At 34.5% G+C, this 57,671-nt stretch carries 56 protein-coding genes and 1 other RNA gene (2 of these 57 only partly in view); 22 read left to right on the forward strand and 35 right to left on the reverse strand.

The window, feature by feature from the left end:
- On the forward strand, positions 1-254 hold the final stretch of the coding sequence (locus Q0871_RS12890; protein ID WP_299324215.1) for an ATP-dependent Clp protease ATP-binding subunit. The gene continues 2,299 nt to the left of window position 1, outside the view; 254 of the gene's 2,553 nt are visible here — the last part of the coding sequence; its start codon lies beyond the left edge, outside the window; its stop codon occupies positions 252-254.
- A gap of 207 nt (positions 255-461) precedes the next feature.
- Positions 462-860, forward strand: coding sequence for an STAS/SEC14 domain-containing protein (locus Q0871_RS12895; protein ID WP_073245582.1), 399 nt, complete (start codon positions 462-464; stop codon positions 858-860).
- Between the two features lie 7 nt (positions 861-867).
- Here Q0871_RS12895 and Q0871_RS12900 read toward each other — a convergent pair whose 3' ends face one another.
- A complete protein-coding gene (locus tag Q0871_RS12900) occupies positions 868-2,415 on the reverse strand; it encodes an NAD(P)H-hydrate dehydratase (protein ID WP_299324232.1) in 1,548 nt (515 codons plus the stop codon).
- 268 nt (positions 2,416-2,683) lie between these two features.
- On the opposite strand from Q0871_RS12900, the gene thrA reads away from it, so the two are divergent.
- From thrA to thrC, 3 genes are read left to right on the forward strand one after another with little or no spacing between them, the layout of a single operon-like run.
- Positions 2,684-5,125 carry a bifunctional aspartate kinase/homoserine dehydrogenase I gene (thrA, locus tag Q0871_RS12905; RefSeq protein ID WP_299324237.1) on the forward strand — a complete coding sequence of 814 codons (2,442 nt, stop codon included), beginning with the start codon at positions 2,684-2,686 and terminating at the stop codon, positions 5,123-5,125.
- A 23-nt stretch (positions 5,126-5,148) separates the two neighbouring features.
- Positions 5,149-6,075 carry a homoserine kinase gene (locus Q0871_RS12910; protein ID WP_299324241.1) on the forward strand — a complete coding sequence of 309 codons (927 nt, stop codon included), beginning with the start codon at positions 5,149-5,151 and terminating at the stop codon, positions 6,073-6,075.
- 40 nt (positions 6,076-6,115) lie between these two features.
- Complete coding sequence (thrC, locus tag Q0871_RS12915) at positions 6,116-7,408, forward strand: threonine synthase (RefSeq protein ID WP_299324247.1); 1,293 nt, start codon at positions 6,116-6,118, stop codon at positions 7,406-7,408.
- 135 nt (positions 7,409-7,543) lie between these two features.
- On the opposite strand, the gene Q0871_RS12920 is transcribed toward thrC, so the two are convergent.
- Positions 7,544-8,605: a polysaccharide lyase family 7 protein gene (locus Q0871_RS12920; protein ID WP_299324252.1), complete on the reverse strand. Its 1,062-nt coding sequence runs from the start codon at positions 8,603-8,605 to the stop codon at positions 7,544-7,546.
- A 262-nt stretch (positions 8,606-8,867) separates the two neighbouring features.
- Here Q0871_RS12920 and gcvT point away from each other — a divergent pair, with 262 nt between their 5' ends.
- The 5 genes from gcvT to Q0871_RS12945 all read left to right on the forward strand — a co-directional run bounded on the left by gcvT (position 8,868) and on the right by Q0871_RS12945 (position 12,808).
- Complete coding sequence (gcvT, locus tag Q0871_RS12925) at positions 8,868-9,953, forward strand: glycine cleavage system aminomethyltransferase GcvT (protein ID WP_299324257.1); 1,086 nt, start codon at positions 8,868-8,870, stop codon at positions 9,951-9,953.
- A complete protein-coding gene (locus Q0871_RS12930; protein ID WP_299324262.1) occupies positions 9,954-10,868 on the forward strand; it encodes a glutaminase in 915 nt (304 codons plus the stop codon).
- A complete protein-coding gene (locus tag Q0871_RS12935) occupies positions 10,865-11,692 on the forward strand; it encodes a sugar nucleotide-binding protein (protein WP_299324266.1) in 828 nt (275 codons plus the stop codon). The genes Q0871_RS12930 and Q0871_RS12935 overlap by 4 nt, the downstream gene beginning before the upstream one ends.
- An 8-nt stretch (positions 11,693-11,700) precedes the next feature.
- Positions 11,701-12,000 (forward strand): 4a-hydroxytetrahydrobiopterin dehydratase, encoded by a 300-nt coding sequence (locus tag Q0871_RS12940; protein ID WP_299324270.1) that lies wholly within the window; start codon positions 11,701-11,703, stop codon positions 11,998-12,000.
- 97 nt (positions 12,001-12,097) lie between these two features.
- The gene (locus tag Q0871_RS12945; protein ID WP_299324274.1) at positions 12,098-12,808 is read left to right on the forward strand and encodes a YebC/PmpR family DNA-binding transcriptional regulator; all 711 of its coding nucleotides are present in this window, start codon (positions 12,098-12,100) and stop codon (positions 12,806-12,808) included.
- A gap of 115 nt (positions 12,809-12,923) precedes the next feature.
- On the opposite strand, the gene Q0871_RS12950 is transcribed toward Q0871_RS12945, so the two are convergent.
- The 6 genes from Q0871_RS12950 to Q0871_RS12975 all read right to left on the reverse strand — a co-directional run bounded on the left by Q0871_RS12950 (position 12,924) and on the right by Q0871_RS12975 (position 18,127).
- Positions 12,924-13,451 (reverse strand): 1-acyl-sn-glycerol-3-phosphate acyltransferase, encoded by a 528-nt coding sequence (locus Q0871_RS12950; RefSeq protein WP_299324276.1) that lies wholly within the window; start codon positions 13,449-13,451, stop codon positions 12,924-12,926.
- A gap of 49 nt (positions 13,452-13,500) precedes the next feature.
- On the reverse strand, positions 13,501-14,610 hold the full coding sequence (locus Q0871_RS12955) for an iron-containing alcohol dehydrogenase family protein (protein ID WP_299324278.1): 1,110 nt from the start codon (positions 14,608-14,610) through the stop codon (positions 13,501-13,503).
- Positions 14,611-14,633: 23 nt separating this feature from the next.
- On the reverse strand, positions 14,634-15,332 hold the full coding sequence (locus Q0871_RS12960; protein ID WP_299324279.1) for an HAD family hydrolase: 699 nt from the start codon (positions 15,330-15,332) through the stop codon (positions 14,634-14,636).
- Positions 15,323-16,036 carry a 3-deoxy-manno-octulosonate cytidylyltransferase gene (gene kdsB / locus Q0871_RS12965; protein ID WP_299324773.1) on the reverse strand — a complete coding sequence of 238 codons (714 nt, stop codon included), beginning with the start codon at positions 16,034-16,036 and terminating at the stop codon, positions 15,323-15,325. Before kdsB ends, Q0871_RS12960 begins: the two co-directional genes overlap by 10 nt.
- A 26-nt stretch (positions 16,037-16,062) precedes the next feature.
- Positions 16,063-16,632, reverse strand: coding sequence for a DUF4126 domain-containing protein (locus Q0871_RS12970; protein ID WP_299324280.1), 570 nt, complete (start codon positions 16,630-16,632; stop codon positions 16,063-16,065).
- Between the two features lie 61 nt (positions 16,633-16,693).
- Entirely contained in the window at positions 16,694-18,127 is a 1,434-nt protein-coding gene (locus tag Q0871_RS12975) for an ATP-binding domain-containing protein (protein WP_299324281.1), read from the reverse strand.
- A 100-nt stretch (positions 18,128-18,227) separates the two neighbouring features.
- Between Q0871_RS12975 and Q0871_RS12980 the strand changes: the two genes are divergently transcribed.
- The 3 genes from Q0871_RS12980 to Q0871_RS12990 are packed head-to-tail and all read left to right on the forward strand — an operon-like array spanning position 18,228 to position 20,228.
- Positions 18,228-18,878, forward strand: coding sequence for a hypothetical protein (locus Q0871_RS12980; RefSeq protein ID WP_299324282.1), 651 nt, complete (start codon positions 18,228-18,230; stop codon positions 18,876-18,878).
- Complete coding sequence (locus Q0871_RS12985) at positions 18,856-19,692, forward strand: DUF3822 family protein (protein WP_299324283.1); 837 nt, start codon at positions 18,856-18,858, stop codon at positions 19,690-19,692. Before Q0871_RS12980 ends, Q0871_RS12985 begins: the two co-directional genes overlap by 23 nt.
- Entirely contained in the window at positions 19,692-20,228 is a 537-nt protein-coding gene (locus Q0871_RS12990) for an RsmD family RNA methyltransferase (protein ID WP_299324284.1), read from the forward strand. The genes Q0871_RS12985 and Q0871_RS12990 overlap by 1 nt, the downstream gene beginning before the upstream one ends.
- Positions 20,229-20,312: 84 nt before the next feature.
- Here Q0871_RS12990 and rnpB read toward each other — a convergent pair.
- Positions 20,313-20,621: RNase P RNA component class A (gene rnpB / locus Q0871_RS12995), an RNA gene on the reverse strand.
- Between the two features lie 109 nt (positions 20,622-20,730).
- Between rnpB and Q0871_RS13000 the strand changes: the two genes are divergently transcribed.
- Positions 20,731-22,596, forward strand: a complete 1,866-nt coding sequence (locus Q0871_RS13000; protein WP_299324287.1) for a DNA polymerase III subunit gamma/tau — start codon at positions 20,731-20,733, stop codon at positions 22,594-22,596.
- Here the strand turns inward: Q0871_RS13000 and Q0871_RS13005 are convergent.
- The 7 genes from Q0871_RS13005 to Q0871_RS13035 are packed head-to-tail and all read right to left on the reverse strand — an operon-like array spanning position 22,591 to position 29,432.
- Positions 22,591-22,938 carry a transmembrane 220 family protein gene (locus Q0871_RS13005; RefSeq protein ID WP_299324290.1) on the reverse strand — a complete coding sequence of 116 codons (348 nt, stop codon included), beginning with the start codon at positions 22,936-22,938 and terminating at the stop codon, positions 22,591-22,593. The two genes, Q0871_RS13000 and Q0871_RS13005, sit on opposite strands and share 6 nt — an antisense overlap.
- 6 nt (positions 22,939-22,944) lie before the next feature.
- Positions 22,945-24,318, reverse strand: a complete 1,374-nt coding sequence (locus tag Q0871_RS13010) for an alkaline phosphatase family protein (RefSeq protein WP_299324293.1) — start codon at positions 24,316-24,318, stop codon at positions 22,945-22,947.
- 1 nt (position 24,319) lies between these two features.
- Complete coding sequence (gene eboE / locus Q0871_RS13015) at positions 24,320-25,513, reverse strand: metabolite traffic protein EboE (RefSeq protein WP_299324297.1); 1,194 nt, start codon at positions 25,511-25,513, stop codon at positions 24,320-24,322.
- Between the two features lie 5 nt (positions 25,514-25,518).
- A complete protein-coding gene (locus Q0871_RS13020) occupies positions 25,519-26,679 on the reverse strand; it encodes a 3-dehydroquinate synthase (protein ID WP_299324300.1) in 1,161 nt (386 codons plus the stop codon).
- A 7-nt stretch (positions 26,680-26,686) separates the two neighbouring features.
- Positions 26,687-27,586, reverse strand: coding sequence for a UbiA-like protein EboC (gene eboC, locus Q0871_RS13025; RefSeq protein ID WP_299324303.1), 900 nt, complete (start codon positions 27,584-27,586; stop codon positions 26,687-26,689).
- Positions 27,586-28,497 carry a TatD family hydrolase gene (locus Q0871_RS13030; protein ID WP_299324307.1) on the reverse strand — a complete coding sequence of 304 codons (912 nt, stop codon included), beginning with the start codon at positions 28,495-28,497 and terminating at the stop codon, positions 27,586-27,588. The genes eboC and Q0871_RS13030 overlap by 1 nt, the downstream gene beginning before the upstream one ends.
- Before the next feature lie 2 nt (positions 28,498-28,499).
- Positions 28,500-29,432, reverse strand: a complete 933-nt coding sequence (locus Q0871_RS13035) for an EboA domain-containing protein (RefSeq protein WP_299324312.1) — start codon at positions 29,430-29,432, stop codon at positions 28,500-28,502.
- A gap of 130 nt (positions 29,433-29,562) precedes the next feature.
- Here Q0871_RS13035 and Q0871_RS13040 point away from each other — a divergent pair, with 130 nt between their 5' ends.
- Positions 29,563-30,144, forward strand: a complete 582-nt coding sequence (locus Q0871_RS13040; RefSeq protein WP_299324316.1) for a tRNA-(ms[2]io[6]A)-hydroxylase — start codon at positions 29,563-29,565, stop codon at positions 30,142-30,144.
- 8 nt (positions 30,145-30,152) lie between these two features.
- On the opposite strand, the gene Q0871_RS13045 is transcribed toward Q0871_RS13040, so the two are convergent.
- From Q0871_RS13045 to Q0871_RS13100, 12 genes are all read right to left on the reverse strand, one after another.
- A complete protein-coding gene (locus Q0871_RS13045) occupies positions 30,153-31,043 on the reverse strand; it encodes an exopolyphosphatase (RefSeq protein WP_299324321.1) in 891 nt (296 codons plus the stop codon).
- A 12-nt stretch (positions 31,044-31,055) separates the two neighbouring features.
- Positions 31,056-33,122 (reverse strand): polyphosphate kinase 1, encoded by a 2,067-nt coding sequence (gene ppk1, locus Q0871_RS13050; protein WP_299324326.1) that lies wholly within the window; start codon positions 33,120-33,122, stop codon positions 31,056-31,058.
- Positions 33,119-33,607, reverse strand: a complete 489-nt coding sequence (locus Q0871_RS13055) for a histidine phosphatase family protein (protein ID WP_299324330.1) — start codon at positions 33,605-33,607, stop codon at positions 33,119-33,121. Before Q0871_RS13055 ends, ppk1 begins: the two co-directional genes overlap by 4 nt.
- 9 nt (positions 33,608-33,616) lie before the next feature.
- Positions 33,617-34,264, reverse strand: coding sequence for a pyridoxamine 5'-phosphate oxidase (gene pdxH / locus Q0871_RS13060; RefSeq protein WP_299324334.1), 648 nt, complete (start codon positions 34,262-34,264; stop codon positions 33,617-33,619).
- A 78-nt stretch (positions 34,265-34,342) separates the two neighbouring features.
- Positions 34,343-35,248 (reverse strand): ribonuclease Z, encoded by a 906-nt coding sequence (locus Q0871_RS13065; protein WP_299324340.1) that lies wholly within the window; start codon positions 35,246-35,248, stop codon positions 34,343-34,345.
- Positions 35,249-35,283: 35 nt separating this feature from the next.
- Entirely contained in the window at positions 35,284-35,607 is a 324-nt protein-coding gene (locus Q0871_RS13070) for a ribonuclease Z (RefSeq protein WP_299324345.1), read from the reverse strand.
- A gap of 1 nt (position 35,608) precedes the next feature.
- On the reverse strand, positions 35,609-36,535 hold the full coding sequence (locus tag Q0871_RS13075) for an aspartate carbamoyltransferase catalytic subunit (protein ID WP_299324349.1): 927 nt from the start codon (positions 36,533-36,535) through the stop codon (positions 35,609-35,611).
- A gap of 3 nt (positions 36,536-36,538) precedes the next feature.
- Complete coding sequence (pyrR, locus tag Q0871_RS13080) at positions 36,539-37,078, reverse strand: bifunctional pyr operon transcriptional regulator/uracil phosphoribosyltransferase PyrR (protein ID WP_299324354.1); 540 nt, start codon at positions 37,076-37,078, stop codon at positions 36,539-36,541.
- 114 nt (positions 37,079-37,192) lie between these two features.
- Complete coding sequence (locus Q0871_RS13085) at positions 37,193-37,921, reverse strand: LytTR family DNA-binding domain-containing protein (protein WP_299324358.1); 729 nt, start codon at positions 37,919-37,921, stop codon at positions 37,193-37,195.
- Complete coding sequence (locus tag Q0871_RS13090; protein ID WP_299324363.1) at positions 37,918-38,952, reverse strand: sensor histidine kinase; 1,035 nt, start codon at positions 38,950-38,952, stop codon at positions 37,918-37,920. The genes Q0871_RS13085 and Q0871_RS13090 overlap by 4 nt, the downstream gene beginning before the upstream one ends.
- Positions 38,953-38,959: 7 nt before the next feature.
- The gene (locus tag Q0871_RS13095; protein ID WP_299324368.1) at positions 38,960-39,301 is read right to left on the reverse strand and encodes a DUF4907 domain-containing protein; all 342 of its coding nucleotides are present in this window, start codon (positions 39,299-39,301) and stop codon (positions 38,960-38,962) included.
- 74 nt (positions 39,302-39,375) lie between these two features.
- The gene (locus tag Q0871_RS13100) at positions 39,376-40,368 is read right to left on the reverse strand and encodes a kelch repeat-containing protein (protein WP_299324373.1); all 993 of its coding nucleotides are present in this window, start codon (positions 40,366-40,368) and stop codon (positions 39,376-39,378) included.
- Between the two features lie 239 nt (positions 40,369-40,607).
- On the opposite strand from Q0871_RS13100, the gene Q0871_RS13105 reads away from it, so the two are divergent.
- Both Q0871_RS13105 and Q0871_RS13110 read left to right on the forward strand, forming a co-directional pair.
- Positions 40,608-41,948 carry a DUF4270 family protein gene (locus Q0871_RS13105; RefSeq protein ID WP_299324378.1) on the forward strand — a complete coding sequence of 447 codons (1,341 nt, stop codon included), beginning with the start codon at positions 40,608-40,610 and terminating at the stop codon, positions 41,946-41,948.
- Entirely contained in the window at positions 41,938-43,188 is a 1,251-nt protein-coding gene (locus Q0871_RS13110) for a hypothetical protein (RefSeq protein ID WP_299324382.1), read from the forward strand. The genes Q0871_RS13105 and Q0871_RS13110 overlap by 11 nt, the downstream gene beginning before the upstream one ends.
- A gap of 563 nt (positions 43,189-43,751) precedes the next feature.
- Here Q0871_RS13110 and rpsA read toward each other — a convergent pair.
- Positions 43,752-45,587 (reverse strand): 30S ribosomal protein S1, encoded by a 1,836-nt coding sequence (gene rpsA / locus Q0871_RS13115; RefSeq protein WP_299324386.1) that lies wholly within the window; start codon positions 45,585-45,587, stop codon positions 43,752-43,754.
- A 265-nt stretch (positions 45,588-45,852) separates the two neighbouring features.
- On the opposite strand from rpsA, the gene Q0871_RS13120 reads away from it, so the two are divergent.
- The gene (locus Q0871_RS13120) at positions 45,853-46,209 is read left to right on the forward strand and encodes a LysM peptidoglycan-binding domain-containing protein (RefSeq protein ID WP_299324391.1); all 357 of its coding nucleotides are present in this window, start codon (positions 45,853-45,855) and stop codon (positions 46,207-46,209) included.
- A gap of 73 nt (positions 46,210-46,282) precedes the next feature.
- Here the strand turns inward: Q0871_RS13120 and cmk are convergent, their stop codons facing one another.
- Both cmk and lon read right to left on the reverse strand, forming a co-directional pair.
- The gene (gene cmk / locus Q0871_RS13125; protein WP_299324396.1) at positions 46,283-46,981 is read right to left on the reverse strand and encodes a (d)CMP kinase; all 699 of its coding nucleotides are present in this window, start codon (positions 46,979-46,981) and stop codon (positions 46,283-46,285) included.
- A 28-nt stretch (positions 46,982-47,009) separates the two neighbouring features.
- Positions 47,010-49,460 carry an endopeptidase La gene (lon, locus tag Q0871_RS13130; protein ID WP_299324401.1) on the reverse strand — a complete coding sequence of 817 codons (2,451 nt, stop codon included), beginning with the start codon at positions 49,458-49,460 and terminating at the stop codon, positions 47,010-47,012.
- A gap of 353 nt (positions 49,461-49,813) precedes the next feature.
- Here lon and Q0871_RS13135 point away from each other — a divergent pair, with 353 nt between their 5' ends.
- The 4 genes from Q0871_RS13135 to Q0871_RS13150 are packed head-to-tail and all read left to right on the forward strand — an operon-like array spanning position 49,814 to position 52,760.
- On the forward strand, positions 49,814-50,368 hold the full coding sequence (locus tag Q0871_RS13135; protein WP_299324406.1) for an RNA polymerase sigma factor: 555 nt from the start codon (positions 49,814-49,816) through the stop codon (positions 50,366-50,368).
- A complete protein-coding gene (locus Q0871_RS13140; protein WP_299324411.1) occupies positions 50,368-50,931 on the forward strand; it encodes a hypothetical protein in 564 nt (187 codons plus the stop codon). The genes Q0871_RS13135 and Q0871_RS13140 overlap by 1 nt, the downstream gene beginning before the upstream one ends.
- The gene (locus Q0871_RS13145; protein ID WP_299324416.1) at positions 50,912-52,003 is read left to right on the forward strand and encodes a hypothetical protein; all 1,092 of its coding nucleotides are present in this window, start codon (positions 50,912-50,914) and stop codon (positions 52,001-52,003) included. The genes Q0871_RS13140 and Q0871_RS13145 overlap by 20 nt, the downstream gene beginning before the upstream one ends.
- A 31-nt stretch (positions 52,004-52,034) precedes the next feature.
- Positions 52,035-52,760 (forward strand): head GIN domain-containing protein, encoded by a 726-nt coding sequence (locus Q0871_RS13150; RefSeq protein WP_299324420.1) that lies wholly within the window; start codon positions 52,035-52,037, stop codon positions 52,758-52,760.
- A gap of 45 nt (positions 52,761-52,805) precedes the next feature.
- Here Q0871_RS13150 and Q0871_RS13155 read toward each other — a convergent pair whose 3' ends face one another.
- The 4 genes from Q0871_RS13155 to glgB form a co-directional block, all read right to left on the reverse strand.
- Positions 52,806-54,146, reverse strand: a complete 1,341-nt coding sequence (locus Q0871_RS13155) for an MFS transporter (protein ID WP_299324425.1) — start codon at positions 54,144-54,146, stop codon at positions 52,806-52,808.
- Between the two features lie 60 nt (positions 54,147-54,206).
- Positions 54,207-55,016 (reverse strand): M48 family metallopeptidase, encoded by an 810-nt coding sequence (locus Q0871_RS13160; RefSeq protein ID WP_299324429.1) that lies wholly within the window; start codon positions 55,014-55,016, stop codon positions 54,207-54,209.
- A gap of 36 nt (positions 55,017-55,052) precedes the next feature.
- A complete protein-coding gene (locus Q0871_RS13165; RefSeq protein WP_299324433.1) occupies positions 55,053-57,455 on the reverse strand; it encodes a glycoside hydrolase family 31 protein in 2,403 nt (800 codons plus the stop codon).
- A gap of 79 nt (positions 57,456-57,534) precedes the next feature.
- A protein-coding gene (glgB, locus tag Q0871_RS13170) for a 1,4-alpha-glucan branching protein GlgB (RefSeq protein WP_299324437.1) crosses the window boundary here: on the reverse strand, positions 57,535-57,671 show its 3' end. It continues 1,759 nt past the right edge of the window; only the last 137 of its 1,896 coding nucleotides appear in the window; its start codon lies off the right edge, out of view — the gene reads right to left on this strand; its stop codon occupies positions 57,535-57,537.

The following is a 57,671-nucleotide window of genomic DNA, read 5'->3' on the forward strand; positions in this document are numbered from 1 at the left end:
TCAAAGATATTGGTTACCACTTGAATCTTACAGATGAAGCTAAAGACTATATCGCAGAGAAAGGCTTTGACAAACAATACGGAGCCAGACCGCTTAAAAGAGCAATTCAGAAATACATTGAAGATGCCCTTGCGGAAGAAATAGTAAATTCGAAACTTAAAGAGGGAGATAGCATTTATATCGATCTTGATAAGAAAAGTGAAGAATTGACCATCAAAATTGAAAAAGCAGAGGAAGAATCGCCTAAAACATAGGTATTTATACTTTACTGGAATATAAAAAAGGAGCCCTGTGTAGGGCTCCTTTTTCGTACAATTCATTTTCAAATGTAAGAATAAAAATACACAGAATAGTAGGTATAAGCAGTATGAACGATATTTTCGCGTTTAAACTAAAAATTTACTCAGAGAAAGTAGTTCCTTATATTTTCGCTTCAGACACACTATATTAATACGAATAGAATGAAGATTGGATCTACCAAAAAAAAGGTAATTGTAAGGGAATACGAATTAGAAACAGGAAAAATTCAAGTATATGATAACTACATGGTATCCATCTTTGATGAAGGGGCCACATTAACTCTAGAAAGAGCATATCAAATTATTGGTATATCTGAAATTCACTTTAGAGACAAAAATTTTGGTTTTATAAGTCTACGCAAAAATTCATTTGCCATCGACCCTACCATTTACAATTATCTAAAACAGCTAGACAACCTTAAAGCTTTTGCTATTGTTTCTGTCAAAGAAATAGACATGCATAACTTTAAGATTGAAAAACTGTTTTACAAAAAACCAATGAAGTTTTTCATTGAATTTGATAATGCTTTAAAATGGGTAAAAAGAAGAGTTAACTCTTAAAAGAAAATCAACTTGGTTGATTTTCTTCTTCTACAACAGGCTGTTCTGGCATTTTAAACAGATCTAAGTAAGCTCCAGCTAAATTATCTATTAGATGTGATGCTGTTAAGGATTGAAAACCTGTAGACTCCACTGCAATATCACCGGCTTTACCATGCAAATAAACTCCGAAAATTGCAGCATCTAATGCAGCATAGCCTTGTGCTCGTAAGCCTGTAATCACACCTGTCAATACATCGCCACTTCCTGCAGTAGCCATACCTGGGTTACCAGTTGTGTTTACATAACCTTTTCCATTTTGCACTATAATAGTGTGCGCACCTTTAATTACTAAAATACATTTATACTTTTTCGAAAATTTCTTCACCTTAGAAAGTTTCTCGAAATCGTCTTTCCATTTTCCTATCAAACGCTCTAGTTCTTTTGGATGCGGAGTCAAAATAGAATCTTCTGGCAATTCTTTCAGAAAATCTTTATTCTTAGAAAGAATATTAAGCGCATCAGCATCAAGTACCAATGGCAGCTTATTACTTTTCAGAAAACTAGATAAAGCTTTAACGGTTGCCTCACTTGTTCCTATCCCAATACCTACTCCTATGACCGTTGGTTCTATTTCTATCTTTATATCTGTAAGTTCATTTTCATTGGCATCGGTTAAAACCATAATTTCAGGTAATGAGGTCTGCAAAATGTTATATCCTATTCTTGGAACATAAGATGTTACTAAACCGCTACCTGAATAAAGTGCAGCTTTAGACGACAGACATACTGAGCCCATTTTACCATAACTACCTCCAATAATTAAAGAATGTCCGTAAGTTCCCTTATGTCCATATTTCTCACGCGGCTTGTACATTGTAAGTACTTCATTCTTTCCAATTAATTCATAATCGGTTTCCGTCACCCTTAAATATTCCGGATCTAACCCAATATCTAAAACTTCCCACTGTTCTATATACTTTCCTGTTTCAGGCAAGAAAAAAACTAGTTTCGGAGTTTGAAAACTCAACACAAAATTAGATTTTATAATTGCCTCAAAATCTTCGGGACCTTTATCTGTAAATAATCCCGAAGGAATATCAATAGATAGAATGAAAGCTTGAGAATTATTTAAATACTGAATTACTTTTGTTACCCATGCGTCTGGTGTTCTATTTAATCCAATTCCAAAAATTCCGTCTACAATAATATCCTCCCTACCAATTTCTGGTAGCTCATCATCACAATTCATAAAATGAGGCCAAACCTTGCGATCTTTCAGTCTATCTAAATTTATCAGAAAATCTTTTGAGCGCTTCTCACTATAATTAATAACATACACTTCTACATTATAACCATGATCCACTAGGTGTCTGGCAAGGGCAATACCATCTCCCCCATTATTACCAATACCGCAGAATAAATGTATTTTTACTGGGGCGCCTTGCATACGCAAATGCATCCAATTGAAGAGTTGTAAGGCTGCGCGTTCCATCAATTCATTGCTGCCTATTTCTTCTTTTTTTATAGAAATCTGATCTGCTTTATAAATCTGTTTTGCACTGTATAATTTCATTCTTTATTTTTTTTACATCTAAAAAGTAACGATTCCATAAAAAATTGTGGAATCATTTGTTTAGGATATCAAATGTACTACTTTTGATTTTCAACCATTAGTATTTATGGACTGCTATAAAACAGACATAACATTCGATTTCACTACAGCTACTATTACTTATGGTACAACAACTGCATGGTTCACCCTTAGGGGTTAAAAACTATATTTCTCCGTACCCGTGTTTAATTACACCATATCTTAAATTACAAAGTCAATATTTCATATCATGAAAGTTCTAAAATTTGGTGGTTCATCTGTAGCCAAACCCGAAAATATAATTAAAATTAAGAATATAATCTCCAAGTATAATGACCCGATAATTCTGGTTGTTTCTGCTTTAGGAGGTGTAACGGATCTATTATTAGAAGCTGGGTCATTAGCTTCTACTCAAGATCAATCTTACAAAGAAATTCTTAGCACATTAGAAGAAAGACATCTTTCTACCATAAAAGAACTAATACCTGTAACGGCACAAAGTAAAGTACTTAGTAAAGTTAAGAGCGAGTTCAACGTATTGGAAACTCTTTTGGAAGGTGCTTTTTTTATTGGAGAAATCACTCCGAAATTATCTGATAAAATAGTTAGCTATGGAGAACTTCTTTCTTCTTATATTATCAGCGAATACCTTGTTAGTGAAAAATTAGACGCTGAATTTAAAGACAGTAGAGAGCTGATAATTACACATAAGCTTAACGGCAAGAATGTCGTCAATTTCGCAAAAACCAATGCTAACTGCCTAGATTATTTCAAAGCTTCAAATAAGAAAGTAACCGTTTGCCCAGGATTTATAGCTACTTCTGAAGAAGGAGTATCTACTACTTTAGGCAGAGGTGGCTCTGATTATACTGCAGCAATATATGCTGCCGCTATTGATGCAGATGTTTTAGAGATTTGGACAGATGTTAGTGGCATGTATACTGCGAATCCAAAAATGGTAAAGCAAGCAAAAGCTATTCCGCATATTTCATATGAGGAAGCTATGGAGCTGTCTCATTTTGGTGCTAAAGTGCTTTATCCGCCTACTATTCAACCTGTATTATCTAAAGGCATATCTATTGTTATTAAGAACACTTTTAGTCCTGATGAGGCTGGAACATTAATTACAAAATCTAAAAATGAAAAAGGAAAGACAGTTCGTGGAATAAGCCATATTGGCAATATTGCTTTGCTATCTTTGGAAGGACCGGGAATGGTAGGTATACCAGGTATTTCAAAGCGCTTTTTTGAAGTTCTTTCTCAAGCAGATATTAGCGTAGTTCTTATAACACAAGCGTCTTCTGAGCATTCTATCTGTGTTGGTATTTCTGCAAATGATGTTGAAAAGGCAGTAAATATTGTGAATGAAGCCTTTGAATATGAAATTGAAAGAGGTCGCATAAAAGAAGTAATACCTGAAAAAGATTTAGCAATTGTTGCCCTAGTTGGTGACAATATGAAAAGCCATCAAGGATTGAGCGGTAAAATGTTCAGCACTCTTGGCAAAAACAATGTCAATATTAGAGTGATTGCCCAAGGTGCGTCTGAAAGAAACATTTCTTGTATTATAGATGAAAAGGATGTCAAAAAAGCACTGAATGCATTGCACGAAGAGTTTTTTGAAGAAAACATTAAGCAATTAAACCTATTTGTAATGGGTGTTGGTAATGTTGGGGCTAAATTTCTAGAGCAAATTAAAGAGCAACGTAAATTCTTGAAAGAGAATTTAAAATTGAACATTCGAGTTATAGGAATGTCCAACTCAAGAACTATGCTTTTTGATGAAAAAGGGATTGACCTAAATGATTGGTCAGCCAAACTTGCGGCAGGTGAAAAAGCCGACAAGGTTAAATTTTTAGAATTGGTAAATAGCCTAAACTATAGAAATAGCATCTTTGTTGATAACACAGCAAGTGAAGAGGTTTCTAAAACGTACAGCGAATATTTAGGTAATAGTATTTCTGTAGTTACTTGTAATAAAATTGCTTGTTCTTCTGCCTTTGAGAACTATTCTCATTTAAAATCCTTAGCAAGAACATATAACGCTCCTTTCTTATTCGAAACTAACGTTGGCGCTGGGCTACCCATAATTGACACTTTAAAACACCTAATTGCATCCGGAGATAAAATCCTTAAAATTCAGGCTGTTCTTTCAGGAAGTTTAAACTTTGTTTTCAATAACTTCAATGATAAAACCACCTTTCATGATGTGGTAAAACAAGCTCAGGAAGAGGGATATACAGAACCTGATCCAAAAATTGATTTAAGTGGAGTTGACGTAATGCGTAAAATATTAATTTTAGCTCGTGAGAGTGGAAATCAATTAGAAATCAGCGATATTACCAACAAACCATTCTTGCCTGAAGAAAGTTTAAACACAGCTAATAATGATGAGTTCTTTGCTTCTCTAATACAAAATGAAGCTCATTTTCAGTCCTTATACACTAGTGCAAAAAATGCAGATAGTAAATTGAAATATGTTGCTCAGTTTGATAATGGCAAAGCAAGTGTAGGTTTACAAGAAATACCTAAGGGACACGATTTTTACAACCTAGAGGGTAGTGATAATATCGTGCTTTTTTATACAGAAAGATATCCTAATCAACCAATGATCATTAAAGGTGCTGGTGCCGGAGCTGCAGTAACAGCTTCTGGTATATTTGCGGATATTATACGAATTGGTAATTTCTAAATTTCATAACAAGAGTATTCATTATGAGCCAAAACGAAATTAAAGTTTTTTGCCCTGCTACAGTAGCAAATGTTTCATGCGGATTTGATGTTCTAGGGGTTGCCCTAGACTCGGTCGGTGATGACATGATAGTGAGAAAAGTGCCCCAAAAGGGTATTAGAATCACCAAACTAACAGGACAAGACCTACCAAAAGAAACCTTGAATAACGTAGCAGGTGTAGCAGGTAATGCATTCTTATTAGCATCTGATTATGATGGCGGATTCGAAATTGAAATCAATAAAAAAATAAAACCCGGTAGTGGTATTGGTAGTAGCGCCGCAAGTTCTGCAGGTGCTGTCTGGGCAATGAACCATTTATTGGGTAACCCGTTCAGTAAAACAGAATTAGTAAAATTCGCCATGGAAGGTGAGCGTTTGGCAAGTGATGTTGCCCATGCAGACAATGTAGCCCCTGCCCTATTTGGTGGGTTTACATTGGTGCGCAGCTATAGTCCGCTAGATGTAATTACTATCCCTGCTCCTTCAGAATTATATGTTACTATTATACATCCGCAGATAGAGATAAAAACATCAGATTCTAGAAAGATTCTGAAAACTACTATTTCTATGGAAACCGGTATTAAACAATGGGGAAATGTAGGTGGTTTAGTTGCCGGATTATTCAAAGAAGACTATGACTTAATTGGTCGTTCTTTAGAAGACCATATTGTAGAGCCTATTCGTTCTATATTAATCCCTGGTTTTGATGAAGTAAAAAAGGTTTCTCTAGAAGCTGGTGCCTTAGGCTCTGGCATCTCAGGATCCGGACCGTCAATTTTTGCATTTAGTAAAGGGAACGAAACAGCAACAAAGGTCGGTAATGCGATGAAAACGGTTTATGATAAAATCGGTATAGCTTACGAAATACATGTTTCAAAAATTAATATGGAAGGCGTTAAAATTTTATAAGTTCAGCACATTTTCATTATAACATTTAAAAATATTCAACTTGAAATTCTATAGTTTAAATAATAAAGCACCAAACGTTTCTTTTGATACAGCGGTTATTAACGGTATTGCACCTGATAAAGGTTTGTATTTTCCGGAGGAAATTAATGCATTACCTAGTTCTTTTTTCGAGAATATTGAAAGCCTATCTAACGAAGAAATTGCATTTACGGCAATACAGCAATTTGTATCGGGCATTGTACCTGATGATGTCTTGAAGAACATTTTAAAAGAGGTGCTAGATTTTGATTTCCCTGTAGTTGAAATCACTCCCAATATTGGAACTCTGGAGCTTTTCCATGGTCCGACGATGGCATTTAAAGATGTTGGCGCTCGTTTTATGGCACAATGTTTAGGCTATTTTTCAAGGTCTACAAAAAATGAAGTAACCGTACTTGTAGCTACGTCTGGTGATACGGGAGGCGCAGTAGCCAATGGTTTTCTTGGTGTTGAAGTTGTAAACGTTGTTATACTTTACCCAAGCGGAAAAGTTAGTGATATTCAGGAACGACAACTGACCACTATGGGGGAAAATATAACAGCTTTAGAAGTTGATGGCACTTTTGATGATTGCCAGGCTATGGTTAAGAATGCCTTTTTAGATAAAGAACTTCTTGATCACATGAAGCTAACTTCAGCGAATTCAATTAATGTTGCTCGTTGGTTACCACAATTATTTTATTTCTTATTTGCTTACAAGCAAGCAAAATCAAAAGGTAAAGAGATTGTATTCTCTGTACCTTCTGGTAACTTTGGAAATATCTGTGCCGGTCTTGTTGCCCAACGTCTGGGCATGCCCGTAAAACATTTTATAGCGGCTACAAATGTAAATGATACCGTACCGCAGTTTATGCTAACCAAAGCATATAATCCTAAACCATCTACGGCGACTATTTCAAATGCAATGGATGTTGGTGATCCAAGTAATTTCATAAGAATAAGACATTTGTTTCAAGATGATTTTGAAGCTTTACAAAAGAACCTTTCCTCCTACCCATTTGATGATGAAACAACAAAAGAAGCCTTAAAGGAAATATACAACATCAATGGATATATTGCTGACCCTCATGGTGCAGTAGGTTACCTAGGTTTAAAAAAATATCAAGAACAACACCCTAACACCTATGGTATTTTTCTAGAAACTGCTCACCCGGTAAAATTCTTGGATATCGTTGAAGAAACGCTTCATGAAAAATTGGAAATTCCTGCTCAAATTCAAAAAGTAATGGGGAAAGACAAAAAATCTATCAGAATAGCGAACTATGAAGAATTGAAATCTTTTCTAAAAAATTAAATATTCAACGTAGTTGAAGATTGCATATATTAAAGAAGGCAAACTAAATGGTTTGCCTTCTTTAGGCTGAGCTAAGTTTTATGTATTTGCAATTATTTTATTAATGATTACGAATCATAAATTATCAATGCTGAATTAATTTGAATCGTGAGTATTATTGAGACGGTAAAAAGTAACAATATCACTGTCATCATCATTACCTGTATTGTTTTGCGTATATACTCCTGCTTTAAAATACATCCATTCGTCAGCAAGATTGTAGCCACTGTTTAAGCTATTCATATCTACGGTAGTTTCTGCTATTATTGGTCCATCCATATCACCTCTACGAACCCGCACAATAATATCCTCATTATCATTTACAATTTCATAAGAAAACAATTCATCTAACTGAATACCATCATCAGGACCATTACCACTACAATCTTCATCACCAATTAAATTAAAGGTAACATCATCACCATCACGAATTTCATGCTCTAAATAAAGACAGCCAAAATCGGCATTGGGTAATTTTCTATAATAGAGTCTTGCAGGTTCATCATTGTCAGCATGAATTTGACCAATTATTGTTCTTCCTGGGTGTAATCCATTACCGGTTGTAGTTACTTGGTTCACCATTAAAGTAGCTGTTAAAGTACCATTTCGACCTCCGTGATTTGTGCCCGTCGGCTGATATCCAAGTGCCCAATTATTACCATTTGCTCCCTGAGTAGAAATACTTGTATTACCACTACGTAACATTTCACGAAGTTCAGAACGTGGAAAAGATGTATTTTGACTGGTACGTGCACCACCAACAGTAGAAACAAATCGCATACCACCATCCGTGTGCGTAAAAAAGAATGGGCGTGAATCACTAGTTGCTAGTGGATCCCAATTGAGTTCACCAAAACGTTGAGAAAATCCATCTTCTTCATCTACAGCGGGTGTATCTATTGCCCAATCAGAGAGGTCAAAATTTTCCCATGGTTCAAGATTTGCGCTTAAACCAAATACTTCATCAACAGTTTCCTCTTCTTCATTGTTCTCTTGCTCCTCCTCTTGAATCATCTCTTCTTCTTCGGGGTCGCTAGATTCTTCCATAGTTTCAGGTTCTTCTACCGAACTATCGGAGGAACAACTAGCTATTGTAATCATTGCCAAAGCGAATAACAATAAATTGGTCTTAATAATAACGGAAATAACTTTTTGCATAATTTTCTTTCTAAGTTTTACAATTCTTTATTTTAATAACAATTGTTGTTGTATAAAAGTATTTATTTGTCGGATAATTATATGAAATTAACAATCGAATCGATAGAATACAATAAAAACCTGTTTTAAGCCATTTATTTTGAAAAAAGAAAGACAGCTTTAAAATTACTGCTATTAATAGATTTCAAAAGTTGAAATTATGTCAATCATATGTCTTCGAATTGATAAAGTTTTAAATAACTTTGATTTATAAAAAAATCCAATGAAAAACACTGCACTTACCACAACTCACGAATCTCTTGGAGCTAAAATGGTTCCATTTGCTGGTTATAATATGCCCGTTTCTTATGAAGGCGTAAATGCTGAACATGAAACCGTACGTAATAGTGTTGGCGTTTTTGATGTATCGCATATGGGCGAGTTTTTAATCTCTGGCTCTACTGCCTTAGATTTAATTCAAAAAGTATCATCTAACGATGCTACGAAACTGACTATTGGCAGAGCACAATACAGTTGTCTACCTAATGAAACTGGTGGCATTGTAGATGACCTTATTATTTATAAAATTAAAGAAGAGCAATATTTATTAGTGGTGAACGCTTCAAATATTGAAAAAGATTGGAATCACATTTCATCTTATAACGATGAATTTAAAGCAGATATGAAAAACATATCTGAAGGATATTCGCTTTTAGCGATTCAAGGCCCTAAGGCTGTTGAGGCGATGCAATCTTTGACTTCTGTTAATTTAGCTGATATTAAATTTTATCATTTTGAAGTTTCCGATTTTGCAGCTATAGATAATGTAATTATTTCTGCAACAGGATATACCGGTTCTGGCGGATTTGAAATTTACTGTAAGAATGATGAGGTAAAACAAATATGGGACAAGGTTTTTGAAGCCGGAGCAGATTTCGGAATTAAACCAATCGGATTGGCAGCTAGAGATACCCTTCGTTTAGAAATGGGATACTGCCTTTACGGTAATGATATTGACGATAACACCTCTCCGCTTGAAGCAGGTTTAGGATGGGTTACAAAATTTAATAAAGATTTTGTCAACTCTGCAGCTTTAGAAAAAGAAAAACAACACGGACCAAAACGTAAATTAGTTGCTTTTGAACTAAACGAACGTGGTATACCTAGACATGGTTATGATATTGTTGATGGTAATGGTAAAACAATAGGTGTGGTAACTTCTGGCACTATGTCACCTTCAATGGGTACTGGTATCGGCTTAGGTTATGTTCCACCTATTTTTTCAGATGTAGGTAGTAAAATTAGCATTCAAATTCGAAAAAATGTAGTACCTGCAAGTGTAATTAAATTACCATTTTACAAAAAGTAAATGATAGATTTTCAACATATTCTTACCTCAATTAATGAAGCTGCATCTAATGAAAAAGATAAAGGTAAGATTGCTGATTATATACCTGAACTAGCGAAGGTCGATGTAGACAATTTCGGTATTCACCTGATAGATATTCAACAAAATAATTTTTCAGCAGGAAAATCTGATGAAAAATTTTCGATTCAAAGTATCTCGAAGGTTTTAACCCTTTCTATGGCTTTGGGACTCATTGGAGAAAAAGTTTGGAAGCGTGTAGATGTTGAACCTTCTGGAGATCCTTTCAACCATCTATCGCTATTAGAATTAGAAAACGGAATACCTAGAAATCCGCTAATTAACCCTGGTGCAATTGTAATTGCAGATATTCTAGTTTCCCAGTTAGAAAATCCGAAGGAAGAATTTTTAGCATTCGTTAGAAATATTACGGATGATGACACCATAGATTATGATATAAATGTGGCACAGTCTGAAAAACGAACAGGATTTCGAAATTTTTCAGCAGCCAACCTTTTAAAATCGTATGGTAATCTGAAAAATGATGTAGACGTTGTTCTAGATTTTTATTTTCATCAATGTTCACTTGTTATGAACTGTGTTCAATTAACGAATACTTTTTTCATGTTCATGAACAATGGAAAGTGTAGAAGAAATAATACGTTCCTAACCATATCGCAAGTAAAACGTATTAATGCTATAATGTTGACTTGTGGCTTTTATGATGAAGCAGGTGAATTTGCTTTTGAAGTTGGACTGCCTGGTAAAAGTGGTGTCGGCGGCGGAATCGTTGCATTTCTACCAAATAAATTCTGCGTTGCAACATGGTCTCCTGGTCTCAACCCTAAAGGAAATTCTAAATTAGGAATGCTTGCCTTAGAGAAATTAACTACAGAAACTGAACTTTCCATTTTTTGAAATTAGAAACTAAAAAAATATTGATTCTTGGCGGAAGCGGATTCATAGGTAATGCGATTTACAAAGAACTTTGTAATTATTTCGATACCTATGGCACCTATTGTCATGCCGCAAACTCATTCTCTTCTAATAAACAATTTGTACATTATAATTTAGAAGAAGATGATATTGTTGAAGTATTAGAAACGGTGAAGCCACAGGTAATAGTTTCAGCATTAAGGGGGAATTTTGCTGCTTTGGTAATCGCTCATAATCATATTACCGAATACATTACTAAAGAAGACTGTAAAATATACTTTATATCCTCTGCCAATGTTTTTGACGCTTACAGTAAATATCCATCTTATGAAATGGACAAGACACTATCTGAAAGTATATATGGTAGACTAAAAATAAAGATTGAAAATATGCTGCTCAGGTTGCCAAAAGAGAAAATGGCCATATTAAGAGTTCCTATGGTTTTTGGTAATAGCTCCCCTAAGGTTAAGGAGATGAAAAAGGCTATAATAGAAAATAAACCTGTAGAAGTCTTTCCTAATTTGATATTAAATATAACCAATGATGATAAGCTAACGCAACAAATTCATTACCTTATCAATAGAAATAAAACAGGTATTTACCATTTAGGAAGCAATGATCTAACGCATCATGAAGATTTTATCAAAGAAGTTTTAGAACGTGTAGGTAATTTTAATCCCATTATAAAAAGGGTTTATACCACTAATGAAGACAGGTATTTGGCCGTTTTACCAAAGACAAATAAATTACCTAAAAATTTACAGTTTACTTTTCAAGATATTATTGACCATCATGTTTTAAATTAGTAACAATTATGAAAGAAATTGAAAAATTTACTGACCAGCAAATAGCGGACTATTTGGGTCAACTTGAAGGATGGGAATATGTGGACGGAGCCATAGAAACCACTTTTGAATTTAAAAATTTTAAGGAAGCCTTTTCTGTAATGACGCGTATTGCCTTTGAATGTGAAGCACAAGGTCATCACCCAGATTGGAGCAATGTTTACAATACTGTAAATATTCGTCTAAACACCCATGATGCTAATGGTGTTACCGAAAAAGATTTTGTTCTAGCTAGAACTATAGAAGATATTATAGAAAGTGAATTTTAATAACCAATATCAATAGTTAAAAATGGTGTTCACGAAATTCAATTTATTGATTTCTGAACATTGACCGTTTTTGTACATTTGTTTAAAATAATTTACCATGGGAAGAGCTTTTGAATTTAGAAAAGCACGTAAAATGAAAAGATGGTCTGCAATGTCCAAAGCCTTTACTCGTATAGGCAAAGATATTGTGATGGCCGTTAAAGAAGGTGGACCAGATCCAGATTCTAATTCACGATTAAGAGCAGTTATACAAAATGCCAAGTCGGTAAACATGCCGAAAGACAATGTGGAACGTGCTATTAAAAGAGCAAGTGACAAAAGTCTTGGCGATTACAAAGAAGTTCTTTTTGAAGGATATGCCCCTCACGGTATTGCTATATTAGTTGAAACTGCAACTGACAACAACACTAGAACGGTAGCGAATGTTAGAAGTTATTTTAATAAATGTAATGGCAATATGGGTACATCAGGATCCGTTGAATTTATGTTTGATCATACTTGTAATTTTAGAATACCAGCAGAAGGCTTAGACCCTGAAGAAATAGAATTAGAGCTAATTGATTTTGGAGCTGAAGAGGTTTTTATTGATGATGATGGAATTTTAATCTACGGACCATTTGAAAGTTTTGGAACTCTTCAAAAAGAATTGGAAAATAGGGAATTAGAAATACTTTCTTCAGGATTTGAACGTATTCCTCAAGTAACAAAATCGTTGAATGAAGAAGAAGCTGCCGATGTAGAGAAACTTCTTGAAAAATTAGAAGAAGATGATGATGTGCAGAATGTTTACCATTCTATGGAAGAATAAACTTCAGTTTTATTTTATAAATAAAGGAGACCAAATTGGTCTCCTTTTTTAGTTTTAAGTTAGTTAGTTAGTTAGTTAATCAGTCCTATTGTCGCTGAATCAACATTTTATCCAATCAATGCTTACCCTCAACACCTTCAAAAAAGACATGATACTTCATAAAATCTGCTTCTTTATCTTCAGTTGGAACAAGAGGCTCAGATAATTTTATTTCTTTTTTACCGTAGTCAAAGGCAACTAGTACTATGGGTACATTAGCAGTTTTGGCTATAAAATAGAAACCTGTTTTCCATTTCTCCACCTTTTTACGAGTTCCTTCAGGTGACAATGCCAGTCTGAACTTTTTACGTTTACTAAAAATCTCTGCTGTAGCCTTTACGGTATCATTAGTTTTTGTACGATCTATAGGTGCACCACCTGTCCAACGAAAAAACCAACCGAAAGGAGGCTTGAACAAACTTTTCTTACCTACAAAGTTTATCTCCTCTTGCCATACTGCACGTATTAATAATGCCAATAAAAAATCCCACCAACTGGTATGCGGCACTACAATAGCCACAAATTTATCTAAGTGTGAAGGAAACGTCCCTTTAAATTTCCATCCTAGAATTTTAAAATATATAAATTTTGCTATTTGCTGCATAAGACAAAGATGTAGGTTGTGATATTAATTAACCTACTGATTAGATAAACTATATTTTTTGATAAATAGCCTTAAGCTTTTCCGGAGTAATGATTGATTTCCATTGTTCTCCTAATGCATTTTCCCATAAAGGTTCCATACCCATAGCAACAGTAATCATCGTATCCATTTCTGCTGTTGTCAATTTAGAGCATACCTGTTTTGGTAATACTATATTATGCTTCTCAAGCATTTTTTTGAACACCGCTACTCCTTCCGGATAAAACTCTTCTAAATATTGAAAAACGAGACAATTGCCTATTCCGTGCTTTACACCTAAAACATAGCCTAAACCATAGCTCATAGCATGTGCTACTCCAACTTGTGAATATGCGATACTCATACCACCATGCCAGGATGCCATCATCAGCTTCTCTCTACTTTCTGACGCTGATATGTCTTCTAAAAAGACTTCTTTGCAAAGTTCTAATGATTTCTCTCCGTAACTCTGACTGAATGCATTTAAGAAGGTTCCATTCAAAGATTCAATACAATGTATAAAACAATCCATACCCGTATAGAACCATTGTTCTTTTGACACTCCCACAGTTAATTCTGGATCTAATAATACTTGATCGAAAGTGGTATAATCAGAATTTATACCTAATTTTTTTTCTGGTCCCATTAATACCGTAGTTCTAGAAACCTCTGCCCCGGTACCACTAATTGTTGGTATACCTACGTGATATATTGATTGTTTATTGACCAAGTCCCAACCTTGATATTCTGACGCGCTTCCTTTATTAGTCAGCATAATCGCAACTGCTTTTGCCAAATCTAATAAGGTGCCACCACCAATACCGATAATACCTGATGGCAATTCAGTAAACTTTTCTTGAATCATTTTCACAAGAGCATCTACCTGTTCAGTTTTCGGCTCTTCTTCGGCAGAAATTAAAATGACCTGATCACAAAAAATGCTTGGTATTCTGCTTATAAGCTCCGTATTTTCAAATACATCGTCCACCAAATAAATCATTGGTGCTTCTGAATGCTTTCTTTTTGGCATTAAAATATCACCTAAGGTATCAAAACTGCCTTTTCCGTAGACTACTCTTGGTACCATTGGGAAATTTCTAAACTCCTCTGACGCCTTCGTTGGTATTTTCTTCAATGTCATTTGTTTATTCACGTCCATTTTCATTAAACATATTCCAATATATCTGTTAAGGTAGAAATTGTCATGTATCCTTTATTCTCTATGGGCCCTTTTACTTCTTCATGCTCCCATGTAGTATGAAAAGGTACATGTATTGCCCTTGCTCCTAATTCTACTAATGGTAATACATCTGATTTTAGAGAATTACCGATCATTAAAAACTCATTTGGCGCTATTTGTAAATGTTCTAAAAGATCGCTATAATTCTTTTCCTTTTTATCGCTCAACACTTCCACATGATGAAAATACTCTGACAGTCCTGATCGTTCTAGTTTTCGTTCTTGATCTAATAGGTCTCCTTTTGTTAAAACTATTAATCGATATTTATCCTTCAGACTTTTCAATACATCCTCTACTCCATCTAAAAGTTCTACTGGCTGGGTTATCATCTCCTTACCTAAATCTAAAAGTGCTCCTATGGTTTTTGAAGAAATTTGATTGTTTGAAAGCTCTAAAGCACATTCTATCATAGAAAGCATAAAACCTTTAATACCATAACCATATAAATCTAAATTCTTTATTTCTGTTCTAAAGAGTTCTTGATCTATTTTATTCTTGGTTTCGTACTTCTCCAATAAATTGGCGAACTTATCTTCTGTATCTCTAAAATAGGTTTCGTTTACCCATAATGTATCGTCTGCATCGAAGCCAATTACATTAATTCCCTCAAAATTTATTTCCATGCTGCTTGGGCTTTCTTTAAGTCCTCAGGAGTATCAATTTCTATTCCCTGAACATTCGTTTCTACCATTTTAATCTTCTTGCCATATTCTAAATAACGAATGGCTTCGATTTTCTCCGTCGCTTCCAATTGTAACATCGGTAACCTTTGAAAATCCATCAAAGCACTTTTTCTAAAGGCATATACACCCTTATGCTTATAATATATGGTTTGCTCACTTTTTGCTCTTGGATAAGGTATTGGTGACCTTGAAAAGTACAAAGCAAAATCTCTATTATCTACTATAACCTTAACAGTATTCGGATTATTAATTTCTTCTTCTTCCGTAATTTTAACCATTAAAGAGGCAAGATCAATTTCTTTATGAATATCATCTTCAAAAACCTTCATCACTCCTTCTAAACTTTCTCTATCAGTAAACGGTTCATCACCTTGAACATTTACGATAATATCTACATCCATTTGAATAACGGCCTCTGCAATACGATCACTACCACAATCATGTTCTTTTTGGCTCATAATAGCCAAACCACCTTCTTTAATAATAGTATCATAGATAACATCGCTATCTGTTACTACATATACTTCATCAAATAGCTTAGTTTGCACTGCTGCTTGATACGTTCTTAAAATAACCGGTTTACCAGCTAAATCTTGCATTAATTTTGCAGGAAATCTTGATGCCGCGTAACGGGCAGGAATCATTGCTATTTTCTTCAACTACTTTTATTTTATGTTTTTGCCTTTGGTCGTAAGCTTCTATATATTCTAAAGATTATTACTAAAATAATAATGACCAAAACTGCTGCTAAGATAGGTGCAAATATTGAAGCTACGGATACTACTGCCGCTGTACCTGTTTCTACAGTGGTTATCAACGGATTCGCCAAACCACCGGTTGTCGCAGTAGATGCTAAACGCCCTGTTGCCCCTGCTCCTTTTATTGCAGTGGCAGTACCGCCACCGGCTATTATCGCCAAAGACCAAGTTATTACCGGATCTAAATCTGCTACTGTTGAGACCATTACCGCAGTACCTGCTATTGCTGCTAAAGGAACTGCTATACTATCTAATAAATTATCGAACCATGGTATAAAATAGGCAAATATTTCTAATACAGTTGCAACACCTAGAGTTAGAACAGCTACTAAACTTCCTATCCATTGCCAATTATCATTCAATTCCCATACTCCGAAATATGACGCCAAACTCAGCGCAAACAAAGGTAGAAAAACTCTAAATCCTACAGATGCTGCCAACCCTATTCCTAAAAATATACTTAATACTGTATCCGTTGTCATATGCTATTTACTATTAGAAAATATTCTTTCCTACATCAATAATTACTAAAATAACCTTTTCTTATTCAAGAAAAAAATCATCTTTAAAACCTATAAGATACAACTTGCTCTTTGCTCTGGTAACTGCAGTATATAGCCATCTTAGGTATTCTTTATCTATACCATTGGGCAAATAGGGCTGCTCTATGAAAACCGTATTCCATTGTCCCCCTTGAGATTTATGACAGGTTATTGCGTATGAGAATTTCACCTGTAAACCATTGAAGTATTTATTATTCTTTACACCTAAAAACTTCTTGTACTTTGAACTTTCATGTGCAAAGTCTTTCATGACTTCTTGATATAACCTATTACCATCTTCGTAAGATAACGACGGAGATTCTGCCGTTATGGTATCTAACAATAAGACGGTTTCAAAAGGTGGCATATTAGGATAATCGACCATTTTAACCTTAACCTCGGCAAACTTAAAAGTGAAAATTTCCTTGATATCAAATATTTCTAAAATCTCTATAATATCTCCGTTTGCAATAAAACCGGCTTCTGTGCTTGGCTTTAACCAATAGTAGTTATTCTTAACCACCATCATAAAATCGCCTACAGCAATATCATTCTCTAAAAATAAAATTCGCTCTCTTATATTCTGATTGTAAAGATTTGCGCGTTTATTGGAGCGGACTATAAATGCTGTTTCTTCTTTGCCATTTTCTGAATATGAACTATCGATGGCTTCTTGAATTTCGTTACCATCTATTAGTCGTACTATATCAGTGAACGGATCTACATCAAATTTAAAATCTTCAAAAAAATCGCTTTGCAATTGCTCTCTTAATAAAGTTGCATTTGCTAATATTCCTGAATCACCTGCTTGCCTTACTACTTCATTCAACTCTAAATGAACCACTTCTTTATTATAATTCAAAGAAAGTTTATCGCCATCTAAAGCGGGACTCAAAACTAAATGCACCGGTGGCAATTGCGCTGTATCTCCTATTAATAACAACTTACATTTATGCCCAGAGTATACGAACATCATTAAATCATCTAATAAAGAACCATTTTCGAATAACTTAGAATCTGCAGCAGTATCTGGTATCATAGATGCTTCATCGACAATAAATAAGGTATCTCTATGTTTATTAGGCGCTAAAACAAACTGCACTCCCCCACCACTTTGCTTCTTCGGAAAATATATTTTTCTGTGTATGGTAAACGCCTGTGTTTTTGAATAATTCGACATCACTTTTGCCGCTCTACCGGTCGGTGCCATTAGCACAGCTTTCTTCTGAACATTCCATAAACTGTTAACTAAAGTGCCTATTAAAGTAGTTTTACCCGTACCAGCGTAACCTTTTAACAAAAAAACTTCGTCCTTGACCGTAGAAAGGGTAAACTCAGCTAATTTCTGCAAAGCCACTGATTGTGTGGCAGTTGGTGTATGTGGAAATTTAGATTCTAGTATACTATAGAATGATGCGGGTGTTGTTGGTTTCATGTGCCATCAAAGATAAAGATGATTTTTAGCCTAAAAACTTTTACGATTAAAAAAAAATTGTAGATTTGTGAAGACCACTAAATAAAATAACACATACGAAATGAAGACCATTATACAAATTGTACTTTGGATTGGGTGTATCGCTTTAGGATACTTTATCTACAACTCCATAACTGGACCAATTAAATTTAAAGAGGTAAAAGAGGAACGTTTTTCTCAGGTTGTTGCCAAATTAAAAGATATTAAAAATTCTCAAGACGCTTACAAAACAATTAACGGCAAATATGCGAATGACTTTAATAGTCTTATTCGTTTTATTGACACTGGCAACTATGTTATTACGCAACAAAGAGATTCTTCTTTCTTAGAGATGAATGATGCATACGGAATTGAAATGCTTAAAGAGGTTAAAATAATTGATACTTTAGGTTTCGTTTCAGTAAAAGATTCACTTTTCAAAACTGATACTAGATATAAAAGCTTAATGGATGTACCTACAGCGGCAAATGGTGAAAAATTCACAATGAAAGCTGGGTTTGTAGAAAAGAGTGGTTATAAAGCTCCTGTTTTCGAAGCCAAAGTTGATAAGGAAGTTGTTCTTTATGATCAACCAAAAGATTTATTAGCACGTGAGAAAGCATCGTTAAGTGTAGAAGAAGTAAATGGACCGACCATTTATGTTGGTTCTATGGATGAAGTTAGCACAAGCGGCAACTGGCCTGCTATATATGACAGAAAAGAAAAAAAATAGTAGCTTTAATATAGCGGATAAAAATTTTAAGAAATTGTCCATTCAGGTTAGCTTGAATGGACTTTCTTTTTGTGTAGCAGATACTGTTTCACAAAAATTATTGATTTCTGACAAAGTGGATTTTTCTGATGAAAAAAATCCGATGACCGCTAAAGATGAATTGGAAAAACTTTTTCAAAAGCATGATATAGAAAATATGCAGTTTGATGAAGTTGTTGCTATTCATAGAAACACCCTTTTTGGACTTGTACCTAAATCTTTATTCAACCCCAATAACTTAAATGAATACCTTAAATTCAATACTAAGGTTCTGGCGAATGATATTTTAGCTTATGACGAGGTAGAGAATCATGAATTAGTCAATGTTTATGTTCCTTATGTAAACATCAACAATTACATATACGATCTTTTTGGTGAGTTCGATTTTATGCACAATGGCACGGTATTACTGCAATCTTTGCTAAATAACCAAACACAAAATCAAGAGATAACTTGTTTTGTACATTCCAACAAAGAACAATTAGATATTACTGTTCTAAACCAACGAAAACTACTTCTTTATAATAGTTTTAAATACCAAACAAAAGAAGACTTTGTCTATTATCTTCTATTTGTAATTGAGCAATTAGAATTAGACCCTAAAACTGTTACCGTAAAACTATTTGGAAGTATAGAAGAAGATGACGAAATTTTTCAACTTTGCTATAATTATATTCAGAATATTAGCATTTTTGAACCATCGACCGCTCAATTATTAAAACTTGGAGAGACCACAACAGGCTCTATAGACTTCACCCTTATTAATACTATATAATGCGCATCATATCAGGAAAACATAAAGGACGTCACTTAATGGCCCCTAAAAAACTACCTGTAAGGCCTACAAAAGATATGGCCAAAGAGAGCTTGTTCAATATTTTGAACAATAGTTACTATTTTCCAGACTTAAAAGTTCTTGATCTTTTTGCAGGTACTGGCAATATTAGCTACGAATTCTCTTCAAGAGGTGTTGATGATGTACTTGCAATTGACGCCAACTCTGGCTGCATAGAATTTATAGACAAAACAGTTGAAAAGCTAGACATGAATATTCGCACTTTAAAAAGTGATGTATTTAGCTTTCTACAAAGAAATACCGAAAAATTCGATATCATATTTGCAGATCCTTTCTATGACATGGATCTTACTGATTTTGAGAAATTACCAGAATTAGTTTTTGAAAATGATCTTCTGTTAGAAGACGGAATACTAATTATTGAACATTCTAATCGCACCAGCCTAGCTGAATTTCCACATTATAAAAACTCTAGAAAATACGGAGGAAGTGTTTTTAGTTTCTTTGAGAAGTAAACTCAACACATCAAAAAGCAAAAAGACTCTTCGACCACGCTCAGAGTTAATTCGATGATTCTAACCTTAGATTTACAATATCATTAAAAAAGCAGGCCATAAGCCGGATTCTGTATACTGAAAAATTCAGAATTCCTTATCATTTATCTAGGCAAAGGGTTACCCCAGAGCTCGAACCGCCTACCCTTCGACTTGGGCGTGCAACCCTCAATCACCGATTTACATGACGTTTCACCGTATAGAGTTTACCTGGTTTCACTACAGCCGAACTGTACTTGCTTTCTGTTGCACTTGTCCTCACTTCTCAGCGGACGGGCGTTACCCGCTATACTGCACTATGGTGTCCGGACTTTCCTCTCCCAATTGCTTGGCAGCGATAAGGTGACCTGCTGAGCGCAAATGTACTGCAATTGTTGATAACTAAGGATGATCTCTTTTCTTAATTCTCGTTAGAATTAAAGGCTATAATTATATTTGTATAAGAATAAACAGAAGTAGCAATTTGGAACCATTTATTGTATCGGCTAGAAAGTATAGACCCCAGACATTTAAAGATGTTGTGGGTCAACAATCTATTACCAATACATTACAAAATGCGATAGACCAAAATCATCTTGCGCAAGCATTATTATTCTGCGGACCAAGAGGTGTTGGTAAAACTACCTGCGCCCGTATATTGGCAAAACAAATAAATTCTGATGGCACCGAACAAGAAGACGAAGATTTTGCTTTCAATATTTTTGAGCTTGATGCCGCTTCTAACAACTCGGTCGATGATATTCGTAACCTTATTGACCAAGTTCGTATACCACCGCAGGTAGGTAAATACAAAGTATATATCATTGATGAGGTGCACATGTTGTCTCAGTCTGCTTTCAACGCATTTCTAAAAACGTTAGAAGAGCCACCAAAGCATGCGATTTTCATATTAGCGACTACTGAAAAGCATAAAATTATACCAACAATTCTATCTAGATGTCAAATTTTTGATTTCAAGAGGATTACCGTTAAAGATGCTGCTGAATATTTAAAATATATTGCTGAAAACCAAGGTATAAATGCCGAAGAAGATGCATTGCACATCATTGCCCAAAAAGCTGATGGTGCCATGCGTGATGCTTTATCGATTTTTGATAGAGTAGTTAGTTTTTCTGGTTCAGAGCTTACACGTAAAGCAGTTACCGAAAATTTAAATGTACTAGATTATGATACTTATTTTGAGGCTACAGATTTAATCTTAGAACATAATATACCAGGGTTATTATTACTATTCAACAAGACCTTATCTCTTGGTTTTGACGGACACCACTTTATATCTGGACTAGCGTCTCATTTTAGAGATTTAATGGTATGCCAGCATCCTGATACTATTACCCTATTGGAAGTTGGTGAAGCCGCACAGCAATTATACCGAGACCAGAGCAAAAAGACCTCCCCCTCCTTTCTTCTTAAAGGTTTGGATATTTCAAATGACTGCGACTTAAAGTACAAAACAAGTAAGAATCAACGATTACTTGTTGAGCTTACACTTATGAAACTTGCCTCTATCAATTTTGATGGAGAAAAAAAAAATCCTGAATCCGTAGCTCTTAATAACAAGACTATCGATTTTATTGCTCCTTCAGCATTTTACAATCAAGTCCCCAAAGCACTAACTAAAGAATCTGTGGTAAAACCAGTAACTGGAAATCAACCAGCTGCTACAAAATCTGAAGTTGAAGTTTCAAAAGAAATAATTGCTACGGATATGACTACCGAAACGCCAGCAGTATCAAAACCAGCTTCAGTAACTGCTGAAGCACAAGTATCTCCAGAAAAACCCAAAGAACCACAACGAGAAACTAGTGAAGAACCAACAGTAGAAACAGCTACTGATGGTAAAAAACCGATTATTAATCGCCCTACCAAAAGAGTTTCAGGTCTTTCAATTTCGAGCTTAAATGCCAAAAAGCAACACGAGCTTAATAAAATTGAAGTTGTAATTGATGAAAACAACTTACCAAAAGATAATTTTACCGAAGAAGAGCTGCGTAAGCATTGGGCAGATTTTATAGAAATTATTGATAAAAAAGGTCAAAAAATTCTAGCTTCTAACCTTCATTCAGATATTCCCAAATTAAAAGAAGGCTTTGCTATTCATTTAGAGCTTCCTAACGGAACCATGAAAAAGGAAATTGAGCGTGAGCAGTATGAATTAATGGAATATCTACGTGCTAAACTAAATAACCATTTTGTTCATTTAAATATCACGGTAAATGAAACTACATCAACGAAATTTGCGTTTACCCCTGAAGAAAAGTACGAAAAACTACGAGAGAAAAATCCTGTAATCGATTTACTCAGAACGGAATTTGATTTGTATTTATAACCTTCTTTTACTTCGAAAGGCAAATACAAGTAGTACGATTGAAATTATCAAAAGTCCAAAGGCTTCCCTTCCTAATTCTACGATAACTATATCTCCATCATTTAAATCGAATCCTTGAAAATCTGACGGATATAGATATATAAAGCCAATAAAAGCAAGTACCCCAAATATCATCGGTATTACAAACCCTATTTTATTTAACGCGAATAATAAAGACATTAAAGCCGCAACACCGTAAATAATAATCCAATTTAACGAGTCTGGATCATTGTATTGCAATACAGCACCAACAGTAAATAAGACTGCAAAAACATACCCTAATATCTTAAATAATAGATTCATTTAAATTTAGTTTAAGAGGTGATCTTCAATAAGATCACGTACTTGTATTGCACTAATTTTTTGATGGTTATCACCCGTTACATGATTGCTTATGAAGATGGGAAAATCTTCTTCATCTTCAGTCAACCGACCGTGTGATCCTTTTATCAAAGTAGCATCAATTGGTATAATATTCATCACCGTTCTAAAGCCCATTTTTTTCTTAAGTAGCTTGCCCACTACTTTTGCCATCACTAATTTATCTTTTGGATCCGTCAACATTTCTACTGGATCGTAACCTGGCTTTTTATGAATATCTACCATTCTTGCATAGTCTGGTGCCTTCGTATCATCTAGCCAGAAATAATAGGTAAACCAAGAATCTTTATCTGCAACAACCACAATATCACCACAACGTTCATGTTCTATGTGATAGGTCTTTAAATCTTCTCCGTAAAGAACTTTCTCTACACCGTCAATTGACTTCATCAATTTGGCAACACGCTCAATATCTTTAGAATTCTTACAATACACATGTGCAATTTGATGATCAGCCACTGCAAACACATCACTTGCCCCTGCATCTAAAAGCTCCAAACCTCGTTCTTCACGAATAGCAAGCATTCCCTCTTTTCTTAATACACGATTAAGATGAATTGGTCTGATTACATTTGTAATTCCGTATTCTGAAAGTAGAATCACTCTGGCATCTAGTGCTTCATAATGTTGCACCAATTGTTTTACTACAGTATCAATTTCGTTCAAATCTTCTGATATAACCTTGAAATCAAGACCGTACCGCTGTAAATTATAATCTAAATGTGGAAGGTAAATAAAGGTTAAATCTGGATTGTGTTTTTTATCTGTCAATAGAGCGGCATCAGCTATCCATTTAGAAGAATTGATAGTTGTCTTAGGCCCCCAAAATTCGAAGAGAGGAAAAGTACCTAATGCTTTTTGCATATCATCTCGCAACTCAGCCGGATACGAATACACATCAGGAATTTTTCTGCCGTCTGCTAAATAATTAGGTCTTGGTGTAAGGCTATAATCTACATTGCTGTACATATTATACCACCAAAAATGATTGGCACAAGTAAAATTAGGATACTTCTCTTTTAAATCGTCCCAAATTTTTGACTGCTCCACCAATTTATTCGATTGTCTCCAGAACTTGACTTCGCATTCATCTTTAAAATACCAGCCATTACCTACAATACCATGTTCTGATGGCCATTTGCCTGTTACATAGGTAGATTGAACAGCACATGTAACTGCTGGCAATACAGGTTCTATGTATGATGTCTGACCTTTCTCTAAAAATAATTTTATAAACGGAGTGTGCTCACCTATCAATCTCTTTGTTAACCCAACTACATTTATGACTACCGTTTTTTTCATATTACATGTGTGATTTAAACCACTCTATTTCTCTAATTATAGATACTGATAAATCTTGTTTTAAATCTGACGGAAGCACATCCCAAGTATAGGTTTCTATTTCTAAATGTTCTGATACTAGATTAGATTTAATATACTCCATCGTTTTCAAAATATGATCTTGTGTTGAAAACAACTCACCATATTTTTCTAAGAAAATGGGAACGTGATAGTGTGCCCTAAGCTCTGTATGCTTTCTTTCTCCCTCTAAAATCAGAGGTAAATCGCTATACGTTTTTACTTCGCCATCGATTTTCTCTGTTACCTGATGTAAATAGGTTGGTTCATTAAATTGAGACAATTGTTCCCAAATAACCTCATCCTTATCGCCACCAAAAAGAATTTTCAATGCTGCACTTACTTGAATTTTACCTACTCGTATATTTTCTTTTTCAAACTTAGCAAAGGTATCTTTAGGTTCTTCATATGCCAAAGAGAAATGGCAAACATCATAACAAATGGTGATGTATTTTTTAATTAACTCTTCAGATTCCTTTTGCCCTAACCCTAATTCCTGTTTAAAAAATACTGCTCCTATTGGTAATAAGTAGTCAGAATAAAAGGATAGTACTTCATGACTATTTTCTAACAACCCGTCTGGTTCTGGTTCTATATCTAAATGCAAATAGGTTCCTGTGGCTTGCTCAATTTCGAACAACTGTTTGGCAACCTCTAGCATATTTTCGGCACCTACGTGAAATGCAGTTTTTATTTCGCTTTCTGTTTTATGCCAGTATTTATAGGTGATTGGTGATGTAGAAATTCCGCCATTCATTCCCTCAGGGATTAATTCCGACAATTGACGAAACAATCGTTTTGTATACCGTAATCGATTATCAGTGGTCCAATCTGGAGCGTGCACCATATCTTTTACACGTTCATCATGAAAATTACCATAAGGGAATCCGTTCATGGTGAAAACATATAGATTGTTAGCATCTAACCACTTTTTGAAATCGGACATGTTATTATCCAAATCAAGTTCTTCACTTGCTTTATTAGATAATCGAAGCCCTAGACCAAATGGCTGCTCTTTTGAAACTTCTTGTTTTATGCCTGGAACATGTTTTTTAATACTCTCAAAAGTACTTTTCCAATCTTGACCAGGATGAATATTTGTGCAATAGGTTAAATGAAGATTTTCTTTTAGCTGCATTGAACTTAATTTAATGCGAATTGATGATTCAATTTTGAAACTGCCTGTGCCATTAACTCCATATCAATAGTATGAACGTCATGTTTAACACCTAAATCAGAAATTAGGGTAATTGTTAACTGACCACCCAAATGCTCTCTAAACTCTTCTATGCCATCTAACAAAGATTGAATCTCAACCGGACTTTCAACCGGAAGTGATAGGTCAAAACCTATAGCAATCATTACATCTAAAATATGTTTTAAATCTGCCTCTGAAATTAAACCGATTAATTGCGCATAGGTTACATCTAGTGCAATGCCTTTTGCTACTGCCTCACCATGTCGCAATCCATAATTGGTCATAAATTCCATTTTATGGGCTGCCCAATGCCCGAAATCTAATGGTCTTGACGAACCTGATTCAAATGGATCACCACCTTGCGCTATATGATTCATGTGCATTTCTGCACACTTATAAATGACATATTGCATGGGTTCAATTTCTCTGTTCTTCAAAGCCGTAGCATTATCTGCTATGTACTTAAAGAAAGTTTTTTCCTTAATCAAGGCAACTTTAATCGCTTCAGAAATTCCGGAAATCCAATCACGTTGCTCTAGAGTTTCTAGAAAATTACTGTCATTGATAATTGCGAAAGGCGGAGCGAACGTTCCTAAAAAATTTTTCTTTTTAAAAGCGTTTACACTATTCTTAACCCCTACTGCAGAATCGTTCTGAGATAATACTGTTGTGGGTATTCGTATCAACTTAACACCTCTATGCGCAATTGCCGCTGCATAACCGACCATATCGATTACTGCACCACCACCTATGACAACTACAAATGAATGACGACATATTTTATTTTCATTGACTCCTTTTAAAACAGAATCAATTGCTGCATCGCTATTTTTAACTTGCTCGCCACCTGGCAATACCAAGGTACTGGTATACTTTATAGTTTGCTGATTTTTTCTACAATAAGCTTCAATCTGATTTATTAACGGAGGATGATGATTTTTCACTCCGTCATCCAATACGAACAGAAGTTTTACGGGTTCAAAATCTTTATAGTCTGCAATTAAGTTTGCGAACAAAAGATTATTTAAAGCAAAGAGTCCCGAAGTAAAATACAATTGATAATCGTACTGAACTTGAAAAGACTGTTTTATAGGCTGTAATTGCATACGTATTTTATGTTACCGCAAATAATTTAGACAATAGCATTGAAATCGGTAATAGTAATAAAACTGCTAAAGCCAAATACCAATTAGAAAAACCAGCCACCCAGCAAGCGTTCATCACCACCAACGATAATACACCCCCCATTACTGCCTTCTTAATATTCTTGGGCGAATTTTCTTTATATGCCTTAATTAATGGCGAATAAATTAAAAATCCGAACAAAAGTAAAAACGGCAATAACACCAAGACATTGTCTTTCTTTTGCATTACAATTAACGCAATAGATAGTACAACTATTGCATAGAGAATACCCGCCCAAACAATATGTTTTTTATTATTACCATGTACCTCACCTCTACTGATCAAGGTGATGGCAAAAATATATACGACCGGAACCAAAGAAATGTACCAATGAGTAAGGCTTCCTAAAATAGACATGCCTAATAAAAGATTCAATCCTCGGCAAATACCCATATTCAAAGGACCAACAAATCCGAACTGCTTAAAGTAGCCATTATATGCCAAAATAGCAATGGTCAATACCATAGATATCATTCCTGACAACAATGTGCATTTAAATGCCAAAGTAATACCGATCAACAATAAAATTGCTCCAAAACAAATAGCTTCTCTTTTAGGTACGCGTCCACTTGGTATTGCTCTTTCAGGTCTCTCTATAGCATCCAATTCAGCATCAAATACATCGTTAAAAACAACTCCGCCAGCATATAATGCAACCGACGAAAAAACTAATAAAAACACATCAGCGCCTTGCTCACACAAAAATGTAAGCACATCAATATTTTGCAGGTATAAGATAATAGTGATACCAGCCAATATATCAGCTGCGGCCGTAGGAAGGTTTGCAGGCCGCGTTAATTGTAAATAGCCTTTTAAAACAATCCTCATTAGTGAATTTTATCAGTATTTTCAATTTTTGGATCTTGCCCTCTTAAAACGCTGTTATTATTATATAGTTCTGTTTGATTGATTCCTTTGGCATTCATCCAATCTGATTCCTTCATTTTCCCATTTTTACCGAAAGCATTTAATGCATTTTGGTAGCAGGTTTTAATTACGTGTTCCTTAGAAATACCGCTTTTAAGCATAAGAGAAGCCGTCTTTGGTACTGCAAGTGGATCACTAACGCCCCAATCCGCAGAACTATCAACAATAATATCTGTACTACCATATTTTTTCACCACTTCTACCATTCGTTCATTTCCCATTTTTGTATTAGGATAAATGGTAAATGCAGCAATAAAACCTCTATTCAACACCTCTTCAACCGTTTCTTCATTATTATGATCTATAATTATCCTTTTGGGGTCAAGACCATGTTCTAAACAAACTTCCATACTTCTAATTGTGCCCGCCTTTTTATCTCTATGAGGTGTATGCACTTGTACTACCATATCCAATTCTTTCGCCAGCTCTAACTGGATTCTAAAATATTTGTCTTCAGCGGCGGTTTGGTCATCATAGCCTATTTCCCCAATAGCAACTACATTTTCTTTATGAACATATAACGGTAATAATTCAATAACCTGTTCTGCTAAAGCCTCATTATTGGCTTCCTTTGAATTTAATCCAATGGTACAATAATGCTGAATACCAAATTGGCTAGCCCGAAATGGCTCCCAACCTACTAAACTACTATAGTAATCTTGAAATGAACCTACTTTTGTTCGTGGTTGCCCTAACCAAAATGAAGGTTCAATAAGTGCGACTATACCTGCTTTGGCCATTGCCTCATAATCATCAGTAGTTCTTGAGGACATGTGAACATGAGGATCAATAAACATCATTTTATCTTCCATTATTATTCTTTTATGGTTTCCCAGCTAAGTGCTGCATTTTCTATTTGTTGAATTAAATTTTGATGACCATTTAATAATTTTTTGGCATCTAGGTTGTCTGAAAAATAACAGCACAAAGCTCCTGCTCTATTTTCAAATTTATTTTTACTATTTAATAATCGCTTCATATCTTCTAATAGTGCTGGGCTCATAAATTGAATTACAGGACGCCAAAAATCAGGATCTATTTCCCTACCTGCCGCCCAGCGTTCATGTGCATAGTCAGAAATTATTCTAGCTAAATCTTTATTTGCTCTTTTATCAATATTGAGTATAGCACTTAAATTGCCTTGCATAAAGGCCGTTTTTAAGAACATTTGATTCCACTGCTGGTCATCAAAATAACTACTTGGATAAGGATTATAATATGCCAATGCATTAAAAACCGGCGAAATATTTGTTCGTAAAGCATCTACCGCAACCATTTTGTATTTTTCAGGGTTGGGCAACAGAATCAAAAATTTCAAAAATGTTTCTAGTTCGCTTGTGTCGGCAACTTCTATAATATTCGCTACTTTTTCACTGAAAAATTCTTCATCAGCTTCAAGTACCTTGATCAAAAAATACATTCTTGCTATTTGTAAAAAATTTCCATTTTGAATTTTAAGGTAATTTATTAATTCAGCTGTTATCATTGATGTATCAAATGCATGATTAACATCAATTTTAGGCGCAAGTAAACTATACGTTAAATAAAGGTCTTTCGTAGATTTCGTATGCGTAATGGTCGTAATCTTATCCGCTAACCATTCTTTTGTTTTCGAATTAATATTACCTTCAATAATTTTAGAAAGCTGCAGTTTCGTGTCTTCAAAGTGCATCAAAATATGTGTTAGGTTTGGCAATGGCATCCAATGAATACAGGATAAAAACTCTTTCTGCCAAGTGTTTTCCAAAAATAAAGCTATTTATCCGAAGAAAAAATATCAATTATCATAGTATTTGCAGCTAATTTCAATTGAAACGCTTTACTTTAAAATCACATTCTTGTTATTCTTTTTACATTTGTTTTAAAATGAATAATTTATGCTAGGCTTGAAATTACCAACTGACCCAAGATGGGTAAATATTGTAGAGAAAAATATTGATGAAATACTTACCGACCATGCGTATTGCGAGCAAAAAGCTGCTAGTACTGCTATATCGCTAATTGTATCTTTCCCTGAATATACCGAACTTGTTGAAGAAATGGTTGCTTTATCTAGAGAAGAAATGGGTCATTTTAAAATGGTGCATGACCTTATCTTAAAACGTGGTAACACTTTAGGTAGAGATCGTAAAGATGATTATGTGATTCAGTTGATTAAATTCTTTCCAAAAGGAGGAAGCAGAACCACACAGCTGGTTCATAGATTATTATATGCCGGACTTATTGAAGCGCGAAGCTGTGAGCGTTTTAGATTATTATCAGAAGAGTTAGAAGACAAAAAATTAGCCGAATTCTATCATAAATTAATGATAAGCGAAGCTGGTCATTATACTATGTTCTTAAAATTTGCCCGTAAATACGGGGAATTAGAAGAGGTGAATAAAAAATGGGAGAGCCTTTTGGAATATGAAGCTCTAATCATGAAAGATTTAAGCAAAAAAGAATCTATTCACGGATAAGACTTAAATCATTTTGTTTCCGAATTATATAGTTCCTTTATAATACCATCTGAAAGTCCGATTTTAGGAACATGAATTTTCTTCGCCCCACTCCATTTGGCAGCAGATAGAAAAATTTTGGTTGCCGGAATAATAACGTCTGCCCTATCTGGATTCAATCCTAGTTCTGATATTCGATCATCATAACTTAGACTATCTAAAAAATGATATTGAGCATTCAACCAAATATAGGATAAAGGTTCGCCTTCTTTTCTTCCCGATAGTTTATGCAACTTATTAATATTACCGCCAGAACCTATAATGGATAACTTAGGCTTATCCTTTAAATTCACCTTTATCCATTCTTCTAATTTTTTCCATGTTTCAGGTTTGACCATATCGTTCAAAAGTCTGACCGTACCTAATTTAAACGACTTAGAAACTTGAATTTTACCATTTGAAAATAAGGTGAATTCTGTACTTCCGCCACCAACATCAATGTATAAATAAGATTGGTCCTCTTTAATTAGACTCTTTAAATCTGTAGCGGCTATTATAGCCGCTTCTTGCTTACCATCTATCAAATCTATTTGAATACCTGACTCTTGAGCTACTTTTTTTATAATCTCATTTCCATTATTGGCTTCTCTCATTGCAGAAGTGGCACAAGCTCTATATTTTTCAACTCCCGCAACTTCCATCAACAGCTTAAAAGCCTTCATGGTACTTATTAATCGTGTTTCATTTACCTCAGAAATTTCACCTACTGTAAATGAGTCTTCACCTAAACGTACGGGTACCCTTACCAAAGAACTTTTTCTAAATTGAGTTCTTTTACCCTTATCCTCAATTACGTTATGCGTTAGCAACCTAATCGCATTAGAGCCTATATCAATCGCTGCAAATTTTCTTACCTTCAAAAGACTTCTTTTTTAAGATTCTTGTTTATTCGCATAATACTCATAAGTAGCAAATTGTGATCTAATTCTGGGTAACGTAGTCTTTCTGTACGCATTATCTTGAGCTGCGTTGAATACACGTGCCTTCATATTATCTTTCCAACAGATATCAAATGTATCCATCAATTCTTTTTTAATATCCTCATCATAAATTGGGCAACCAACTTCAACTCTATAATCAAGGTTTCTAGTCATCCAATCTGCAGAGGATATATATATTTTAGTATCGCCACCATTAGCAAATGCAAAAATACGTGTATGTTCTAAAAATTTATCTATTACACTTATAGCTTCTATGTTTTCACTCATACCCTCAACACCTGGTATTAAGCAACATATACCTCTTATGATCAACTGGATCTTTACCCCTGCTCTACTTGCTTCATACAGTTTATCCACCATCTTATATGACGTAAAACTGTTCATTTTTATTTTAATAAAAGCTACTTTACCTTGCTTGGCATTTGCTATCTCATTATCAATTAATTTCATGAACGCATTTTTAGTATAATGCGGCGAAACTATAAGGTGTTTGTACTTATTGATTTTATACGTAGTCTCAAAGAAGTCGAAAACTTTATTCAACTCTTTTAGTATAGAATCATCTGCTGTAAAGAGTGTAAAATCAGTATAAATTCTTGCTGTAGATTCATTGAAGTTTCCTGTACTTACGAAGCCATATCGCTTTATTGAACCAGATTCTTCTCGCTCAATTAAACATATTTTACTATGTACCTTTAAACCTGGCACACCAAAAATTAGCTTTACGCCTTCTGCTTGTAACTGCTCTGCATATTCAATATTAGCTTGCTCATCAAAACGTGCCTGAAGCTCAATTTGTACGGTAACTTGTTTACCGTTTTTAACGGCATTAATTAAAGAAGCGGCAATTTGAGAGTTTCTTGCCAGCCTATAAACCGTAATCTTAATAGTACGGACTTTAGGATCTAATGCAGCTTCACGCAAAAACTTTAAAATATATGTAAAAGTATGATATGGCGTGTATTGCAGATAATCTTTTTTAGCGATACTTTCTAAAATACTACCCTCTACACTTAAGCCTTTTACCGGTAGCGGAATAATTTTATCGTACAGTAAATCTTTTCTACCCAAGCTTGGAAAGCCCATATAATCTCTACGGTTATGATATCTACCGCCAGGTATTACACTATCAGTATCTTCAATATTCATCTTCTCCTTCAGAAAAGTCAAGGTATCTCTACCTATACTTTTATCATATACAAAACGAACCGGATCACCTATTTTTCTATGTTCTACACTAGATGATATTTTCTCAATAAAACTCTTACTTAAATCATTATCAATATCCAGCTCGGCATCTCTGGTAATCTTTATCATGTGAGCAGAAATAGACTCATACTCAAACATGGTAAAAATATTATCCAAACAGTATCTAATTAAATCATCTAGTAAAATGATAAAACTCTTCTCCCCTTCATCTGGCAATACAACAAAACGGTCTATCCCCTTCGGAATTTCAATTAATGCGTAGCGCTTCTCTTTCTTACTTTCTTCACTCTTAATAACCATCTTCACTGCTAAATAGGCTGCAGTATCTTTTAAGGTAGGAAAACGAGTAAGATCATTGAGAATAATGGTCATTAATTGCGGACTCACCTCTTTCAAGAAATAGGCTTTTACAAACTCCTTTTGATTTTCGTTTAATTCCGTTTCCTGAATGATAAATATATTCTTACCCTCAAGCTCATGCTCAATTCTTCTAAGAATAGTCAAACTCTTGGTTTGCTGCTCAATTACAATATTTGTAATCTCTTCTAAAAGGTCTTTTGCTTTTTCACCTCCTAAAACACTTTTACCTGTTTTACCGGCTTCAACTATACGCTTTACAGTTGCGTATCGAACTTTAAAAAACTCATCTAAGTTATTTGAGAAAATACCTAAAAAACGAAGTCTTTCAATTAATGGAACATTCTTATCCGCGCTTTCTTGTAATACACGCTCGTTGAACCATAACCAACTTATTTCTCTATTTACGTACTGGTTGTTATTTTTTATCATGCTTTTAGTTGCTTCGGAAAAATGGTTTGTATTGTTGATCCTTTATTAACATTAGCCCAGGTATTTTCATTGAATTGCAAATGAACAAATCCGCTAGTAGGCACATTATCAATATGCTTATCTCCCATAGAATTTGCTAAATGGGTAAAGGTATGGTTGTGTCCAAAAAGAAGGACATTATCTAAATCATCATCCAAATTCTTAATAAACTGGAATACTTGATTCCCTGAAAAATCATACAGATCCGCATCTACACTACAATTCTCTAACGGGTAATTAATAATTCGCAAACAAATCATACATGTATGAAACGCCCTGTTTGCCGGACTGGTATAAACATAATCTATTTTTAAATTTAGTTTAGAAATTTCTTCGCCTACCAAACGAGCGTCAAAAATTCCTCTTTGCAATAATGCCCTGTCTTCATCGCCAACATTTAGCTCCCAAGAAGATTTACCGTGGCGCATTAAAAATAGATTCTTCATTTTACTTAATTAAGGAGCTAATCGCTCAATTTTCCAATCATATTCATTTGTAAGGGTGTACCTAATACGATCGTGTAATCTATTAGGTCTTCCTTGCCAAAATTCCATAGAAACCGGTCTTACTAAATAACCTCCCCAATGGTCTGGTCTTTCAATTTCCTTACCTTCATATTCACTCTCCAACTTGGTAAGTTTATCCTCTAAAACAGCTCTAGAGTCTATTACCGTACTTTGATCGGAAACCAATGCACCTAACTTACTTCCGTCTGGTCTTGAATCAAAATAACCATCAGATAGATTTTGTGGCAGTTTTTCCGCAATGCCTTTTATTATTACTTGGCGTTCTAAATTTGCCCAGAAAAAAGAAATACAGATATTTGGGTTTTCGCTAATGGCACGCCCTTTCTCACTATTGTAATTCGTATAAAAGATAAAACCTTCGTGTGTATATTTTTTTAGAAGTACTACCCTGCTTTTTGGAAAACCATCTAAACCAACTGTAGATACCGTCATGGCATTTGGTTCATCTACTCCATCAGATTTTTCAACCTCATAGAACCAGGTTTGAAAAAGTTGAATTGGATTGTCAGATATACTGCCCTCCATCAACGCACTTTTCTCGTATGATTTTCTATAATCTCCTAAATCTTTTTGCATCATTTTCGTGTTAAAAACAAGATAAACAAAGTTCTAAAAAGAAAGGAAAATAAATGCGATAAAAATGTATTAAAACATTTAAAAATCTAAAGTCTTACCATCATCGGCAAGAAGCACATTCTTAAATATAGTTGAAGCTTCGTCCTTAAAAAGCTCAATAGATTTATAACGCGTAGAATAATGACCTAATATTAAGGTTTTTACGTTAGCATCTCTTGCTACTTTTGCAGCTTGCATAGCAGTTGCATGCTTTGTTTTCGTTGCCAATTCGGCTTCTGACTCTAAAAATGTAGATTCATGATACAAAACATCAACGTCTTTAATTTTTGCAGCTAAGCTTTCATCATAAATAGTATCGCTACAAAAAGCATAAGATTTTGGCTTAGGCGGATCAAATGTCAATTCACTATTCTCAATTACCTCTCCATTATCTAGGCTAACATCTTTACCATTTTTTATATTCTGATAATAAGCTTTATCAATACCATATTCCTCGACAACCTCTATATTTAGCTTTCTCTTTCCTACTTTCTCCCTAAACAAATAGCCGTTTGTGTAGATTCTATGATCTAATGGTATTGTGGTAACACTAATTTTAGTATCCTCAAAAATAAGCTCAGATTCTTTACTTGTAAGCTCATGAAATAATAAAGGATAATTCGTCCAAGAATCGCCCAATTTCAATAGCAATGTAATAGCTTCTTTTATGCCCTTCGGCCCGTATACATGAAGTTCCTTCTCTCTACCCAGTAATCTCATCGTAGAAATGAAACCCGGTAATCCAAAAAAATGGTCTCCATGAAGGTGCGAGATGAAAATATGATTAATTCTTGAGAACTTTATTTTATGCCTTCTAAGTTCCACTTGTGTACCCTCACCACAATCAATTAACACAATATGGTTATTGATTTCTAAAACTTGAGATGTAGGGTTCGTAAATGTTCTTGGTGTTGCCGCATAACAGCCCAATACAGTAAGATGCATATTAATTATATTCTATATTTTCTTGATTTAGCCAATTACAGCCCTAAATCGCGCTCAATTTCTTCCATTTCAATAACATCACGTGCTTCTTGAAGTGTAGGTACTAAATTAATCTCTTCTGGCACATCATCATAAGATACCTTATCAGATACCAAAACGAATGACTTTGTATGCTTTCTCGCCACCTCTAAAAAAGAAATAATATTGTATGGCGTCAGTTCAGAGAAACTAAGTAAGTCCAATACTAGATTGTCGTTCTTTAACTTATCATATTCCTTATTCAAATTTTCTAAAAAACGCGCAATAGAGATGTCTTCTTGAGAGACGATAATCAACGATCCTTCTTTAGTAAAAATCATATCATTTAATTTTAGATGCTAACAAATAAATCACTGCCATACGTATGGCTACTCCGTTTTCAACTTGATTCAAAATTATAGATTGTTTTGAATCGGCAACATCACTTGTAATTTCAACCCCTCTATTTATTGGTCCGGGGTGCATAATTACAATTTCTTTATCTAGACTATCAAGCAACTTTTTATTAACTCCAAATTGCTGAGTGTATTCCCTTGTTGTCGGAAAATAAGATATATCCAATCTTTCGTTTTGTATACGTAGCATATTTGCCACGTCGCACCATTCTAATGCCTTTCTAAGATTAGTCTCTACACCTACCCCTAAAGACTCTATATGTTTAGGCAACAAAGTTTTAGGTCCACAAACCTTAACATTTGCACCTTGCAATTTTAATGCAAAAATATTTGACAGCGCTACCCTTGAGTGAAGAATATCACCTACAATTAACACATTTTTACCAGCAACATCACCAAGTTTTTCACGAATGGAGTAAGAATCTAATAATGCCTGCGTAGGGTGTTCATGTGCCCCATCACCCGCATTCACAATAGAGGCATTTACATGCTTTGACAAGAATATACCCGCCCCAGGATTTGGATGCCGCATGACCACCATATCTACTTTCATAGATAAAATGTTATTTACGGTATCTATTAAGGTTTCTCCTTTTTTTACTGATGATTGACTGGCAGAAAAATTAAGTACATCTGCAGATAGTCGTTTTTCAGCAAGCTCAAATGATAATTTAGTTCTGGTACTATTCTCAAAAAATATATTGGCAATAGTAATATCTCGAAGTGAAGGAACTTTTTTAATGGAGCGATTGATCACTTCCTTAAAATGATCTGCAGTTTCAAAAATAAGCTGAATATCGGTTTCCTTTAGGTATTTAATTCCCAGTAAGTGTTTAACACTCAGTTCGCTCATTTTTTATCTATTTACTAAATATATAATATCCTCCCCGTCATTTTCTTCCCACATCACCTTTACTTTTTCATCATTAATAGCATCTACTTGACGACCTCTATAATTAGGCTGTATAGGCAAATGTCTACTAAATCTACGGTCAATTAAACACAACAGTTCTAAATCTTTTGGTCTACCAAAAGACTGAAGAGCAGTCAAAGCTGCATTTATACTTCTACCGGTATATAGAACATCATCTATTAAGACCACGTTCTTATCTTCTATCAAAAAATCGATTTTTGTTTTTGTAGCTTCTAAGGTCTTATCTCCTCTTCTAAAATCATCACGATAAAAAGTGATATCTAAAAAGCCAAGATCAATATGCTTTACTTTATATTCTTCCTTTAGAATTTTGGTCAAACGCTGAGCAAGAAACTTACCTCTTGGTTGAATACCTATTAAAACAGTATTTTCAAAGCTTAAATGATTTTCAAGAAGCTGACAAGCCAATCTATGCAGGATGATATTTATTTCTTTGGAAGAGAGTAAAACTTTTTGACTCATAATATGCACCCGTGCTTTTAGCTAAACAAAAATAGAGAATTCTATCTAAACTTTGATAGCTTAAATAAGGAAGTAAAAAAGGAAAGAATAAATTTAGGTGCAGACCAAGTAAATCTATAAACCTAATATAGAGAAAAAAGCCTCTTTATGACTTTCACCAATAGGAATTCGCATATCATTTATAACTATTCTATTACGCTGAACAGTTTTAATATAATTTACGTTTACTAGGTAAGATTTATGCACTCTAAGAAACTGATTAGAAGGTAATTTACTCATAATCTCTTTAAAACTCATGAGTGTAAGAATGGTCTTGTTCGTATTTACAATATGTATCTTCAAATAATCTTTTAAACCTTGTACATATTCTATTTGATCTAAATCAATTTTTATACTTTCATATTCTGCCTTTACAAAAATGAATTTTTTGTCTACTGAATTATCGCCGGCCGATGAGAATACATTTGCTTCCATAATAGGTTTTTGTTTTTTAGATATTAAATCTTGAACTCGTGATACTGATTTTATAAAACGATGATAGGGTATCGGTTTTACTAAATAATCAACTGCATTCAACTCAAACCCTTCAACGGCATATTGAGAATAGGCCGTGGTAAATATGAAAAATGGCTTATTATCTAAAGTGCCCATAAAATCAATCCCGTTAATTTGAGGCATTTCGATATCACAAAAAATCAAATCGATTTTCTTCTCTTTTATATCACTAATAGCATCTAACGGATTGGTGTAGGTTTTTACTAAATCGATAAAATCTAACTTTTCACAATAACCTGAAAGTATTTCTATCGCTAATGGCTCATCATCTATAATTATACATTTCATAGGCTTGATTGTTTTTGGTAAATAGTTAATGACACTTCATAATCTTTTCCATCATTGTCAACTTCAAGATCATGCAACCCCGGATAAATAAGCTTTAATTGGTTTCTAATATTTTCTAAACCAATACCAGAATTCTTTGTTGGCTCTCTAAACACTCCTATTTTATTCTTAACATTTAAATAAACAGAGGCATCTGTAATGATCAAAGCAATTTTTACATAGGTCTTACCTTTATAGTCGGTACCATATTTAAAGGCATTTTCAATAAAAGAAATAAACAGTAAAGGTGGTACCGCTCTTCCCCTATCTTCTCCTGTTATTTTTAAAGAAACATTTTCACTATCAGATAGTCGTAATCGCTGTAATTGAATGTAACTTTTTATATAATCTATTTCTTTGTTCAATGGTACCAAGTCTTTATCGGCCTCGTAAATCATATATCTCATTAACTCAGACAAATCAACTATAGCCTCAGAAGTATCTGGTGATTTTTTTACCGAAAGCGCATAAATTGTATTGAGCGTATTGAATAAAAAATGCGGATTCAACTGCGCTTTTAAAAATTGCAGCTCAGACTTAATGTTTTCTTTTTCTACCGATAAACGTAAATTTTCATTACGCTTCCACTCTACATATATTCTTAAAATAGCACTAATTACATAGGGTATCCCAAGATTTACGAACGATCTATAAATAGGCATATAACCAAAACCTCTTGGACGTTGAAAATCCATTATAAAGTTTTCCGGAAACTTTGGTTCGTAAAAGTGATATAGCAGCATCACAGAAGCTACCAACAAACCCAATGAGACCAAAAGGTAAAACAGTACACTTTTTTTCAGGAGATACTCTGGCACTAAATAGAAGTAGTTGAAATAAAAAAGAACGATTATAACAATCAGCTTTGGAAAAACATCTAAAGGAATTGGTCTTGCATCGTTCAAAATCGGATAAAAAGTGAGTCCATATAATAATATCCATATACTAATATGAACAACTATTTGAACCCTATTTTTTATAATCGATTTCATAAAGAAATTAGCGACTTGTCGCAATAGCAATATTTAATTCTGCTAAATCTGTTGGTAATAAAATTGGCGATTTACCTTCTTCTAATTTTGATATTACAAGATTTGCAGTTTTTAAGGCCTGAGCCTTGGTAGCAAATTTTTGCTTACCCGGAAAACCTGGTATATATTCTTGTAGAATCACTATTTTTTCTCCTCTCATAATCTGATATCCATATCCATTGTTAAGATCTACCACCTGACTATGAAAAGTTTGGTTTTCACTAGTGAACGTTTGATTATAAATTGAATAACTCAACACAAGTGCCAAAAATAAGACAAGTAAGACCCAATATTTTGCAGTCGAAATCATAAATAAATGTTTAAAAATGGGCCAATCCACACAGATTGACCCAAAAAATTAACAATTGCACTCACTATGAAAAATTAATCTTCCTCTTCGTACTCATCTTGAGGAAAGAATTCATCTAAATCATCTAGGTATAAAGTACCTGTTCTACCCATTCCAATAAATACACGACTTCCATTTGAAAATGCAATAGCATCTTGTCTTGTTGCACCTTCAAAAGACGTTTTTTGCTCCCACTCATCTGACGTAGGATCATACTCCCAAACTGTATTGGTTGCACCACTTAATTCACCACATGCTATATAGCCGTAACCATTTAATGTGAAACCAACGGCATTACTTCTTTGCACAGCGTAATCATCTTCTTCATCCAAATCTAATTTCTTTGTCCAGCTTTCTGTAGTTGGATCAAATACCCAAAAATCATCTAGATATACTCCATTAGAAACTCCTGTTCCTAAATAGGTCAATCCATCAATGGTAAACGTTGTTGCCGACCTTCTTTTGTTTCCTCCAAAACCAACTAACTCTGTCCAAGTATCATTGCCAGGATTATATCTCCAGAAATCTTTTCTATCGTTTTCGCCATCATAACCCGTACCTACATAACCAAAGCCATTAGTACCAAAGCCAACCGCACTTCTTCTTGCCGTAGTTAATGACGCAATTTCTGTCCACGTATTAGATGCTGTGTTATAACTATAAAAATCTGTTAATTCATCGACCCCATCATACCCAGAACCGATATAACCAGTACCATTTATTTCAAAACCTACTGCGGCGTTTCTAGCCACCCCAGGAAAATCTGCTTTTTGAGACCAATAATCACCTTCTATATCATATGCCCAAAATGAAGACAAATAATCATCTCCATCATAACCAACGCCCATATAACCAACATTGTCAATTGTAAAGCCAGATATACTACTTCTTGGGCTACCATCAAATACAGATTTATCAACCCAGTTTCCTAAATCGTCATCGTCATCATCACTTGAACAACTTGTAATTACCATGGCCAGTAGTGCCATACCAGTAATTTTGTACACATACGATTTTCTTTTATTCATTATTTTTTGTTTTAAGGTTCTTTCTTTTCAAGATCAAATCTACTAGAGACCCTACTGTTCAAAAAACACAATAGATTAAAATTGGTTTTTAACATACCAAACCCTTGTTTTCATCTACCAATACAAATTTTTCATTAATAGCTTAAATAACAGAGTTCATCCCTTAACATTCACGATTCGTCTATTCAGGTTTTTACAACCAAGCCTGGTATTTAGTTTTGATAAAAATTAAATACTAAATGAAGGTGTTCTTAAACAAAGTACGTGCGCTCTACATGTTTATGCTAGGCGGTTTCCTATCAATTGCAATCATATCGTGTAGCGATGATATTTATAATGACTCAGAATTTGTTGCGGGTGAAACTTTTACCGATAGCAATGTTCGCCTTATACTAATTGACACCTTAACTGTCAGTACATCTACCATGAAGTTTGATAGTATTGTCACCTCAGAATCTACGAGAATCCTATTAGGAAAATATACCGACACCGTTTTCGGTACTGTTACAACATCTAGCTATATGCAACTTTTACCCGAAACATATACCATAGACGCTGAAGCTGAGTATGACAGTATTGTTATGGTAATGGGTTATGACAACTACTATTATAATGATACACTGCAGAAAAACACTATTCACATTAAAAAAATCAATGAAAATTTTAACCCAGAAGGTGATGATTTCTTTTATAATACAAGTAGCATAGGTTATGACGAAACCGACCTTGGTTTTTCTGAATATTACCCACGACCATTATCTGGTGATTCAATTACTATTAAACTTGTAGATGATTTTGGTACAGATGTATTTTCTCAACTTCAAGAAAAAAATATTGTAAACGCTGATGAGTATCGAGATTACTTTAAAGGTATTGGTCTAGTACCAGATGACACAGATAACAGTGCTATAATAGGTTTTTCAAAATCTTCTGAAAACACTTATATGCGTTTATATTATAGCACCGATACCGAGTACGAATCTGAGCAAGAATATCTTGATATACAAATAGATGGTACTACTACTCCTGTTCCATTTTTTAATAGAATTACAGCAGATGATCCTATTACACCTCTGCAATCCTTGACCAATAGTCAGACAATTTTAGAAAGTTCGGATTCCAACAACCAAAGTTATATTCAGTCTGGTGTTGGTATTGCTATGCGTGTACAATTTCCCAGTATTACCAGTCTTTATGACATACCTGGTAGCGGCACTATTTTAGACGGAATCTTAAAAATTAAACCAACAGCTCAATCTTATGATGACCATCTAAAACTTAGAGATACACTTGCCGTTTACGTGGTTGACCAAAACAATGATTTAATTGAGACACTGACATCCACTTCATATGCTATTCTGAATAGAGACAATCAAGAATTTAATGACATCTATTATGAAATACCAATAGCCTATTATTTAGAAGAATTACAATTAAAAGATAGAGATATTGACGATGCACTGATTCTGCTTCCTGCAGATTACAATTCTACGGTTGATAGATTTATTTTAAACGGGAACGGTAATGGCGAAAACGAAACAATTTTAGAATTAACATACGGTATATACGATGAAGATTAACCAAATAATATTTTTTACCATAGCAGCACTGTTAGCTTTTTATCAGTCTTCGGCACAGTCTGAAGCTTTAACTAGCTCGCCATATTCGCTTTACGGATTAGGAGTCATTAACCAGACAAGTATCGGAAAATTTAATAGTTTAGGTTACAGTGGTATCGGCATTAAATCTCCGTACGAGCTAAACAATTTAAACCCCGCAAATTATGCCTTAATACCTCAAAATTCATTCCTATATGATATAGGTGTCACCGGTGAATTTAACAGTTACAGCAACACTTCTTCTTCAGAAGAAAAGTCGAATATAAACTTTTCTAATTTAGCCTTCGGATTTAGAATTATGGAAAACTTAGGTGCTGGTATTACTATGACACCCTATAGCGATGTTGGTTATTCATTACTTGGCGTTAGTAGTAACATTGAGGGATCTACAGAATCTTTTGAAAGTAACATTACCGGATTGGGTGGACTAAATGATATTAAGCTAAATGTTGGTTATGCACTAATGCCAAAATTGAGATTAGGTTTAAGTGCATCGTTTTTATTCGGAAACATTGAAGAAACGGAATCTTTCATTTATAGTACTTCTACATTCGAATCTGTAGAAAAAACTAATTATAGCGGTGCAAGGTTAGGTTTCGGACTTCAATACGATGTCAATGACAAGATAACTATTGGTAGTACGGTTCAACTACCAACAAGTTTAAACGGAAACCTAAAAAGATCTGTCGATAAATCAATATCAGGAATTTCAATTTCTGTAGAAGATGAAAGCTCTAGTAATGTTTCTGACTTTAAACTTCCTTTAGAGTTCGGTTTTGGTATGAGTATAAAACCAATTGAAGAACTGACATTTAGTGCAGATTACAAGAAAAACTTCTGGTCAGACACCAATCAATCAGAAAATATTGGCAGTTATGAAGATCAAGATATTTATGCCTTTGGACTAGAATTTATTCAAGACCCTACCAGTTATAAATACGGTCAAAGACTTGCTTATAGATTGGGTTACAATTATGATAATGGCTACCTCGCCATAGGTGACAAAAAAGTGGAAGGTTACAATTTTACGGCAGGTATCGGCATACCAACAAGCAGAGGCACACACTCTATGATCAATCTTTCTTATAGTTATGGTTCTAAGGGACTTTTACAAAACGTATTGGTGAAAGAGAATTTTCATTTAGTTACTTTAAACTTGAGCTTAGAAGACATCTGGTTCGTAAAGAAAAAGGTCTATTAAAAATTATAGTTAGGGAATACTATACAACGAATACTAACCCTTGCATTAGAAGAAATTCAACTTCTAATATTAAAATCTCCATTAGTAATTCATTTTTTTTGGAACCCTAATAGGAACTGAGAATTGTGGATATTAAAAAAAGCCCAGATTAATTTCCGGGCTTTTACTTTTGCTACTTTCCTAAGATACATCTTGATAAATTAAGGCAAGAAAATACCAAAACTTAGGATCTATCTAACTTTAAAATAATATAACTTCTAAAACCACATCGCCATTAACAAATCACTCTGTCAGTACCTTAAAAAAAATCAAAAAGAATAGACACAAAAAAGCTCGGACTAATAACCGGGCTTTTACTTTTGATACTTGCCTAAGATATATCCTATCAAACCAAGGCAAGAAAACACTAAAACTAACTATCTACCACTGAAGTAATTTATGAACATCTTCATTAGCAATTCATTTTATCAGCACTTAAAAGTGAAAATAATAGACACAAAAAAAGCCCGGATACATATCCGGGCTTTTACTTTTGACCCTTATAAAGGATCTATACTATGAAATTACTTCTTCTTAGAATCAGCTTCCATTTTGTCTTTCAACGCTTGTAGTGCATCGTTAGCATCACCTAAAGTAGGCTTAGCTTCATCTGCGCTAGCTGCTTGTCTTTTGACAGCTGCTTTTACATTACGTTGCTCTTCTTCACGGAAAATAGCAGTATGACTAGCTACTACACGTTTGAAGTCTTTATTGAACTCAATAATCTTGAATTCAGCTTCATCGCCTTTACTTAGTTTCTTACCATCTTCTTTCTCTAAATGACGTTGAGGAATGAATGCAGTAATATCTTCGTTAAATTCAATTGTTGCACCTTTATCAACTACATCAGAAATGGTTGCTGTATGAACTGTACCCAATGCGAATTCAGTTTCATATTTATCCCAAGGGTTTTCAGTAGTTTGTTTATGACCTAAGCTTAACTTACGACCATCAACATCTAATTCTAACACCTCAACCTCTAAAGTATCACCAACATTGGTAAACTCAGATGGATGCTTGATTTTCTTAGTCCAAGAAAGATCAGAGATATAAATTAAACCATCAATACCTTCTTCTAGCTCAACAAAAACACCAAAGTTTGTAAAGTTTCTTACAATACCTTTATGCTTAGAACCTACAGGGTATTTAGTAGTAATATCAGTCCAAGGATCTGGAGTCAATTGCTTGATACCAAGAGACATTTTACGATCTTCACGATCTAATGTCAATACAACTGCTTCAACCTCATCACCAACTTTTACGAAATCTTGTGCAGAACGCAAGTGCGTAGACCAAGACATTTCAGAAACGTGGATAAGACCTTCAACACCTTCAACAACTTCGATGAACGCGCCGTAATCAGCTATAACAACTACTTTACCTTTTACTTTATCACCAATCTTAATTTCATCAGATAAAGCTTCCCAAGGGTGCTTCTCTAATTGCTTAAGACCTAATTGTATTCTAGATTTGTTTTCGTCAAAATCAAGAATTACAACATTTAATTTCTGGTCCAGTTCAACAACCTCGTTCGGGTGGTTGATTCTGCTCCAAGAAAGGTCAGTAATGTGAACTAAACCATCAACACCACCAAGATCAATAAACACACCGTAAGAAGTAATGTTTTTAACAACACCTTCTAATACTTGTCCTTTTTCTAATTGGCTAATGATTTCTTTCTTCTGTTCTTCAATATCAGCTTCAATAAGGGCTTTATGAGAAACAACAACGTTTTTAAATTCGTGGTTGATTTTCACAACCTTAAATTCCATTGTTTTGTTAACATACTGATCGTAATCACGAATAGGCTTAACATCGATTTGAGAACCTGGTAAGAAAGCTTCAATACCAAATACGTCAACGATCATACCACCTTTAGTTCTGCACTTAACAAAACCACTAACGATTTCTTCTTTGTCATGAGCCGCGTTAACACGATCCCAAGCCATAATAGTTCTCGCCTTTCTGTGAGATAATACTAGTTGACCACTTTTATCCTCACGAATATCAATCAATACTTCTACCTTGTCACCAACTTTTAAACCTGGGTTGTAACGAAATTCGTTTAACGAAATTACACCTTCAGATTTTGCGTTGATATCAATAATAGCTTCTCTATCTGTGATATAAACTACCGTACCTTCTACTACTTCCTCATCGGCAGTATCTACAAAGTTTTCGGCAACTAATTCTTCAAACTCCTTTAATTTAGAATCATCAACACGCTCAATTCCTTGCTCGTATTTTTCCCAGTTAAAGTTTTCTAAGAATTCTTTTGGATCTTGCTGTGGAGTTTCAACAGCTTGTTGTGTTGCTTCGGTAGTAACTTCTACCTCTGCGTTTGTTTTTTCTTCAGCCATTTGCTGATTAATAATTTGTATTTCATAACCTTATCAAGACTTAGGCAACGACTATGAAAGTAGTTATATTTATTTGTTTATCTAATCCCTTTTTTTCTTGACTTCCTTGCAAAAAAGGTGTGCAAAAATAATCATTTTATTTAAATTAGACAACACAACTAAATATTACACGTTCATTTAAAGAATATGGCACGATTTTAGAGTTAAACATCTTAAATATGCTTATCTTAGAAGTATTATAATAACCATTAAAAAAAGTAAAATTATGAGTGTTAAGGCAAAATATCAAGGTCTTTTAGATCTTGGTGAGCAATTAGGTATAAAAGACGGCAATGTGACTGTTGAAGGTGATGTTCTTAAAATAAAAGGACAAGCAAAAACGCCTTATGAAAAAGACCTTATGTGGGATAAAATTAAGCAACTAGGTGGTGAAAGCCCTTCTGACATCAAAGCTAATATCTCAGTTGAAGATGATTCTGTATATCACAGACACGTTGTTAAAGGTGGTGAGTCTTTAAGTAAAATAGCAAAGCACTACTACGGTGATGCTATGCAATACAAAGCTATATTTGAAGCGAACACTGGTATCTTGAAAAGCCCAGATGTTATTCATCCAGATTAAGTATTGGTTATACCAAACAAATAGTATTGATACTATATAAATAAAAAGAGGTTAGCAGTGCTAACCTCTTTTTTTATGCTTGATGTTTTTCAATTACCCGAAGCGAATGTTCATATATTCTTTGAAACTGATCCTCTAGTCCTAAATCACTATTATCAAACTCAATAGCATCGTCTGCTCTCTTTAAAGGTGAAATTGCACGGTTACTATCTATATAATCTCGCTTTTCAACATTTTCAAGAATATCTGCATAAACCACATCTTCTCCCCTATCCAACAATTCTTTATATCTTCTTACCGCACGTTTCTCTGGTGAAGCCGTCATAAAAATTTTAAGATCAGCATCAGGAAATACTACAGTACCGATATCTCTACCGTCCATAACAAGACCTTTATCAATACCCATTGCTTGTTGCATGGCTACTAATTTTTCTCTAACAGCTGCTATAACCGAAACCTGACTCACATTTTTTGACACAGGCATAGTTCTTATTTCCTTCTCTACATTTTCACCATTCAAATACATTTCGGCATACCCTAAATCTGAATTAAAAATAAAATTCAATTCAATATCACCTAATGATTTCACCAATGCATCTTCATCAACTTCACCCGCTTCTACAAAACCTGACTTCATAGCAAATAGAGTAACTGCGCGATACATTGCACCTGTATCTACATAAACATATTCTAGCTTTTTAGCCAACTGCTTAGCTAAAGTGCTTTTTCCCGTAGAAGAGAATCCGTCAATTGCAATAGTGATTTTTTTCATTGTTCCAAAAATATAAAGAAAAGTTATACTATAGCTCCTTCGCGTTTTTTACTTTGACATCTGTAATTGCAATATCAATTACTTCAGACATTTCTTTTACATAGTGAAAAGTCAATCCTTTTAAATAAGACTCTTTGATTTCTTTGATATCACGCTCATTATCCGCACAAAGAATTATCTCTTTAATTTTCGCTCTTTTTGCAGCAAGAATCTTCTCTTTAATTCCGCCTACAGGTAACACTTTACCACGTAGCGTAATTTCCCCTGTCATTGCCAAGCTCTTTTTAATTCGCTTTTGAGTAAATAATGAAACCAACGATGTCAACATGGTTATACCTGCACTCGGTCCATCTTTTGGTGTTGCACCCTCAGGTACGTGAATATGTACATTGTACTTTTCAAAAACCGATGGATTAATTCCAAACCTTTCAGCGTTAGACTTTATGTACTCCATAGCAATGGTAGCTGATTCTTTCATCACCTTACCAAGGTTACCGGTAATACTCATAGTACCTTTACCTTTTGAAAGTATAGATTCAATAAACAAAATATCACCACCAACACTAGTCCACGCCAAACCTGTAACTACACCAGCAACCTCATTATTTTCATATTTATCACGCTCCATTTTTGGCGCGCCCAATACTTGTATAATAATTTCATTACTAACCTTTATCTCATACTCCTCTTCTGTAGCAATAGACTTAGCCGCGTAACGTACCATTTTGGCAATTTGCTTCTCTAGAGAACGTACGCCAGATTCACGGGTATACCCCTCAACAATTTTCTCTAGTTGTGGTTTCCCAATTTTTAAATGACCAGAATCTAAACCATGCTCAGTCAATTGTTTTGGTAACAAATGCTTTTTGGCAATTTCTACCTTCTCTTCAATAGTATAACCACTTACGTGAATAATTTCCATACGATCTCTTAGTGCTGGCTGAATACTACCTAAATTATTTGCTGTAGCTACAAACATCACTTTAGAAAGGTCATACCCTAACTCTAAAAAATTATCATGAAAATCACTATTCTGCTCAGGATCTAACACTTCTAACATTGCAGAAGATGGATCACCTTGATTGCTATTAGACAACTTATCTATTTCATCTAGTATAAAAACAGGATTTGAGGTACCTGCCTTTTTAAGACTTTGAATAATTCTACCTGGCATAGCACCAATGTAAGTTTTACGATGCCCTCTTATTTCAGCTTCATCACGTAAACCACCTAAAGACATTCTTACATATTCTCTACCTAATGCTTCTGCAATAGATTTACCTAAAGAAGTTTTACCAACTCCCGGAGGTCCGTACAGACATAAGATCGGAGATTTCATATCATTACGCAGTTTTAATACCGCTAAATATTCTATGATTCTTTTCTTTACATCTTCTAAACCATAATGGTCACGGTCTAATATTCTTTGGGCTCTTTTTAGATCGAATTTATCTTTCGAAAACTCCTTCCAAGGTAGATCTAGCATAAGATCCAAATAGTTTCTTTGAATAGAATATTCCGCTACCTGCGGATTCATTCGCTTCATTTTTGCTAGTTCTTTATCAAAATGCTCCTTAACTTTTTTTCCCCATTTTTTCTTTTTAGACTTGATTTTCATCTCCTCTAACTCCTCATCATAAGAAACACCACCCAATTCTTCTTGAATGGTTTTCATTTGCTGGTGTAAGAAATATTCTCTCTGCTGTTGATCTAAGTCATTTCTAACTTTAGACTGTATATCGTTCTTAAGCTCCAACTTTTGCATTTCAACATTCATATATTTCAATGTTGCCAATGCTCTTTCTTGCAAGCTACCAATCTCTAATAATTCTTGCTTTGCCTTAACATCTAAATTAAGATTAGAAGAAACAAAATTGATTAGAAAAGAATCGCTTTGAATATTTTTTATAGCAAAAGATGCCTCACTCGGAATGTTCGGATTATCTCTAATTATTTTTAAAGCCAATTCTTTGATCGATTCAATAATCGCCAAAAATTGTTTATCATTTTTTTTGGGTCTTATTTCTTCTGTCTCTCTAACTGTAGCCGTTAAGTATGGCTTTTTAGTCAAGATTTCAGCAACCTCAAAACGTTTTTTACCTTGAATGATAACCGTTGTATTACCATCGGGCATTTGAAGTACACGTAATATTTTAGCTACAGTACCCAAGGTATTGATATCCTGCACATCAGGATTTTCAGTTTCCTCATCTTTCTGAGAAACTACACCAATGACCTTAGAACCATTATTAGCATCCTTTATTAAGCGAATACTTTTATCTCTACCCGCAGTAATAGGAATTACCACACCAGGAAATAGCACTGTATTTCTTAAAGGCAATATCGGCAAGGTTTCTGGCAATGTCTCACTATTCATTTGCTCCTCATCTTCGGGGGTCAATAGTGGTATAAGCTCAGAATCTTGATCTATTCCTTGTAAAGACATATTGTCAAAATTTGAAAATTTAGAATCTCCCATACTCATATATCGGTCATTCTGTCATTAAACCAACAGAATTTTATTTTTATAAATTATACATAAATGCTGTAATAGCAATGAAAACTAAGCGAATGCAGCTTTTGTAGCTTCATTTGCATATAAGTATTTCAATTCTTGTGCCAAGAGAATTAATTCATTTAAAAATTAGATAGTATTAAAGAATACTACGTCAGCACTAGCCCATAAAGCATATGTAAAAACTTCTTTATAAATCAGATGCTAGCCTTAAAGTCGATAATCTAGAATATGAAGTGAAGAATATTTACATATAAATTTTACCAAACTGTAACAAACCGTAAATTGAGTCATCTTTCAATAAAACCAATCACTTTTTGAGCCAACAAAGAGAACATATTGATGAGCTAGTGCAATTGTGCATGGTCGGTAAACAGAGTGCACAGCTAGAAGTGTACAACAGGTATTACAAGGCTATGTTCAACACATCACTCAGAATCGTAAAAGACACTGCCCAAGCAGAAGACATTATGCAAGAATCGTTTCTAAGCGCATTTACGAAACTGCATACTTTTAAAGGGGAAGTAACTTTTGGATCTTGGTTGAAGCGCATTGTTATTAACAACAGCATACATCAATATAGAAAGCAACAGAAAAAGAATGAAGTTGCTTTAGATGAAGTATTGTACAAGGTCGAAGATAATGACGGAATTGCATCTGACCATGTGTTTACAGAACTAAAGGCTCAAAAAGTGATGGAAACCATGAAAGATTTAAAAGACAATTACAGAATTTCTTTGACCTTACATCTAATTGAAGGGTTTGATTATGATGAAATTAGCGAAATCATGAACATTAGTTACGCCAATTGCAGAACTACCGTTTCACGAGCTAAAGAAAGTCTTAGAAAAAAATTAATACTCGCAGTCTAATGAAGAAAGATACTATTGACGAGCTTTTTATTGAGCTACAGGACAAAATGGATTATGCGGAACCCACTACAGGGCACCAACAACGTTTTTTAGAAAAACTAAATGAATCAAAAGGCGTGGCTACACTTGCACCTAAGAAAAAGAATCCTTGGATGCTCTTTTTGTCTGTTGCAGCATCAATTGCTATTTTATTATCTGTAGGCATATTTCAACTTAATACTGCTAGTAGCATTGAAGATCAGGTTGCCGAAATTTCACCTGAAGCTTCTAAGACCCAATTTTATTTCGCCAATTTAATCGAAGAGCAAATCAACGAACTGAATTCTGAAAAATCACCAGAAACAGAAAAAATAATTAAAGACACCATGACCCAATTGAAAAAGCTTCAATTGAATTACACCAAAATGGAACAGGATCTTTTAAACGGTGGTAATAGTAAACTTATATTAAGTGCTATGATTACCAATTTCCAAACCAGAATAGACCTTTTAAGCGAGGTAATGATACAAATTGAAAATATTAAATCAATTAAAAAATCAAATGATGAAAACTATACTATATAAATATACCTGGCTACTATTATTAGCATTTACCACTGTAGCCGCTGCCAACGATACTGATTTTGATGGCAAGCATACTAGAGAAAAGACCATTAAAAAAGAATTTAATGTCAATGCTAATGCATTGCTAAAAATCAACAACTCATACGGTAATTTAAATATTACTTCTTGGAACGAGAATAGGGTCGTTATCGAAGTTCATATTAAAACCAATGGTAATAACGAAGAAAAGGTTCAGAAAAAACTAGATGAAATTTCAATTGATTTTGAAGCTAGTAGCGAACGTGTTTCTGCAGAAACTATTTTTAACAAAAGTAGTAATGGCTGGGGATGGAGCTGGGGAAACAATAACAATGTCAACATGCAGATCAACTACACCATTAAAGTTCCTGTAAAAAACAATGTTGACCTAAGTAATGATTACGGTAATATTAGCCTAGATAGAATTGATGGTCATGCCAGAATTAATTGTGACTACGGAAGGTTAGATTTAGGAGAACTAAGAGGTCGTAATAATCGTTTAAATTTCGACTACACCTCAAAATCTACAATTGGGTATATCAATAGTGGAGAAATAAGAGCCGACTACTCCGGATTTACAATTGAAAAAGCTGGTAATCTTGCAATAAATGCAGACTATACCAACGCTAGTATTGGCACTATGGACAACTTGGAATACACTAGTGATTACGGCAATATGGATATTGACGAATTAAAGAGTATTGATGGTAATGGTGATTATATTACTGTAAAATTAGGTACTGTACATGGTGATGTTTCCATTGTGGCGGACTATGGTTCTATTAGAATTGAAGAGCTTGCTGCTGATGCCGGCAATGTAAATATTAGAACAGATTATACCGGAATCAAAATAGGATACCATAGCGATTATCATTTCGATTTTGACATATCAACCAGTTATGCGGGTGTTAGTGGAAAAGATGACCTTACCATTAACATTAGTACAGAAAAATCTTCTAACAAGCACTACGAAGGGTTTTATGGCTCTAAAGGAAGTGGAAATAAAATGACGCTGTCAAGTGACTATGGCGGTATTAGTTTTACCAAAAAATAATCAATCAATCAATCAATTAAATATGAAAATCATGAAAAAATTAAGTTTATTAGTATGTGCAGGTTTTTTATCTCTTTCTTGTTCAGCACAATGGGGAAAAACCATAAAAGGAAACGGAAACAATGTAACCGTTGAAAGAAGTACTGGAGATTATGACGGAGTAGCAGTTTCTGGCTGGTTCGATGTAGATCTAGTTTCTGGCAGTGAAGGGGAAATTATTTTAGAAGGGGAAGAAAACCTTTTAGAATATATTATTACAGAAGTAAAAGATGGAAAACTAGTTATTAAAACTGAAAAGGGTGTCAATCTAAAATCAAGCAATTGGAAATCTGGAATTCATATTACCGTACCTGTAGAATCTATAAGTTCTGTGGCTATGTCTGGTTCTGGAGATATCGTTGGAAAGACAAAAATTAAAGCAGACAAATTCAGTACGGCCATGTCAGGATCTGGTGATATTACCTTAGATATTGATACGAGCTTTATTTCTGCTACAATGTCAGGATCCGGAGATATTTCATTAAGCGGTAGAACTACCGATTTTGAAGCTACAATTTCTGGTAGTGGCGATATTGAAGCGTATGGCCTTGAAGCTGATAATGTAGAAGCCACAGTTTCTGGTTCTGCAGATATACAAGTAACCGCAAACAAATCTATTAAAGCCCGTGTATCTGGCTCTGGAGATATCTCTTATAAAGGAAATCCAGAAAAAGTAAATACTAAAACTTCTGGTTCAGGCGACATTTCTAAAGGATAATATATAAAATCAAAATAGCGAACAATCAATTCAACGAAGCCTCTTTTATAGAGGCTTTTTTGATTCATCTACCCTAAATAACAATATAATACCGCCTAAAAAGAATACGAATAAAAACAAAATAGCATATCGCATATTACTTACCTGATCAATTATAGCAAAGAGCGCCATACCGATAACAATACCTATTTTCTCAGCAACGTCATAAAAACTAAAGTACGAGGTAGTGTCTTCTGTTTCTGGTAAGAATTTTGAATATGTAGATCTCCCTAAAGATTGAACACCTCCCATTACCAAACCTACAAAACCTGCAGCAATGTAAAATTGTATGGGTGTTACCATAAAGTAAGCGTAAACACATAGTAGCATCCAAATTGCATTAACTGCTATTAAGGTTTTAATATTTCCATATTTATCAGATGCCTTAGAGGTAATTATAGCACCAGCTATTGCAACCAATTGAATTACCAATACACTTATAATTAACCCTGTAGTTTTTTCACTTGCAGAAGCCCAAGCAATTTCCTTTTCTCCAAAATACACGGCAACCAACATAATTGTTTGGACAGCCATACTGAACACAAAAAAGGCATATAGGTATCGCTTTAGTCTTTCATTTTCTTTCAATTGACCCCAAACTACCTTTAGTTCTTTAAGACCCTTAAAGAGAGCGTCGCGAGTAATTTTGTGACCTTTACCTACACCTTTTGGTAACACATAAAATGTGTATTGACTAAAAAGCAACCACCATACCCCAACGGTTATAAATGATATTCTCATCGCTTCTACTTTAGCTGCGTTTAGGGTCTCTTCTGTTTCACCAATATCAAATCCAAACCATTCTGGTTTCATAACCATGGCTAAATTCAATAATAATAATAGAACACTCCCAAAATAACCTAGTGAAAATCCTTTTGCGCTAATACTATCTTGTTGATCTTCAAAAGCAATATCAGGTAAATACGAATTATAAAAAACTAGACTGCCCCAATACCCTATCAATCCCATAAAATAGAACAGAAGACTTAAATGAATTTGTTCTAAATCGAACCAATACAAACCCATACAGCCTATACTACCTGTATAGCAGAAAAACTTCATGAACATTTTCTTATTACCAACATAATCAGCAATGCCCGATAATACTGGTGACAAAAATGCAACAACAAGAAAGGTGAAAGCAGTAACTATTGAAATGAGCACAGTCTGTTTCATATCGAAACCGAATGCCGAAACCAACTCATCTTTGGAAGCAAAAAGTGATGAATAATAGATGGGAAAAATAGAAGAGGCTATAGTCAGTGTATACACTGAATTTGCCCAGTCATAAAAGGCCCAAGCGTTCAATAATTTTTTACTTCCTTTTGCAACTAGTGTCTTCCCCATATATAAAAATAAAAGCCGTTCATTTCTGAACGGCTTCAATATACAATAATCCTAAAGGTTTTAGTTAAATTTAGTTACTCCAAATTTAGCAGCTTCTGCTTCAGCATCTGGTGCCCAAGCTGTTAGATTATTTATTCTAGTATCATTTGAAGGGTGTGTACTCATGAATTCTGGTGGTGCTTCTCCTCCACTGTTTGCCTTCATACGTTTCCAAAGCTCTGCAGCTTCATAAGGATCGTAACCTGCAATAGCCATTATCTGTAAACCAATTCTATCTGCTTCAGTTTCGTGACTTCTACTAAATGGTAACATACCCAAGTACTGCGTACCTACACCGTAAGCCTGATTGAACAAGCCTAAGGTTTGTTGATTTTTAATTGCAACATTACCTGCAACAGCACCTACTTGTTGTAATGTACCTGCACTCATACGTTGTGCTCCATGGTCAGCCAATGCGTGAGCCACCTCATGACCCATTACTACCGCTACACCTGTTTCTGTTTGCGTAATTGGCAAAATACCTGTATAAAATACAATTTTACCTCCTGGCATACACCATGCATTTACAGTTTCATCTTTCACCAAGTTATACTCCCAAGCATAATCTTGTAAATAACCTGGATGACCGTTTGCAGTTAACCAACGTTCCGCAGCAGAAGAAATACGCTGACCCACCCTAGTAATCATTTGGGCATCTGTTGTACCAGTAACAACGTTATTCTCAGTTAAAAAGGTATCATATTGCGCAAATGCAGATGGGAATACCTGACTGTTTGGATAAAAATTCAATGTTTTTTGACCCGTAAACGGGTTTACTTTACAAGCTGAAATGCCTATAAATACAAATACTATTAATACTAATTTTCTCATATTGTTAATTTTAGTTAATGGTAATAAACTACAAAGTTATTGTTTTCCTGATAAATGCAATAGCGTAAAGTTTTTGTCTATTCGCAAATCATTGTTTTCGTTAACCGCTATACTATCTAGATCTATTTTTTCATTATCTATCATAACGTCCTCAATTCCAAAAGGAAGACCATGAAAATTAAGCTTTATCATCTCATACTCAGTATCAAAAGTTCCATCTTTAAATAACTGAATGGTCAATGAATTTTCTTTACCTGTCAACTTATAATTACTCAACGAATACCGCCCTTTCTTATAATCATACCCATCGTCTGAATCTTCATATACCTCAGATGCTTCTGTACCTTCTTTGTAATAAACTTCTAAAACCAATTCTTCAATTCTTTTTTCTCCAACGTATTGTTGAATAGGATACTTCGGAATTATTGATCCGGCTTTTACAAAAATTGGAAGCATATCAATTTCTGCCGCGACCCATTTTTCTTTACCTCCTATTACATGTTCGTTGGTCCAAAAATCATACCAATCTCCTCTAGGTATATACATTCTACGCCCTTGTGCATTGGGTTCTTGTATAGGGCAAACCAATATTTTTTCTCCAAAAATAAACTCATCAGTTCTAAAATGTGTCTGATTATCTTCTTGATCATAGAACACTAAAGACTGAATCATAGGTATATTCTCTTTCGTATATTTATAGAACATGGTGTATAAATACGGTAACAGTTGATAGCGTAGATTTATGAACTTTCTAACGATATCTGTTATCTCAGAACCAAATGACCATGGCTCTTGATCACCATGATCTCCACTTGAATGTACTCTACAAAATGGATGAAAAATTCCTAATTGTACCCATCTGGCAAATAACTCGCCATCTGGTTGTTCGGCAAATCCTCCAATATCAGAACCTACAAAAGAATAGCCACTTAAACACATGCGCTGTACCTGTACGTTGGCTATCCATAAATGCTCCCAAGTAGCTACATTATCGCCTGTCCAAGTAGAAGAATATCGTTGTGTACCTGCAAATGCCGCTCTTGTTATTACAAATGGTCGTTTTGGATATACATATTTCTTAACACCTTCATAGGTTGCCCGTACCATTTGCATACCATAAACATTGTGTGCTTTTCGGTGTGTACATGGGTGTCCGTCGTAATTATGACGAGTGTCTAAAGGTGCCGTTTTTGTTGGAACTTCCATTACTGCCGGTTCGTTCATATCATTCCAAACGGCATGAACTCCTAATTCTGACATAAATTCTTTGTACAATTCCGCCCACCATTCTCGAACTAGAGGATTGGTAAAATCTGGAAAATTACATTCCCCAGGCCATACCTTACCATGCATTAAAGGACCATCTCCCCTTTTACAGAAATAATCGTTTTCTAATGCTTCATTATATATCCAATAATCACGATCCACTTTTATACCTGGATCAATCATTACTACAGTCTTGAAGCCGTCTTCTTCCAGTTCAGAAATCATTCTCTTTGGATCAGGAAAATGCTCTTTATCCCAAGTAAAACACCTAAAACCATCCATATAATCTATATCTAAATAGATTGCATCACAAGGTATTTGTAATCTCCTAAATTCGCTGGTAATATCTTTTACATTACTTTCTGGATAATAACTCCATTTAGATTGATGAAAGCCTAATGCCCACATTGGCGGTAATTCAGGCGTACCGGTAAGACTTGAATATGAGCTAACTACTTTTGACATATCTGGTCCGAAAATGAAGTAATAATTCATTTCACCACCATCTGCCCAAAAGCTTGTTATATTTCTTCGCTCTTGTGAAAAATCGAAACCTGTTCTAAAACTATTGTCAAAATAAATGCCGTAAGCCTTGCCTTTATTTAAACCAACGTAAAATGGTATTGCCTTGTAAAGCGGGTCTTGCTCTTTTGCAAAAGCAAATTGATCTGTTACCCAATTTTCTACTCTTTTACCCTTAAGGTTACTATGCATGGCTTTATCGCCCATGCCATAAAAACTCTCCCCAGACTGGGTTATTTTACTCAATTTTACAGTGTTTCCACCATATTCATAGTTTTCTTCCCAATGAAAACCTAATTCGTCTTCACTAATGATGTTTCCCTTTAAATCTGAAATTTGTGTACGTAATGTCTTTTTATCTACCAGAATGCTTAATCTCGCAGTTGCTACTATATACTCTGTATCGTTCTCTACAATTTCTAATTTACTGTAACCCATGGTTGCATCTGGGTCAATGGCGTATGAGAAATCTGGTTCAAAATTATAGTTGGTAGCATATCTAAAACGAATAATGCTACCTCTTAGTATTGTTATTTGTAAAACAACACCGTTGTCTGTAGTGAAATATAATTTATCTGAGTCTTGTGAAAATTCAACGATATGGTTTGGGTATAAATTACCTTTATACTCAAGCTCTGTATTTGTGATCATGAACTTATAAATTAAAAAATATCAATTATTACTATCAAAGAAATTCTTTAAAGTAGACTAAAACGAAAACTACTTCAAATTATTTCAGTATTACTATACCTAAAGGAGGAATAGTAATTTCTATGGACTTTTTATGCCCGTGAGCCGGTTTGGTAGACGCTTTTATTTTACTATTTAAATTTCCGCCGCCACCATATTTGGCATCATCACTATTTA

This window comes from uncultured Maribacter sp. (assembly GCF_947500985.1).
Classification (GTDB): domain Bacteria; phylum Bacteroidota; class Bacteroidia; order Flavobacteriales; family Flavobacteriaceae; genus Maribacter.

What these genes read in the sequence shown, in the direction of transcription:
- Q0871_RS12895 (WP_073245582.1), top strand. Translation starts at nt 462, where the DNA reads ATGAAGATTGGATCTACCAAAAAAAAGGTAATTGTAAGGGAATACGAA.
- Q0871_RS12900 (WP_299324232.1), bottom strand. Translation starts at nt 2,415, where the DNA reads ATGAAATTATACAGTGCAAAACAGATTTATAAAGCAGATCAGATTTCT.
- thrA (WP_299324237.1), top strand. Translation starts at nt 2,684, where the DNA reads ATGAAAGTTCTAAAATTTGGTGGTTCATCTGTAGCCAAACCCGAAAAT.
- Q0871_RS12910 (WP_299324241.1), top strand. Translation starts at nt 5,149, where the DNA reads ATGAGCCAAAACGAAATTAAAGTTTTTTGCCCTGCTACAGTAGCAAAT.
- Q0871_RS12920 (WP_299324252.1), bottom strand. Translation starts at nt 8,605, where the DNA reads ATGCAAAAAGTTATTTCCGTTATTATTAAGACCAATTTATTGTTATTC.
- gcvT (WP_299324257.1), top strand. Translation starts at nt 8,868, where the DNA reads ATGAAAAACACTGCACTTACCACAACTCACGAATCTCTTGGAGCTAAA.
- Q0871_RS12930 (WP_299324262.1), top strand. Translation starts at nt 9,954, where the DNA reads ATGATAGATTTTCAACATATTCTTACCTCAATTAATGAAGCTGCATCT.
- Q0871_RS12940 (WP_299324270.1), top strand. Translation starts at nt 11,701, where the DNA reads ATGAAAGAAATTGAAAAATTTACTGACCAGCAAATAGCGGACTATTTG.
- Q0871_RS12945 (WP_299324274.1), top strand. Translation starts at nt 12,098, where the DNA reads ATGGGAAGAGCTTTTGAATTTAGAAAAGCACGTAAAATGAAAAGATGG.
- Q0871_RS12950 (WP_299324276.1), bottom strand. Translation starts at nt 13,451, where the DNA reads ATGCAGCAAATAGCAAAATTTATATATTTTAAAATTCTAGGATGGAAA.
- Q0871_RS12955 (WP_299324278.1), bottom strand. Translation starts at nt 14,610, where the DNA reads ATGACATTGAAGAAAATACCAACGAAGGCGTCAGAGGAGTTTAGAAAT.
- Q0871_RS12960 (WP_299324279.1), bottom strand. Translation starts at nt 15,332, where the DNA reads ATGGAAATAAATTTTGAGGGAATTAATGTAATTGGCTTCGATGCAGAC.
- kdsB (WP_299324773.1), bottom strand. Translation starts at nt 16,036, where the DNA reads ATGATTCCTGCCCGTTACGCGGCATCAAGATTTCCTGCAAAATTAATG.
- Q0871_RS12970 (WP_299324280.1), bottom strand. Translation starts at nt 16,632, where the DNA reads ATGACAACGGATACAGTATTAAGTATATTTTTAGGAATAGGGTTGGCA.
- Q0871_RS12975 (WP_299324281.1), bottom strand. Translation starts at nt 18,127, where the DNA reads ATGAAACCAACAACACCCGCATCATTCTATAGTATACTAGAATCTAAA.
- Q0871_RS12980 (WP_299324282.1), top strand. Translation starts at nt 18,228, where the DNA reads ATGAAGACCATTATACAAATTGTACTTTGGATTGGGTGTATCGCTTTA.
- Q0871_RS12985 (WP_299324283.1), top strand. Translation starts at nt 18,856, where the DNA reads ATGACAGAAAAGAAAAAAAATAGTAGCTTTAATATAGCGGATAAAAAT.
- Q0871_RS12990 (WP_299324284.1), top strand. Translation starts at nt 19,692, where the DNA reads ATGCGCATCATATCAGGAAAACATAAAGGACGTCACTTAATGGCCCCT.
- Q0871_RS13005 (WP_299324290.1), bottom strand. Translation starts at nt 22,938, where the DNA reads ATGAATCTATTATTTAAGATATTAGGGTATGTTTTTGCAGTCTTATTT.
- Q0871_RS13010 (WP_299324293.1), bottom strand. Translation starts at nt 24,318, where the DNA reads ATGAAAAAAACGGTAGTCATAAATGTAGTTGGGTTAACAAAGAGATTG.
- eboE (WP_299324297.1), bottom strand. Translation starts at nt 25,513, where the DNA reads ATGCAGCTAAAAGAAAATCTTCATTTAACCTATTGCACAAATATTCAT.
- Q0871_RS13020 (WP_299324300.1), bottom strand. Translation starts at nt 26,679, where the DNA reads ATGCAATTACAGCCTATAAAACAGTCTTTTCAAGTTCAGTACGATTAT.
- eboC (WP_299324303.1), bottom strand. Translation starts at nt 27,586, where the DNA reads ATGAGGATTGTTTTAAAAGGCTATTTACAATTAACGCGGCCTGCAAAC.
- Q0871_RS13030 (WP_299324307.1), bottom strand. Translation starts at nt 28,497, where the DNA reads ATGGAAGATAAAATGATGTTTATTGATCCTCATGTTCACATGTCCTCA.
- Q0871_RS13040 (WP_299324316.1), top strand. Translation starts at nt 29,563, where the DNA reads ATGCTAGGCTTGAAATTACCAACTGACCCAAGATGGGTAAATATTGTA.
- ppk1 (WP_299324326.1), bottom strand. Translation starts at nt 33,122, where the DNA reads ATGATAAAAAATAACAACCAGTACGTAAATAGAGAAATAAGTTGGTTA.
- Q0871_RS13055 (WP_299324330.1), bottom strand. Translation starts at nt 33,607, where the DNA reads ATGAAGAATCTATTTTTAATGCGCCACGGTAAATCTTCTTGGGAGCTA.
- pdxH (WP_299324334.1), bottom strand. Translation starts at nt 34,264, where the DNA reads ATGCAAAAAGATTTAGGAGATTATAGAAAATCATACGAGAAAAGTGCG.
- Q0871_RS13065 (WP_299324340.1), bottom strand. Translation starts at nt 35,248, where the DNA reads ATGCATCTTACTGTATTGGGCTGTTATGCGGCAACACCAAGAACATTT.
- Q0871_RS13070 (WP_299324345.1), bottom strand. Translation starts at nt 35,607, where the DNA reads ATGATTTTTACTAAAGAAGGATCGTTGATTATCGTCTCTCAAGAAGAC.
- Q0871_RS13075 (WP_299324349.1), bottom strand. Translation starts at nt 36,535, where the DNA reads ATGAGCGAACTGAGTGTTAAACACTTACTGGGAATTAAATACCTAAAG.
- pyrR (WP_299324354.1), bottom strand. Translation starts at nt 37,078, where the DNA reads ATGAGTCAAAAAGTTTTACTCTCTTCCAAAGAAATAAATATCATCCTG.
- Q0871_RS13085 (WP_299324358.1), bottom strand. Translation starts at nt 37,921, where the DNA reads ATGAAATGTATAATTATAGATGATGAGCCATTAGCGATAGAAATACTT.
- Q0871_RS13090 (WP_299324363.1), bottom strand. Translation starts at nt 38,952, where the DNA reads ATGAAATCGATTATAAAAAATAGGGTTCAAATAGTTGTTCATATTAGT.
- Q0871_RS13095 (WP_299324368.1), bottom strand. Translation starts at nt 39,301, where the DNA reads ATGATTTCGACTGCAAAATATTGGGTCTTACTTGTCTTATTTTTGGCA.
- Q0871_RS13100 (WP_299324373.1), bottom strand. Translation starts at nt 40,368, where the DNA reads ATGAATAAAAGAAAATCGTATGTGTACAAAATTACTGGTATGGCACTA.
- Q0871_RS13105 (WP_299324378.1), top strand. Translation starts at nt 40,608, where the DNA reads ATGAAGGTGTTCTTAAACAAAGTACGTGCGCTCTACATGTTTATGCTA.
- Q0871_RS13110 (WP_299324382.1), top strand. Translation starts at nt 41,938, where the DNA reads ATGAAGATTAACCAAATAATATTTTTTACCATAGCAGCACTGTTAGCT.
- rpsA (WP_299324386.1), bottom strand. Translation starts at nt 45,587, where the DNA reads ATGGCTGAAGAAAAAACAAACGCAGAGGTAGAAGTTACTACCGAAGCA.
- Q0871_RS13120 (WP_299324391.1), top strand. Translation starts at nt 45,853, where the DNA reads ATGAGTGTTAAGGCAAAATATCAAGGTCTTTTAGATCTTGGTGAGCAA.
- cmk (WP_299324396.1), bottom strand. Translation starts at nt 46,981, where the DNA reads ATGAAAAAAATCACTATTGCAATTGACGGATTCTCTTCTACGGGAAAA.
- lon (WP_299324401.1), bottom strand. Translation starts at nt 49,460, where the DNA reads ATGGGAGATTCTAAATTTTCAAATTTTGACAATATGTCTTTACAAGGA.
- Q0871_RS13140 (WP_299324411.1), top strand. Translation starts at nt 50,368, where the DNA reads ATGAAGAAAGATACTATTGACGAGCTTTTTATTGAGCTACAGGACAAA.
- Q0871_RS13145 (WP_299324416.1), top strand. Translation starts at nt 50,912, where the DNA reads ATGAAAACTATACTATATAAATATACCTGGCTACTATTATTAGCATTT.
- Q0871_RS13150 (WP_299324420.1), top strand. Translation starts at nt 52,035, where the DNA reads ATGAAAAAATTAAGTTTATTAGTATGTGCAGGTTTTTTATCTCTTTCT.
- Q0871_RS13155 (WP_299324425.1), bottom strand. Translation starts at nt 54,146, where the DNA reads ATGGGGAAGACACTAGTTGCAAAAGGAAGTAAAAAATTATTGAACGCT.
- Q0871_RS13160 (WP_299324429.1), bottom strand. Translation starts at nt 55,016, where the DNA reads ATGAGAAAATTAGTATTAATAGTATTTGTATTTATAGGCATTTCAGCT.
- Q0871_RS13165 (WP_299324433.1), bottom strand. Translation starts at nt 57,455, where the DNA reads ATGATCACAAATACAGAGCTTGAGTATAAAGGTAATTTATACCCAAAC.